Below are 56059 nucleotides of genomic sequence, written 5' to 3' on the forward strand. Positions count from 1 at the left end.
AATCTTCGAAGCTTCGTAGGGGGAACTGTGAAGTTCAGGAAGACTCTCGCGCTCGCAGCCATGCTGGCGGCCGTCCCCGTGGTCGGGGTGGCGGGCAGCGCGCAGGCGAGCAACTGCACGTCCGCGACGTCCAACGGGCACTGTTACGCGGAGAACCAGCTCGAGGGGAACGGCAGCCACCCGAACGCCGCCGGGGTGGACCTCGACGTGAACTGCCTGAGCGTGGCGAACCGTTCGACCGACTTCGACGACTGGGAGATGTGGTTCGCCACCGACACCCCCCAGGTCAGCTACGACACCTGGACCGAGGAGGGCATGACGGCCGGCTCGCTGCAGGGCGGCTACCAGGGCTTCCTGTGGTACTGGGCGGACATGCGGCCGAACGGCACCTACAACGAGCACTACATCCGCAACGCCTCGGTCGGCACCTCGACCAACGTCAGCGTGTACTACGCGGGGAACGACAACGACAACGTCTACCTGGGCGGGTCGCTGGTCGGCACCTCGGCCGGCAACGGCTCCGGCGGCCTGTACGCCAACGCGGGGTTCGAGTCGACGACGACGGCGGCCACCCTCCAGGGCTGGGCCGACAACTTCCAGTACCGCGTCGGGTCCAGCTGGAGCTGGGCGAGCCCCAACGTCTGGAACACCAACTCCGGCTGGGTCGGCACCTCCGCCTCGGGGAGCAACCTCTACGCCAGCACCGGCTGCGGCGGTGGCGCGGCCCCGCTCGCGGCGCCCGCGGCGCACGCGCTCCCGGCCGACGCCGCCCAGCGCGCCCGTGTCCTGGCGCAGATCGTCCAGGGCGTCGCGACCCGCGCCCACGGTTCCCACCTCGGGTCCGCGCGGACGACCCGCAGCACGCGCCAGCAGGCCATCAAGGCCCTGCTCGGGGGCGACCGCGTCCAGGGCGACCAGGCCGTCGAGGTGATCCAGCTCAACGGGGACTTCAGCCCGGTCCGGTCCATGAAGCAGCGCAAGGCCGGGGCGCTGCCCACCAGCAACACGCTCACCATCCTCGTGGACCCGGCCACCGGTCGGATCACCGACTGGGGCATCAGCAACATCGGGTCCGCCGCGCTGGCGCAGCTCGGGCCGGTGAGCCAGTTGTCGTGACGGCTCAGGAGGCCGCCGAGCCCTCGGTGAGCGGGTCCGGGTAGCGCCACGAGACGGCGTGCGTGCCGTCGTCGGCGTAGCCGCACCCGCCGATCTGGGCCCGGACCTCCGCGGTCGTCGACGTGCCGGTCATGAAGAACCACAGTTCCTCGTGGCCGGCACTCAGGCAACGCTGCCGCGGGTCGGCGGTCGGCGCGCTGTTGAACCGCCCCGCCACGGTCGCCGCCCGCGGGCCGGTCAGCTCGGTCGACGCAGCAAGGCGCCAGGTCAGCGGATTCGTGGTGTGCGGGACGTAACTGCAGACCAGGACCCGCCGCGGGGCGGGGTCGACGCGCGTCGGACCCCGCCAGGCGTTGAACAGTGCGTGCTGCGGGTCGGCCGGTGTCGCCGGGCAGGAGGCGGTGAGGCCCGCGGCCGCGGTGGTCACCTGGGTGGTACCGGAGCCGCCGAGCGTGGCGACCGCGGTGACCGTGGCGACGGCGGCGACGGCCAGCGTCCCGCCCGCGACGGCCAGCCGGGTGCGGTTCCGCCTGGCCCTGGTCCGAGCCCCGGCCACCTTGTCGAACAGGTCCGGCGGTGCGGCCGCACGGCTCGCGGCCGCGGTCAGACCGCGCCTGAGCAGTTCCTCTTCCTTCGACATCAACGGCCTCCCTCGACCTGTCGGGACAGCTGGGTACCGACGGACAGCAGGGCGCGGAGCTTCACGAGGGCCTTGGCGGACTGGCTCTTGACCGTCCCCGGGCTGCACCCCAGGACCTCGGCGATGTCGGCCTCGCTCAGGTCCGCGTAGTACCGCAGCACGATGACGGCGCGCTGGCGACGCGGCAGCTGCCGCAGGTAGCGCATCATCAGGTCGGCCTCGTCGACGTGCCCGTACGCGTTCCGGGTGTCCTCGAGCTCCAGGCCCGGGTGCAGCACTTCCCGGACCGACCAACGGCGCCGCGCGTTCAGGAACACCGAGAGCAGGACCTTGCGCACGTACGCGTGCGGATTCGTGCCCTGGCTCACCCGCTCCCACCGGGGCCAGACGCGGACGAGCGCGGTCTGCACCAGATCCTCCGCGGCATCCCGGTCCGCGGCCAGCAGGTAGGCCAGCCGCACCAGGGCTCCCCGCTGCTGGGCGACGTAGTCGCTGAAGCCCGTCGGCCCGTCCACTGTCACCGTCCTCGCCCGTGTCCGCGTGGGTGCTGTCGTGCGGTGGTCCGCATCACCTGTTCAACACGGACGCGGGTCCGGAAGGTTGCCCCGGTCGCGAAGAATTCTCAGCCGATGCGGTAGACCGCCATGCGGCCGTTGTCGTAGACGAGTGTCGCGAGGGTCGCCAGGGCCGGCGACTCGTGGCCGATGCGGCGGTCGACGACGACGAAGCGCACGTGGTACCGGGTGTGCAGGCGCTGCAGCAGCGTGGCGGTCGGGTCGGTGACCGCCGCGTCGTTGAGGGCGAGGAGAGCCGGGTCCCAGAAGGCCGTGTCGGTCGAGCCCTGGACGCGGGGGGCGAAGGCCCAGCCCTCGACGAGCACCGAGCGCTCCGAGTACCCGCTGAGCCAGAACGACTCCATGGTCGTGCAGGAAGCCTGCGGGTGGGCGAAGTCGTCGTGGGTCACGCAGTGGGAGTTGGTGGCCAGGACGTCGTCGGGGGAGCTGTGGTCCCGGATCCAGCGGGCCGCGTCCACCCGGGAGGCGGGCAGCGGGTAGGCGCCGAAGGAGGTGAGGCCCGCCGTCGGGTGGGCCATGTCGAGCAGCAGCGTCGGCGCCCCGGCCAGCAGCGCGCCGGTCAGCAGGACGACTCCGCCGCGTCGGCGCAGCCCGGCGAACCCGGGGAGGCGGCGCGAGGCCGGTCGCCAGAACAGGCCGACCACCACGGCGACGACGGCGAGTGCCGCGGCCGCGCCCAGCAACGGGAGCAGCGGGCTGTAGCTGTGCTGCTCGTGGTTGCCCGCGAGCAGGTCCTCGGTGACCAGCTGCCAGCGGTGCGCTCCGGAGTCCAGCAGCACGGTCAGCAGCGCGACCCCGGCCACGGACACGGTCGCGAGCGCGACCTTGGCGGTGCGCGAGAACGCGGCGCGGTCGAACGCCTCGCAGTAGCCCCAGGCCGAGGCCAGTACTCCGAAGGCCAGTCCGGCGTGGGTGAAGTAACTGGCGTTCCAGCCGTTCAGCGCGAGGAAGGCGGCCGGGCCGACGACCGCGCCGCCCAGGAGCAGCCACTGGACCGGCTCCATGCGCAGCTTCCCGCGCCACAGCAGCGGCAGCGCGCCCGCGACGCGCAGCTGCGACTGGAGGAGGAAGGCCAGGCACACCCCGGCCACGACCACGGCCTGACCGGTGGCCGACCGCAGGTGGTGCGGGTCGGCCCAGTAGCCGCTGAGGTTGGACAGGGGCTCGACCGCCAGGCCGTAGCTCTGGAAGTCGAAGATCACGGCGGTGGCGAGCAGCTGGGCCGCGGCCACGACCGCGCCCGTCCCGACCACGTCCCACGGGATGCGGCGGTCCCGCACCAGCAGCACCAGGCCGACCAGGGCCAGCGCGCCGAGCGTGACCGGCAGGGAGGTGGCCTTGGCGGCGCTCGAGGCGAGGGCGAACAGGGCCACCAGGGCGTAGCGGCCCGCCCGGCCGTAGCGCGGCACCGCCGCCCGCCGGCTGCCGGCCCGCCCTTCGCCGGCCCGCCCTTCGCCGGCCAATCCCTCGCCGGCCAGTCCGTCGCCGATCGCCACCACGAGCGCGAGGAGCAGCGGCTGGCAGTAGGTGAACGACAGGCTCGCCCACACCATCACCGACACCTCGGGTGAGCCGAACGGGTAGGAGCCCGGGCCCACCGCGTTGAACTCGCCGACGGCGAAGAAGAGCAGCCCCGCCACCGGCCCGGCCCAGGGCCTGCCGCTGAGCCGCCACGCCACGACGGCGATGACGGTCATGGTGAGTGCGGCGAAGGCCGGCGCCATCAGCCGCAGCTCCACGACCGGCAGGTCGATGTGCCCGATGCTGCTGCTCATCGCCATGTTGGCGAAGGCGAACCAGTGGTAGGCCAGCGGTTCGCCGGAGACCTGGGGGAGGGTCAGCGGCACGTGGTGCTTGGCGTCGCCCGCGAGCGAGAGGAGGTAGGAGAGGTCGATGAACTGCTTGTTCCTCTCCCCGGCCGCCGGGTCGGGGAGGATCGCGTTCACGGCCAGGAACACCCGGTAGAGGTAGGCCGTCGTGAACGCCACCGTGCCCGCCACGGCCCAGGACCAGCCACGGGAGGGCGTGGCCGCGTAGGCGCGCGGCCGCCAGTGCCGACGCAGCCGGGGGACCAGCGCGAACGGCACGACGACGGCCAACGGCCAGGCGACGGCGGCCGACTGCCAACCCGGGCCGGTGAAGACGGCCCAGGCGACCAGCTCCAGCACCAGGCCGGTCACCGCACCCAGGCTGAGGTCCTCCACCAGCGTGTGCGGGGTGCGCTGCAGCGCCCGGTAGACCAGTGTGCCGGGCAGCAGTACCGCCCAGCCCGCGTAGAAGCTGTACTTGGCGAGGTCGAGCGGGGCCGTGTGGCTCGCCAGCAGTGCCGCGTAGAGGAACGCGAGGGCCGTGCCGGCCGGGGCCCAGCGGGAGACCGCGTCGAGGCGCCGCGGGGCACGCGCGGTGGTGGCGTCGGTCGTGGAGGCGGGAGCCTCGGCCTGGTGCGTGGCCATGGTCGCCGCTCAGCCGACCTGCGCCGGGACGGACACGGTGACGGCGGGGACCTCCACGACGTCCGCGAGGTCCGCCGAGTCGGAGCCGATGAAGTAGGCGGGCCGCCCCTGCACCGCGGAGTAGATACGGCCGACGTACTCGCCGAGCAGTCCGACGCAGACCAGTTGGACCGCGCCGAAGAAGACGACGGCGACGAAGAGGGAGGACCAGCCGGGCACGGTGACCCCGCGGACCTGCTCGATCGCGGTGTAGACGCCGAGGAAGAAGGCGAGCACGAAGCTGCCGAGGCCCATCCAGGTCGCCAGGCGCAGCGGCGCGGCGGAGAAGTTGGTGATGCTGTCGACGGCCAGCCGGACCATCTTGGACAGCGGGTACTTGGTGCTGCCGGCGACCCGCTCCTCGCGCTGGAAGGTCACCGAGGTGCTGCGGAAGCCCAGCCAGGGCACCAGCAGCCGGTAGACCGGCTGCGCCTCGGGCAGGGAGGTGAGCGCGTCGACGGCGGCACGGCTGAGCAGGCGGTAGTCGCCCGCGTGCTTGGGTATCTCGCGGCCGACCAGACGGTGCATCAGCGAGTAGTAGGCGCCGGCGGTGCTGCGCTTGAAGAAGGTGTCGGAGCTGCGGTCGTCGCGGACGCCCTGGACGATGTCGTAGCCCTCGCGGGCCAGGGCCAGCATCTCGACGATCTTCTCCGGCGGGTCCTGCAGGTCGGCGTCGATGCTGACCACGTACTGGCCGAGCGCGCGGTGCAGGCCCGCGGTGAGCGCGGCCTGGTGGCCGGAGTTGCGGCGCAGCCGCACCACCCGCAGCTGCGGCCACCGGGACTGGAGCAGGGTGAGCACCGCGGCCGTGTCGTCCGTGCTGCCGTCGTCCACGCCGACGACCTCGTAGGTCTCGCCGATCCCGTCCAGGATCGGTCGCAGTCGCTGCACGGTCAGCGGCAGCGCGTCCTGTTCGTTGTAGATCGGGATGACGACGGACAGCAGTGGCGCGGCTGGAGCGGACATGAGGTTGAGACCCGTTCCGTTTCCGAGATGGGCGGCCTCACGGGCGTGTGGGAACGGCGCTCGTGGGGCTGAGGGCGCGTCAAAGTACCAGGCGTAAACGCTGTCTCCGTGAACGAATAGCGGCGAATGCGCAGTGTTTGACCGATCCCTGATGATTAGTTCGATTGGTTCTTATGTAATTCTTACCGCAGCACCAAATGTTCCACAGAAATTGCCGTTCTGTGCCCGGCCAAGAGGCCGGAAGTGGTGGATTTTCCGCGTCTTGTATGACTATCGTCTCCGGGCTAGTGGAGGGTGTACCGCCTTTCCCTGATCGCCGGATGCGAGAGTCGTCTTGACCACTACGATCCCCCCGCAGGCCTCTTCGACAGACCCGAGGGCCGAGTCGGGTGCACCAGTCGGGCGTCTGCCGGAGCCGAACCCGAAGGCCCGTCCGCGCCTGTACGTCCTGGACGGTCTGCGGCTGGTCGCCGCACTCGCGGTGCTGTCCTGGCACTGGATGGGAGTCCAGCGCTGGCCGGCGATCTGGCACGGCAGGAGCGGCCACCTGATGCCGCTCGGGCAGTCGGTCGGCGCCTACGGCTGGCTCGGCGTCGAACTCTTCTTCCTGATCAGCGGCTTCGTCATCTGCATGACCTGCTGGGGCCGTTCCGTCGGGGACTTCGTGACCTCCCGGGTCACCCGGCTCTTCCCCGCGTACTGGGTCGGGGTGCTGCTGACCTCCGCGGTGCTCTACCTGGTGCCCAACCGGTGGGGCAACGACCCCACCCGTCCGTCGATCACCCGGGTCCTGACCAACCTGTCGATGGCCCACGCGCCGATGGGTGTGAGCGACATCGACGCGGTCTACTGGACCCTCTGGATCGAGCTGCGCTTCTACATCATCTTCGGCGTCGTGGTGGCCTTCGGGCTCACCTACCGCCGCGTCCTGGCCTTCTGCGGAATCTGGGGCTTCCTGTCGCTGATCTCGGCCTCGGTGAACTTCCCCGTGCTCGACGCCGTGGTGCAGGCGCAGTACGCCTGGTACTTCATCGCCGGGATCGCGCTCTTCCTGATGTACCGCTTCGGCCAGAACCTGCTGCTGTGGGGCATCGTCGGATTCTGCTGGCTGATGGCGCAGAACAGGATCTCCATCCTGATGCACACCAACGAGGGCGGCGCGGGCTACCACCTGTCCTGGAAGGTCACCGCGGCCGTGGTGACGCTCTCCTTCGCGCTGGTCGCGCTGGCGGCCGTGGGCGCCTTCAACTGGATGAACTGGCGCTGGCTCACCGTCGCCGGGGCGCTGACCTACCCGCTCTACCTGATCCACCAGGAGATCGGGTTCGAGATCATCACCCGCCTCAGCCGGCACCTGCCGCCCTACCCGACCGTCGCCGTCACGCTGGCCGTCATGCTGACCGTCGCCTACGTGCTGCACCGGCTCGTGGAACGGCCGTTGGCGCCGCTGCTCAAGCGCGGCCTGGCCTCGTCCTTCGCCGCCGTCCGCCGGAACGGGGCGCTGTCCGATGTCCGTTGAGGCAGCCCCCCTCACGTCGGCCGCGCCGACCCCGGCGGGCCGGAGATCGCCCGGCTACGTGCTGCCCAACTGGCTGCTCTGGCCGGGCCTGGTGGCCGCGCTGTGCGCGATCGGCTCGTTCGTGGCCTACGAGCACGTCCACGACTTCGGCCTCCGCGACGACCAGCTCGACCTGCAGGTCTACCGCGACGGCGGCCTCGCACTGCGGCACGGACACCGCCTCTACACCGCGAACTACACGTGGGTGAAGCTGCCGTTCACCTATCCGCCGTTCGCGGCGACCGTCTTCGCGGTCGCCTCGCACCTCTCCTTCGCGCACCTGATCACCGTCATGACCACGGCCTCCGTGGCGGTGCTGTTCGCAACCGCCTGGCTGGCCTGGGGCCGGCTCGGCCACCCGGTCTCCGCCGGACGGGCCGGCGCCGCGCTGCTGCTGGGCGCCGCCGCGCTGTGGACCGAACCGGTTCAGCAGACACTCGGTTTCGGCCAGGTCAACCTGCTGCTGCTGTTCGCCGTCGTCGCCGACCTCTGCCTCCCGGACCGCTTCCGGGGCAAGGGCGTCGGCGTGGGCCTGGCCGCCGGCTTCAAGCTGGTGCCCGGCATCTTCATCGCCTACCTGCTGCTGACCCGCCGCTGGCGGGCCGCCGCGGTCTCGACGGGCACCCTGGCCGTCACCGTCCTCGGCGCCTACGCGCTCTTCCCGCACGAGTCGGGGCAGTACTGGGGCGGCCTGTTCTGGGACTCCTCCCGCGTCGGCGGCGTCGACTACCTGGGCAACCAGTCGCTGCACGGCATGATCGACCGCGCGCTGCGGGGTGGCGCCCAGGTCCAGCACCTGTGGATGCTGGCCGCAGCCGTCGTCGGCCTCGGCGGCCTGCTGCTCGCGGCCTGGCTGAGCCGCCGTGGCCAGGAGCTGGCCGCGATCTTCACCGCCGGCCTGGTCGGCCTGCTCGCCTCACCGATCTCCTGGTCCCACCACTGGGTCTGGATCCTCCCCGCCCTGGTCCTGGCCACCGACTGGGCCCTGCGCCGCGCCGACCGCACCAACCGCCTGCTCGCCCTCCTCGCCCCGCTGTCCCTGCTCCTCCTCTTCGCGGCCTGGCCGCGCCAGGACCCGTCCCACGGCCTGCTCGCGTCGGGCCTGATCTGGTGGGTTCCGTACAACCAGAACCTCGAGTACCACTGGACCCTGTCGCAGATCCCGCTCGGCGAGATGTACACCCTGCTGGGCGTGGCCTTCCTCGCCGGCCTGGCCCTCCATGCCTGGCGCACCCGAAGGCATCCGCGACGCTGATCCCCCGACACTGATCCACAGACCCGGTACACTGAGCCGGTGGCAGGGCCCTGGCCCTGCCAGTGGCCTCATTAGCTCAGGGGATAGAGCACGGCTCTCCTAAAGCCGGTGTCGCAGGTTCGAATCCTGCATGGGGCACACGCGCGAACGCCCCGGACCGATCACGGTCCGGGGCGTTTCTGCTGCCCTCTCCGGGTGCGGAGTGGGGCGGGCGGTGCTACTTGTGGGGTGAACACCGTGGTCGGCCCGGATGGGGTGATCGTCATGGGTGCAGCCGGAAGTCCGTGGCCGTTGATCCACGCGGAGCGGAAGGCGTTGTTGGACGACCTGGAGGGCGTCGGGTCCGCGCCCGGGGTGTGGGGGACGCGGTCGCTGTGCACCGAGTGGAGCGTGCACCAGGTCCTCGGGCACATGCTGTCGACCGCGATGATGACCCCGCCGAGGTTCCTGGGGGAGATGGCCAAGGCGGGGTTCAGGTTCCCCAGGTTCGCCGACGCCGGGGTCGCGGCGTGGACGAAGCCGACGCCGCAGGAGACGATCACCGCGTTCCGGGCGGTGCAGGACCGAACGACCTCGCCGCCGGGGCCGGTCGAGGCGATGCTCGGGGAGGCCGTGGTGCACCCCGAGGACATCCGGCGCCCGCTGGGCCTGCGGCATGTGTACCCGGAGGAGTCGCTGGTGCGGACCGCGGACTTCTTCAAGGGGTCGAACCTGCTGATCGGGGCGAAGAACCGGATTGCCGGGCTCCGGCTGCGGGCCGACGACGTCGGTTGGACGCACGGGGACGGCCCGGAGGTGCACGGCCCGATGCTGTCGCTGGTGATGACGATGACGGGCCGGGCCCCGCATCTGGACGACCTCGGCGGGGACGGGCTCGGGACGTACCGTGCCCGCTTCTCCCACTGACGTTCGCCCGGTGACCGACACGGGCGGGTGGGTTCTGTCCGTTTGTGTGTGATCCGTGCCCGATGCGTGTTGAACGAGGCGCCACCGCCGGGCGAACAGCAGCTCGGGCACGAACAGGAAAGCTTCCTCCCACCTCACACTGGTCCAGCACCTGTTCCACAGACAACTGGGTCAGCCGAAGCACACTGAGGGGGGTGCCGGCAGTGGCGGAAGTGCTGGTCGGCAAGGGGCGGTGCACGGCCGGACGGGCGGGCAACGGTCTCTACGGCTGGCGGCTCAAGGCCGTCAACGGGCGTGTGGTCGGGGTCTCCCCGGCGCAGTACCGGACCGAGGAGGCCGCCTTGACGGCCTGCCGTCGCTTATCCGGTGAGGGGGTGGAGGCGCACGCCCGGATCGCGCACGTGCACGAGGGTGTGGGCTGGGTCTGGACGGTCACCAAGGGGGAGGGTCGGACACTGGCGCGCTCCCCGCGTGCGTACGAGCGGTACGCGACGTGCCGCAAGGCGCTCGGGGTCTTCATCGCGCTGCTGGACGCCGAGCGGGCCGAGCGGGTCGAGCGGGTCGAACAGGGCGAGAGAGCCGAACGGGGCGAGCTGTGAGCGCGCGTCGTCCGGCCGTACGGATGCCGCGCGTGGTCACCGTGCGCGGCACCGGCGCCCAGATGACCTGGACGTTGTTGGCCGCCAACGGTCGGCCGCTCGCCACCTCGGCCCACCTCTTCGCCGGGGCCGAGGAGTTGGCTGCGGCGCTGCGCGAACTGCACGCTGACCGTAGGGAGTTGCGCTTCGGCCTGATGCAGCCGCCGAGCGGTCGCGCCTGGCACTGGACGGCGTACCTCCCGGCCCGCCGTAGTGACAGCCAGCAGCGGCAGGCGGTGGCCAGGAGCGCCCGAGGCTACCTGCGCATGGACCAGTGCCGACGCGGCGCCGAGGGGTTCACCGCGGCGCTGGAGTTGGTGAACATCGCGTGGCCCACAGGCACTTGAGTCCCCACCGGGAGAAGCACGCCCGGTGTGCCAGGGCTCCGACGAACCGCCGCTGAGCTGGGCGGACCTCCGCGGACCGGCGCCGACCGCGGGGGTCGGGTTCCTTGTCGGCCGTGGGCGCTCCGGCAAGGCTCTACCCCGGCCGGAGCCCGAACCGCGGCTCCGGGTACGCAGGTACGACCCGCCCTCGTGGAGGACCGGAACATGCGCACGCTCCGCCCGTCGAAGCCGCTCCTTGCTGCCGCCCTCGGCTGTGCCGCCGCCCTGCTCGCGGCCGGCCCGGCCCTGGCCGACCCGTCCGTGACCCCCGCCGCGACCGACATCGTCGGTGTCGGCTCGGACACCACCCAGGCGCTGTTCAACCAGCTGTCGACCGACTACACCGGCACCCCGCACCTGTACAGCTGGGACGCGACCGGCACCAGCCCGATCACCCCGAAGACCGGCGCGAGCAGCATCGCCCGCCCGAACGGCTCCAGCGCCGGCATCACCGCGCTGGCCGCCAACACCAGCGCGACGATCGACTACGCCCGCTCCTCCCGCGGCCCGAAGATCGGCTCGGACCCGACCGGCCTGTCGTTCATCGCCTTCGCCAAGGACGCGGTCTCCTGGGCCTCCGAGAAGAGCGGCGACGCGCCGACCAACCTCACCACGGCGGACCTGAAGTCCATCTTCACCTGCACCTACACCAAGTGGAACCAGATCACGGACATCTCCGGGTACACCGGTTCCGCCAACACCATCCAGGCGTTCCTGCCGCAGCTGGGTTCCGGCACCCGCTCGTTCTTCGAGTCGGTCATCGGGATCACGGACGCGCAGGTCGGCTCCTGCGTGAACCAGACGGTCGAGGAGAACGAGGGCACCAACACCCTGCTCCAGACCAAGGACTCGATCGTGCCCTACTCCGTGGGTCACTACATCGGCCAGGTCTACGGCGGCCACACCACCACCACGGACGCCCCCGGCCCGCTGGTCGTCCAGGAGACGAACGGCATCGCGCCGATCGACACCACCAACAAGGTGATTTCCTCGGCCGAGGCGAGCAGCCCCTACGCCCGCACCCTCTACAACGTCGTCCGCACCGCGGACTGGAACAAGGGTGACGCGCACGCCACGGCGCTGAAGGCGATCTTCGGCTCCACCGGCTACGTCTGCAAGAACACGAAGGCCGTGGCCGACGTGAAGAGCTACGGCTTCCTGCCGCTCGGCCTGTGCGGCGGCATCACCACCACCTGATCCATCACGCCGTCTGATCGACACGGCATCCGACGGGTCGGCGCCTCGGCGCCGGCCCGTCACCTTCTGCCCGTGACCGTCCGCGTACGTCCCCTGGGTTCCCCGCGTTCCCGGCCTTTCCAAGGAGTGACCATGCAGATCAAGCGCATCGCCGTCCCCGTCGCCGCCCTGGCCGTGATCGGCGCCGTCGCCGCGTCCGCGCCCTCAGCCATGGCGACCACCCCGGCCTCCGGCAGCCTGGTGCTCACCGCGAGCACGGCCTACGTCAAGAGCGCGCTGATCGAGGGCATCGGCGCCGTCGTCGGCACGCCCGCGTCGGCGAGCTACAGCACCACCGGCGGCGTCTCCGCGACCTTCCCCGTCACCGGCGGCGACCTCAACCTCAACGGGTACTCCGGTGCCGCGCAGTTCGGCGGCTCCATCGTGGTGATCGACGCGCGGCAGCACCGCACGGTGACCTTCACCCAGCTCGCCTTCGACGACCTGTCCGGCACCGTCACCGGCGTCCCGCAGGGCAGCACCACCCCGGTCGCACTGCTGGACCCGAGCGGCGACCTGAACGTCACGACGGACGCCACGACGGGCGCGCAGACGCTCACGGCCTCCGAGACCGACCTCGACCCGGCCGCGGCCACCTACCTGGACCACGCCCTGTGCACGGCCTTCTTCAAGGCGGGCACGGCCGTCGGCGCCCTGACGCTGACCTTCACCCCGGCGTCCTGAACCCACGCCCATGACGGAGGGACGGCCCGTACCAGGGGCCGTCCCTCCCGCCACGACCCGAGCCGTCACGTTGGCGCCTCATACACCTGGCGGACCGTCACATGTCATGTGCAGCAGGCGAAATAGGCCACTGACGAGAAGGGAGCGGGGATGGGATCGAGACATGTGCGCGCGGGCGGACTGTTGGCCGCCATGTTCGGAGCGACGCTCCTTCTCGTGGCCGGAGTGCTGCCGCAGGCGGTGACGGCCCAGGCGGCCCCCGCGGCCGGAGCAGCGGTCGCAGCAGCGGGCGGGAGCGCGGTGACGGTGCAGGGGCCCCCGGTGTGGCAGCCGGCCAAGGGCACGTACGGGCCGCGCGGCACGGTGACCGTGGCGCAGACCCGGAACCTGACCGACCAGGTCGTGCACGTGAGCTGGACCGGGTTCACGCCGACGGTGAACAGCGACGGCTCGCCGGCCCTGGTCGACCCCGGTGTGGCCAACGTCCAGGTGGCCAGTTCCATCTTCTACGGCGTGCGGGTCTACGAGTGCCGCGGGACCACGCCCGCCGTCACCGACTGCTACGGGAGCACCCAGTACGGGGCGACCGCGAGCAAGGGCTTCCAGCAGCCGCAGCCGCCGGCCGGGTCGACGACGCCCGAGTTCCCCTCGAACGAGGTGCTGGCCGTCACCCGGCCCGACGGCACCGGCGAGGCGGACATCGAGGTGTGGACCGCCCACGAGAGCCAGACCCTGGGGTGCGACCCCAAGCACGCGTGCTCCCTCGTGATCGAGCCCAACTACGGGGGCGACGCCATCGGTGTCGCCCAGTTCCTCGGGGCCGCCAACCCCGGCTGCGGCAACCACACCTGGGACACGGACATCCCGGACGGAGTGACGGAGGCATCCGACGCCAACTTCGCGGCCTCGGACTTCGAGACGACGAACGCGGACGGGGAGCAGTGCGCCTGGAACAACCGGGTCGTCGTGCCGTTGGGCTTCGCCTCGACACCCACGGACTGCCAGGCGCGGGCGGCCGACTTCTCCGTGCAGGGTCTGGAGATGGCCTCGCGCATCATGCAGTCGTGGCGGTCCGGCTTCTGCCAGGGGAGCAGCCCGATCTCGGTCCAGTACACCTCGACCGGCGGTGAGCCGCAGGCCCGGCAGGCGTTCCTCAACCGGGTCGGCCCGGACGTCGCGCTGACCGCCTACCCCGACACCTCGCCGGCGCCGCGCCCGTACGTCTACGCGCCGCTGGCGACGAACGGGATCGTGGTGGCGTTCCGGGTCGACGACAGCAAGACCGGGGTGCCCATCACCTCGATGAAGCTGAACGCCCGACTCCTGGCCAAGCAGCTCACGCAGTCGTACGTGGGCAGCATCAACCCCGACGAGTACGACTCGACCAAGGGCAATCCGGCCTGCATCTACGAGGACCCCGAGTTCCTCAAGCTGAACCCGACGGGGACCGACGGGCCGAACTGGCCCTCCTGTTCCTCGGCCAACGCGGGCGCCGCGCTGCCGATCGTGGTCGGCGGCACCACGGACCTGGTCCAGCAGCTCACCAGCTGGATCGCGGCGGATCCGGACGCGGCGTCGTTCCTGGCGGGGCAGCCCGATCCCTGGGGCATGCACGTCGACACGCACTACCTGAAGCCGGCCTTCGCCGGGTATCCGGTCAACGCGTTCATCCCGCAGGACCAGTCGGCGTCCACCGGGACCGGTGACCCGAAGCCGAGCAAGACCTACGAGTGGGTCCCGCAGCTCGGTGGGCTGGTCCAGGTCGCGCGCGGCATCCTGGCGGCGCAGCCGGCCTCCCTGCAGTGGTCCCCGGACCAGACCGGTAACCACCCCCGGATCACCCCCGAACTGGTGGGCAGCCGCTCGGTGATGGCCGTCGTGGACGCGGGCCAGGCCGCCGCGTTCTCGCTGCCGCAGGCGCAGTTGCTGAACCCGGCCGGCGCGTACGTCGGGCCGGGCACCGCGTCGCTCGGCGCTGCCGTCGGCGACATGGCGACGAACCCGTCGACCGGTACCGCGATGCTGCCGTACACCTCCCCGTCCAGCACCGGGTTCGCCACGGACAAGCAGGCGTATCCGCTGACCACCGTGCAGTACGCGATGCTGCCGACGCAGGGGGTCCAGGCCGCGAAGGTCGCGAAGATCGTGGCCTTCCTCGACCGGGCCGGCAGCCCCACCGGGGGTCAGCAAGCAGGCTTCCAGCCGGGCCAGTTGGCGCCGGGGTTCGTGCCGCTCACGGCCGCGCAACGGGCGCAGCTGACCGCGGCGACCTGTGACCTGCAGCGGCAGGACGGGCAGAAGCCGGGTAACCAGAGCGCCACCTCTCCCTGCTCGAACCGGTCGGGCTCCGGTGGCGGCGCCGGAACCGCCGGGACCACCGGCGGGGGGACCGCCGGCGGCACGACCGGCGGGACCGCGGCGGGAACGACCGGCGGAGCCACCGGCGGGACGGCGTCGGGAACGGGGACGTCCGGTGGGGCCAAGCCGCAGGCGCTCGCCTCGACGCAGCCGGTGGCCGTCGGGACGCCCGACCTGAACCGGGTGGGGGGACAGCGGCTGCTGCTGCCGATCCTGCTGATCGCCGGCGCGGTGCTGCTGGTCGGCGGCCCGGCGACGCTGGTGCTGACCGGGACGGACGCGGGCACGCAGCTGTGGCGCGGCAGCCGGCGGACGTGGCGGTCGCTGCGCGGGCGGGTGACCCGTCGTGGCTGAGGCGGTGGTGGCGCCGGGGGAGGCGGCGGAGGACCGGCCGCGGCGGATCGTCGCACCGGTGACCCCGGCGGACCGGCTGTTCCGCAGCGGGCTGCGGGCCGCGGGGATGTCGGTGTTCGTGATCATGGGCCTGGTCGCGCTCTTCCTGCTGCTGCGCGGACTGCAGGCGCTGCGGGTGGCCGGGGGGTCCTTCTTCACGCAGACCGCCTGGAAGCCGGGGTCGTTCGGGGTCGCGTCGGTGCTGCCGGACGGCGTCATGATCGCTGTGGTGGCACTGCTGATCGCGGTGCCGGTGTCGCTCACCACCGCGGTCTTCATCTCCGAGTACGCGCCGCTGTGGCTCCGTTCGTTCCTGATCAGCCTGGTGGACCTGATGGCGGCGATCCCCAGCATCGTGTACGGCCTGTGGGGGTTGGTCTTCCTCCAGCCGAACATCGTGGGCCTGGTCCGGTGGATGGCCCTGCACCTGGGCGGGTTCCTGCCGTTCCTGCACGTGCCCGAGGCGGACATCCCGTCCTCCTACACCTCCTCGACCTTCATCGCGGGCGTGGTGGTGTCGCTGATGATCACCCCGTACATCACCTCGCTCAGCCGCGAGGTGATGTCCCAGGCGCCGCGCGGCGAGCGGGAGGGCGCCTACGCGCTGGGCAGCACCCGGTGGGGGATGGTGCGCAGCGTGGTGCTGCCGTACTCGCGGGGCGGGATCGTCGGCGCGGTGATGATCGGCTTCGGCCGGGCGATGGGCGAGACCATCGCCGTCGCGCTGATCATCTCGCCGAACTTCTCGGTCACCTGGCACGTGCTGCAGAACGGCGCCAACTCGATCCCCTCGCTGATCGCCCTGCGCTTCGGCGAGTCCGACGACCTCGGCCTCTCCGCGCTGATGGCGGCCGGCCTGGTGCTGTTCGCACTGACCCTGGGCGTCAACGTGCTGGCCTCGACGATCATCAGCCGCTCGCGCACCGGCGCGGCGACCGCCGACTGACGGGCAGGGAGGGGGAGAGATGGCGACGACCACGTCGCAGGCGCCGGTGGAGTCCGGGGCCGAGCCGCGACCCGAGGCGCCGGCTCCGGCGGCACCCGAGCGGCGGATCCGCGTCGGCGGGCTGACCGGACCGGGGGTGGCCTCGCTGCTGGGTGCCCTGGGCGGCAGCCTCGCGCTGACCTGGCTGCTCTACGAGCGGATCCTGCCGCTCAGCGGCGGACAGGGATTCCTGCTCGCCTGGTTCCTGCTCTTCAACGCGCTGTACTTCCTGGTCGGCCGGACCCAGTGGGATCCGCGCACGGCCCGGGAGAACTCGGTGCGGGCGCTGGCGGTGAGCGCGGGCGCGCTCGTCGTCACCATGATCGGCTTCCAGATCGGGTTCGTGGCCTGGAAGGGCTGGGACGCGGCCCACCACCAGAACTTCTACACCCAGGACATGGAGCACTCGGGCGCGCTCTCGCCACTGGACTCCGGCGGGGCGTTCGACGCGATCGTGGGCACGCTCGAGCAGTTGGGCCTCGCCACGCTGTTCTCGGTCCCGCTCGGGATCGCCACGGCGGTCTACCTCTCGGAGGTCGGCGGGCGGGCCGCGCGGGCGGTGCGGACGGTCGTCGAGGCGATGACGGCGCTGCCGTCGATCGTCGCCGGCCTGTTCGTGCTCGGCGTGGTGATCCTGACGCTGGGCCTGCAGAAGAGCGGTTTCGCGGCTTCGCTCGCGCTGTCGGTGATGATGATGCCGATCATCACCCGCGCCGCCGAGGTGGTGCTCCGGCTCGTGCCGGGCACCCTGCGGGAGGCCTCCTACGCGCTGGGCTCCAGCCACTGGCGCACGGTGTGGACGGTCGTGCTGCCGACCGCAAGGCGCGGCCTGGTCACCGCCGTGCTGCTGGGCATGGCCCGCGGCGTCGGCGAGACCTCGCCGGTGCTGCTGACCTCGGGCTTCACCTCGCACACCAACTGGAACCCGTTCAGCGACCACCAGGTCAGCCTGCCGCTCTACATCTGGAACTACGTCCGTCAGCCCTACCCGTACATGGTGGCCCGCGGCTTCGCGGCCGCGATGGCGCTGATGGGGATCGTGCTGCTGCTGTTCGTCACCGCCCGCCTGCTCGGAGGGCGCACCACCAAGGAGGGGACGCGGTGAGAAGGCATCGCACGCGAAGCACACGAGCCCGGCTGCTTCTGCTGCTGGCGCTGCTGCCGGCCCTGCTGATGACCCAGAGCCAGCAGAGCTGGGCGTCGACCTCGCTCAACGGCGACGGCTCCAGCTGGGCCGGGCCCGCGCTGGACCAGTGGCGCCAGGACGTGGAGCCGCAGGGCATCGTCATCAACTTCACGCCGATCGGCTCGGCGGCCGGACGCAACCAGTGGGAGCTGGGCCAGGACGACTTCACCGCCTCCGACGTGCCGTTCCGCACCACCGCCGACGCGGGCGCCGGCTCGGGCGGCACCAGCGGGGCCGGACAGCCGGAGAACCCGACCTTCGGGTACTCCTACGTGCCGGTCACCGCGGGCGGCACCGCGTTCATGTACAACCTCAAGCTCGCCGGGCAGCAGGTGCGCAACCTGCGGCTCTCGCCCGACACCATCGTCAAGATCTTCACCGGCAAGATCCAGTACTGGGACGACCCGGCGATCACCAACGACTACGGCACCCAGCTGCCGCACATCCCGGTCACCCCGGTGGTGCGCTCCGACGGCTCCGGCGCCACCGCCCAGTTCACGCGGTGGATGGAGCACACCCACCAGAGCGAGTGGGACGCCTACTGCCGGGCCACCGTCGGCGTGCCCTGCGGCGACTACACCGAGTTCTACCCGCCGTCCGGCCGCATGGTCGCGCAGAACGGCTCGGACGTCGTCGCCAACTACATCCAGTCGCCGACCGGGCTCGGCACCATCGGCTACGACGAGTACGCCTACGCGCTGCGCGCCAACTGGCCCGTGGTCAAGGTGCTCAACCCCGCCGGGTACTACTCGCTGCCCACCGCCTCCAACGTGGCCGTCGCGCTGACGGCCGCGAAGATCCGCGGCGTCGACGACAGCACCCCGCCGAGCGACCCGAACTACCTGCAGCAGAACCTCGACGGCGTCTACACCAACAGCGACCCGCGCTCCTACCCGATCTCCAGCTACAGCTACCTGATCGTGCCCCGCGCCGGGGCCGCGCTGCCGGTACCGCCGCGCTTCGACAACGCCAAGGGTGCGGCGCTCAGCCAGTACATCGACTACATCCTGTGCGCCGGGCAGGGCGAGGCGCCCCAGCTGGGGTACTCACCCATCCCGCGCGGGCTGGTGCGGGGTGGACTGCTGCAGGTCCAGCACGTCCCCGGGCAGGTCGGCGGCGTCGACCCGAACACCCTGCGCAACTGCCCCAACCCGACGTTCAACTCCGCCGGACAGCTGACCATCCTGCAGAACGCTCCGCAGCCCAACCCCTGCGACAAGCTGGGCGCGCCACTGACCTGCGGCGGCAGCAGCGGCGGGACCAGCGGCGGGGCGTCCGGCGGGACCGGGGGCAGCGGCGGCGCGAGCGGGGGGACGGGCGGGACCGGCGGCAGCGGCGGCGCCTCCGGCGGCAGCGCCGGGACCGGCGGGACCATGATCGACCCGCAGACCGGCCTGGTCGTCCCGGTCGGGGGCGGCGGCACCGGGGGCGGCGCTGCTGCGGCGCCGGGGACGGTCGTGGAGTTGGCGGGCCGTCAGGACGACTGGACGCTGACCTCGTTGACGGCCGTGGAGCTGATCGCGGTGGTCTCGGTGCCGCCGATCCTCGGCGCCTACCTGCGGCGGCGGCGCCGGAGCGGGGGAGCGGCCGGATGAGCGCCGTCGTCACCGAGCCGTCCACGGCGCCGGTCGCCGCGCCGGCCCCCGCCCAGGCCGCTCCGGCGCCGCGTTCGCGGCTGCGGCGGGCGGTGCTCGGCATCGCCTACGCGGCCAGCCTGCTCGGCACGCTGCTGTTGGGCTTCGGAGCCTTCCTGTTCACCCTGAGCGGGTTCCAGGAGGAGCACTACCAGGCCACCGTGCACCGATCGTTCGCCAACGACCTCGCAGGCGCCGTCGCGCCGACCGGCAGCGCCCCGGACGGCGACCCGGTGGCGGTGCTCGACATCGGCGCGATCGGGCTGCGCGACGCCGTCGTGGTCGAGGGCACCACCGCCCGCGACCTGATGCGCGGGCCCGGCCACCGGCGCGACACCGCGCTGCCCGGTCAGAGCGGCGCCGCGGTGCTGTTCGGGCGGCGCACCGCCTTCGGTGGCCCGTTCGCGCACCTCGGCGCGCTGCGGCCCGGTGACCACATCCAGGTCACCACCGGGCAGGGCCGGTTCAGCTACGTCGTCGACGGCGCGGGGACCGGCAGCCGGCCGTTCCACGACGCGGCGACGAACCTGCTGGTGCTCGCCACCGCCGACGGGTCCTGGATCCCGACCGACACGGTGCTCGTCGACGCCCACCTGGAGGGCACGCCCGTGCCGAACCCCGGCGGGCGCCCGGCCGTCGTCCCGGCCGACAAGGCGCTGGTCGGCCAGCCGGACGCGGTGGCCCCGCTCCAGCTGTGGACGCTGGCGCTGGTCGCGGCCGTGGTGCTGACCGTCCTCGGGGTCTTCCGCTGGCGGCGCTCGGCCACCTGGCTGGCGCTGACGCCGGTGCTGCTGGCCCTGCTGTGGGCCGTGTACGAGAACGCCGCCGCGCTGCTGCCCAACCTCTACTGACGACCCTCACGACACTGACGACACCGACGACGCTGACGAGCGGGAGAACCTGATGACCGACGCCGATCTCGCCCCGACGGTCCAGATGCCCGCGGTCCAGGCCGCGACCGCGACCGGTACGCACGGGCTGGAGACGCGGGCCGTCTCCGCCTGGTTCGGCGAGCGCAAGGTGCTCGACCGGGTCTCGCTGACGATGCCCGCCGGGCAGGTCACCGCCCTGATCGGCCCGTCCGGCTGCGGCAAGTCGACCTACCTGCGGCTGCTGAACCGGATGCACGAGATGGTCCGCGGCGCGGGCCTGGCCGGGGAGGTGCTGCTGGACGGTGACGACGTCTACGCCCCCGGCCGCCTGCCGGCCTCGGTGCGGCGCCGGATCGGCATGGTCTTCCAGCGGCCGAACCCCTTCCCGGCCATGTCGATCTACGACAACGTCGCCAGCGGGCTCAAGCTCGCCGGGATCAAGGTCACCCACCAGGAGCGCGACGAGCTGGTGGAGACCAGCCTGGTGCGGGCCGGCCTGTGGACGGAGGTCCGGGACCGGCTGAAGACGCCCGGCGGCGCGCTCTCCGGCGGCCAGCAGCAGCGCCTGTGCATCGCCCGCTCCCTCGCCGTCTCCCCGGACGTGCTGCTCATGGACGAGCCCTGCTCGGCGCTGGACCCGACCTCGACCCGCCGTGTCGAGGAGACCATCGAGCTGCTGCGCGGTCGTCTGACGATCGTCATCGTCACCCACAACATGCAGCAGGCGCAGCGCGTCTCGCAGCGCTGCGCCTTCTTCCTGGCCTCGCACGACACCCCCGGGCGGGTGGTGGAGTCGGGGCCGACCGAGCAGCTCTTCGACAGCCCGCGTGACGAGCGCACCTCCGACTACGTCAACGGGCGTTTCGGCTGAGCCCCACCCGGCTCGGTGCGGCTGACCCGGTGCCGGTGACCCGGTGCCGGTCGCTCAGTGCCGGTGCGTCCACTCCGGCTCGACCTTGGCCCACTCGGCCTCCCACGACTTCCACGCACAGGCGTCGATGCGGTGGCGGGCCAGGGCGTAACCGCCGGAGAGCAGCAGGACCGAGCCGGAGAAGATCGCCAGGGAGTAGGTGGCGGCGCTGCCGGCGCTCTGCACGGCGGGGATCGGGTCCGGTTGCGGGACCTCCTTGGCGTCGACCCACAGCGGCACGTGGTCGCCCGGGGCGGTCGCGGGTGGCACGGGGGCCTGGGCGCGGTGCGCGCCGGTCGCGTCGCTCCAGGTGAGCGTCGCCACCCAGGCGTCCACTCCGGCGGAGACGGGCTGGCTCGCGGCGACGGTGTCGACGCGGTGCAGTCCGGCGGCCTGCCGGGCCGCGTCGGCGCGGCCGTCGGCGTAGAGACGGAGCCCGAGCAGGACCGTGAGCGCGACGGCGAGGGCCAGGGCCGAGGCGAAGAGCACGCGCACCCAGAACCGCAGCGAGTCCGTGCGACGGCGCAGGGGGTTGCCGCGGCGCGGCACCGGCGCCGAGGGTTGTGGCGCTACCGACGGTGTGGCCATCCCACCGCCTCCCAACCGCTCCGTCATGTGCAGCGGGGACACCGGGTGCACCCGACCGCATCCGGTTCTATGGTCATGCCCGAGGGCGCCGGATTCAACCCTTGGGGGTGGGCGGCCACTCGATCTTCGTGCCGAAGCCGCGGCCGTTGTCGATCAGGCGCAGCCAGGTGGGCCGCAGCTCCCACAGGGCCGTGGCGGCCAGGGCGGCACCGAGCCGTGCGTCCTGCGTGACGAAGGGGAAGCGCTCCGTGTACGCGGCCCAGGCGGCGGCGCGCTCCTCGCCGCCCTCCGGCAGGCGGCGGACCAGGCCGCGGCCCTGGACGCCGGTCAGTCGCGTCCACTCCTGGCCGTCGGCCTGAGCGGTGAGGGCGACCCGGGGGTCGTCGGCGAAGGCGCGGCCGTGGCGGGTGGTGGCGGCCGTGACGAAGACCAACGCCCCCGCGCCGGTGACCGCGTAGAGGACCGCGCAGGCCTGTGGGCCGTCCGTGTCGGCGTAGGCGAGGGTCAGCGTGGTGTGGGCACGGAGGGCCGTGAGGACGGCGTCGTCGATCGTCACGGCCCCCATGCAACCACCTCTGCTTTCCGCGGGACTCATTCGGGGGCGAGCAGGCTCCAGGTCTGGTTGCTGCCGCCGTCGGCGGGCCACTGGAGCACCGAGGTGCCGTCGGAACGGCCGCTGTTGCTCAGATCGATCAGCTGCCCGTCGTAGGAGCTGCGGAACTGGACCAGGTCGGGGCCCGCGTCCAGGACGGTCCAGCGGGAGTTGCTGTTGCCGTCGTCGTGGTACTGGATCAGCTGCGTGCCCTGGGTCGTGGTCGGCCCGGGGATGTTGAGCAGCTTGCCGCTGTTCGCGTTGACGACGGTGACGGCTCCGCCGGACTGGGCGACGAAGGACCAGCGCTGGTCGGCCTGGCCGTTGTCCTGCCACTGCAGGATCGAGGCGCCGTCCGCGGTGGAGTCGTTGTTGACGTCGATCCGGCCGCCGGTGGCGCCGTTGACGATCCGGTACTGCTGCCCGGGCACGAGGACCGGCACCAGCTTCCAGGTCTGCGAGGCCGTGCCGTTCGCGGACTGCTCCACGACGGAGGAACCGCTGACGCCGACCACCTGGCCGTCCAGCCGGGAGGTGACGGTGTAGGCGCCGGAGCCGTTCGGGGTGAACGTCCACAGCGAGTTGCCGCCCAGGGCGGCCACCTGGCCGTTGCCGACGTTCGCGATCCGGTAGGACTGGTTGCCGGTCGGCGGCAGCTGCCACTGCTGGTCGGTGCCGCCGTCGGCGGCGGCGGTGACCAGCGAGGAGCCGCTGGTGGCGAGGTACTGGCCGGTGCCGGCGTTGACGAGGTCGTAGTGCAGGGTGGCGAAGGCGGCCCCGGCCGCCGGGGTGACCTTCAGCAGCATCGAGGCGTGGCTCGCCAACGAGGCGGAGAACGAGCCGGTGGAACTGCCGAGGTCGGTGCCGGCCCACAGGTCCTGGACGTCGGCTGCGCCGGTGAAGCCGAGGTCGGCGAAGTGCGCGGTGACCGTCGCGGTGCCGGAGCCGAGGTTGAACAGCGCCACGGTGTGGCTGCCGTCGCTGTTCGCCGCCGTCCACACCTGCTGCTGGGCCACCTGGTCCACCGGGTGCGCCGGGACCCCGGCCTGGTCGACGGCGATGACGCGGTCGTTGGTGAGCAGCGCGAGGTCGGCCGGGTCGAGGTTGGTCAGGTCGGTGCCGAGCAGCAGCGGCGCGCCCTCGGCGGCCCACAGGGTGAGCTGGGTGCGGCGCTCGTCGGCCGTCAGGCCGTCGTTCGAGCCGTTGCCGACCTCGACGGAGTCGAGGTCGTTCCAGCCGCCGGGGCCTCCGAACGGGACCCACCTGGGCGCGTCCGTGAACCGCGAGGAGACGCTGTTCCAGCTCGTGAGAGGGTACGAGCCGGAGCCGCAGTAGCACTCCACGTCGCCGTCGATCCGCCAGCCGTTGGCGTACTGGCGCCAGGTGGCGGCGCTCGCGGGGTCGAGGCTGTTGGACAGCTCCAGATGGATCGGGCGGCCGGACTGGTTCAGCGCGGCGGACCAGTGCTGGATGTCGGCCACGTCCCAGTCGCCCACACCGTCGATCTTGAGGTAGTCGACACCGTAGGAGGCCAGCTGGTCGGCCCAGGAGTTCAGGTAGGCCTGCGCGGCGGCCGGGTTCTTGCTGTAGTCGATGTAGTACATCGACCCGGAGCCGTAGTTGTAGTTGGTCTCGTAGGACGAGGTGTTGGAGACGATGTCGCGCGCGTGCCAACTGGTGCCGGCGATGGGCGTGTTCTGGTTGTAGGCGGCGACGGGGATGCCCGGGGTGAGGTACATCCCGAACTTCTCGCCGAGGTTGTGGACATAGGCGCCGACCGCGCCCATGCCGTCGGGGAAGCGGCTGGTGTCGGTGGCCCAGCGGCCGTTCGCGTCCACGGAGTTCGCGGGGTTCAGGTACCAGAAGTCGTCGATGTTGACGTACTGGTAGCCATGGGCGAGCAGGCCGCTGTTCTTCAGCGCCAGGGCCTGGGCCTCGATGTTGGATTCAGTGGGGTTCTTCCGGATGAAGCTCCAACTGCTCCATCCCATGGGCGGCGTGAGAGCGACGCCGTTCGACTCGGCATGCGCCGCAACGGCGCTGCCGGGAACAAGTCCCAGCAGCGCCGTTGCGGTGACGGCCCAGCCGGTCAGGAGTGTGCGGACCCTTCGGTGCATCGATCGTCCTCCGATGACATAAGCCAACAGGACCAAACGAAGTTCAACGCACCGGCATTTCACAGGCTCCGCATGCCTGCGTCAAGAGTTGACGCAGGGTCAGCTCGCCGGGTCAGCCTGCCGGGTCAGCCGACGGTGAGGCGGAACGGGCCCGCGAGGACGCCGTAGCCGTCGTTGGCCAGGTAGTACACGTCGTAGCTGCCGGCCCCGTTCAGCTTGCCGGTGGAGAAGGTGGCCGTGCCGCTCTGGTTGGGGGTGTAGGCCCAGGTGAGCGAGGACTGCGCGCCCGGCTTCACGCCCGCCGGGTAGATGCCGATCCAGTTCTTCGCGCTCACCTGCGAGGTGTCCGGCAGGGTGTAGCGGAAGGTCACGTTGCCACCGTTGCTGACCGCGTTCAGGTCACCGGTCAGCGTCGGGGTGGTCGCGGTGGACGGCACGAACGCGTCGTTCAGCGGCGTCGCGTAGGTGTCGTTCGCGGTCAGGCCCGGCAGGCCGAGCGCCGACTCGATGGTGCGGCCGATGCTGTAGTGGTCGTAGTGGCTCGCGCTGCTGGTGCCGGCCGGCACGGTGCCCTGCGAGCCGACCGCGATGGTGGCGACGTGGTCGTAGCCCTCGTTCTCGCTCTCGTCCCAGGTCAGCAGGATCAGCGAGCGCTGCTGGGTCCAGGCCGGGGAGGACATGATCGGCGCCAGGGTCTGCTGCAGCCAGCCGTCCTGGGTCTTCAGGCTGGTGGAGCTGCCGTTGCCGGAGGACTCGCCGTCGTAGTAGTCGTCGGCGGCGATCCAGGAGAAGTTCGGCGTGGTCGCGGCCGACTTGAGGTCCGTGGTCAGCTGCGTGGTGTCGAACAGGTGCGCCGCGCAACGGGCCTGGTTGCCCGCGATGTCGCTGTAGTTGATGAAGGGCGCGTCGTCCGGCTCGTAGTAGCTGTCGCTGCCGCCCTTGCTGGCGTTGCAGGGCGTCACCATGCCCTGCTCGTAGGCCTTCCAGGTCTTGCCGGCGGCCTCGATCGTGTCGCCCAGGTTCTTCTCGGGCGAGTTGATGTTCGGCCAGTAGGTGGCGCCCTTGGTGTAGGTGTCGCCGCCCGCGATCGCCAGGTAGTTCTCGTCGCTGGGGTGGTAGACGCCGTGCGAGTCGGTCAGCGTCGCGCCCTGCGCCATCAGGCTGTGGATGAACGGCGTGTCCGTCGGGTCGTTCATGACCTCGGAGTAGTCCGTGTTCTCCATCATCACGGTGAACACGTGGTCGTAGCCGGGCACCTGCGAGGCGGGCGCGGCGAGCGGCGCCGGGGCGGTGACGGGGGTGTCCAGGGTCAGCGACAGGTTGTCCAGGTAGCCGGTCTCGCTGGAGGTGGACAGGAACTGCACCTCGACCTGGATGCTGCGGGTGCCGGCCGGGACCGAGCCGGTGGCGGTGCGGGAGAGGAACTTGGTGGCCAGGCCGCGGTCCGTGGCGGAGACCGTCGGCAGCTTGGCCGTCGCGCCGACCGGGTTGCCGTTCGCGTCCTGGAAGTGCAGGCTCACCGCGGCGTAACCGCCGTAGGTGGTCCAACCGCCCAGCCAGCCCGCGAGGTTGTAGTGCACGCCGCCGCCGTCGATCGCGGTGGCCGCCGAGGAGACGTCGACGGTCTGGCTCATCGAGCCGTCGCCGAAGTTGCCGGGGGCGAAGAAGGCCTTGCCCGGGGTGTTGCCGTCGCTCGGGTAGCCGAACGAGCCGATGGAGGAGCACGCCACGTCGATGGCGCCGGCCTGGACCGTCCAGCCGGGCACGGTGGTGGCCGCGCTCCAGTCGTTGGTGCAGAAGCCGCCGGCCTCCGCGTTCCCGTTCACGATCAGGTTGCCGCTGGTCCCCGCCGCCTGGGCGGGGGCGGGGATGGCGACGATCAGTGTGCCGAGGAGGGTGAGCAGTCCGCCAAGAGCGCTTCGGCGCAGTCGCATGGTGTACCTCGTCCCGTCGAGAGGTGGTGCTGGCTGTGCGGCATGGACGGGACATAAGTACAGGCCGCCGTTGTCGGGCGGAAGAATGAACACCAAACTTGGTCAGACAAGTGCGTGCGACTTGACTGGACAAGTGCGCACAGCTTGGCTGGACAAGTGGCTCAGGAGATCTTGCGCCAGACGTAGGCGGCCGACACCGGGACCCCGCGGTACCGCTCCCACTTGGGCTTGCGCGCCACCCAGGCGTCGCCGACCTTCTCCTCGCGCAGCTCCGCCAACGTCCAGCCGGCTGCCAGGCCCGCCGCGACGTGGTCGCCGACGTAGTGGAGGTGGGTGGTGATGGCCGTCTCGGTGCCGTCGGCGGCGGTGAAGTGCGTGGGCATCCCGGCCGTCATGATGAACTGCGGGTGCAGTCCGACCAGCACGAACAGCCCGTCCGGCGCGGCCAGCCGGAACGCCTCCCGGTACAGCGGACGCAGGTCGGGCAGGTGCTCGTCCACCAGGGAGGTCACCACCAGCGGGTAGGCGCCGCCGGACAGCCCGGTGTGCGCGAGGTCCGCCTCGATCAGCTTCTCGTGCGCGCCGCGCGCCCGGGCCCGCTCCAGCATCTGCGGGGTCAGGTCCACGCCGTCCACCGCGCCCACACCCTGCCCGCGCAGCCAGGCGCCGGTGCGGCCGGTGCCGCAGCCCAGGTCGGCGGCGCGCACCGCCTCGTGCCAGCGCGGGACGGCGAGCGAGGCCAGGACGTCGACGTCCATCAGGTCCTCGACGGTCTCCTCGTAGCGCTCCACCCAGCCGGCGTAACCGGTGCGCACGTCCACCACCGGATAGCCACGGGTGTCGAAGTGTGCGCTGAACGTCTGCGAGTGCTGAGAGGGTCGGGAATGCGAGGAGTGGGTGGCCATGTCCGAAGTCTCCGCGACGGGCGGGGTGGTGCGCGAGCGAATTACCCGCGGGCGGCTCAGTCGTCCTCCTCCGCCTCCTCGGCCTCCTGCATCCACAGGTCGGGGCCGGGGTCGCCGCCTTCGGAGCGGACGGTGAGGCGCGCGAGGTAGTGCTCCCAGCCCGCCTGGTGCGGCTCGCGGGCCGGCTCGGGCAGGTTCGAGTGCGTGAGGGTGAGCATCGTCCCGTCGGCCTCGCGGGCGAGGTCGATCTGCACCTTGCTGCTGCCCGGAGGCACCGGGTCGCCCTCGTTCTCCCAGCCCCAGGTGAAGACGATCCGCCGGTAGGGCTGCAGGTCGGTGAAGGTGCCGGCGGCGATGGCGTCGCCGACCACCCGCATCCGGTACTCACCGCCGGGCCGGGGGTCGAAGAAGCCCTCGACGCCCTGCCAGGAGAGCCACCGGTCGTGGTCGGTGAAGAAGGTCCAGATCGTCTCGGGCGTGGCCCTGATCCGCCGTCGGACGACGACGGTGCCCTCGGAGGTGATCGTCACGGCTCCGCCTCCTTCTCGCGCTGTGCCTTGTCGCGCTGCGCCTCTTCGCGCTGTGCCTCCTCGGCGAGGGCGGCCAGGGTGTCCAGCGAGGAGACCCACATGGACTCCAGATAGGAGGCCAGTGGTCCCATCCCAGCACGGTCCGCCCGGTAGTACCGCTTGGTGCCGTCCTTTCGGACGACGACCAGCCCGGCGTCCCGCAGCACCTTCAGATGCTGGGAGACCGCGCCGAAGGTGACCTCGAAGCTGTCCGCGATCTGCCCGGCGGACATCTCGTCGTCCCAGATCAGCCGCAGTATCGCGCGACGCCTGGGCTCACTGATCGCCTTCACCTGGTCCACGGCTCCTATTTTAGTCGCCGCTGCAGCTTGCCCCTCGGGAGGTCTTATTTTAGTGTCGACTAAAGCAAGCGGGACCGGGACAACCCGGACAGACTGAACCACGCACCAGAAGGGACATCCGATGGCCGACATCGCGATGCAGCTGACCATCCAGGCCGACGCCGACACCGTGCGCGCCGCCGTCGCCACCGAGGCGGGCGTGCGCAGCTGGTTCACGGCCGACGCCGTCGTGGGCGAGGGCGTCGGGGCGGAGCACGCCCTCGGCTTTCCCGGCGTGCCGGAGCCCTGGCGGCTGACCGTCGTCGAGTCCGCGCCGCGCCGCCTGGTGCTCGCCGGGCAGAACGGACCGTGGACGGGCACCACCCAGACCTACGAACTGCGCGAGACGGACGGCGAGGGCGGGGTCACCCTGGTCTTCACGCACGCCGGCTTCCCCGCGCAGGACGACGCCTACCGCAGCTTCACCTACGGCTGGGCCACCAAGTTCACCGCCCTGAAGGCCTACGCCGAGACCGGCGAGTCCGCGCCGTTCTTCGAGTAGCCGTTTCTCCGAGCAAGGGACAGACGACCGTCATGACCGCCCCCACTCCTGTCGAGCTGGCCGACCAGCTCACCCGCGCCGCCCGCAACCTGCAGGCCCACGCCACCGAGCGCGACCTCACCGGCAAGCGCGAGCGGCCCACTCCCTGTGCGGAGTTCACCGTCCACCAGCTGTGCGAGCACCTGCTCGGCGCCATGGTCGCCAGTGGCTACGCCGCCGCGAAGAAGCCGGTGCCGGCGGAGGCCCCCGTCAAGCTGACGGACGCGCCCTGGCGGGCCTACCCGCCCGTCGTGGACCGCCTGGTCGCCGCCTGGTCCAAGCCCGAGGCCTGGGAGGGCGAGGCGCCGTTCGCCGGTGAGGCCCGCCCGGCGCGCTTCGTCGGCATGGTCACCGTCATGGAGCTGACCGTCCACGGGTGGGACCTCGCGCAGGCCACCGGTCAGAGTTTCAAGGCCGAGGACGACGTCGTTGCCACGGCCGCCGACGTCGCCGCGCTGATCGCCGAGGGAGCCCGCGCCGGTGGTGCGTTCGGGCCCCAGGTGGCGGCGTCGCCCGACGCCACCGCGCTGGAGCGGCTGCTCGCCTTCACCGGACGGCGCGTGTGATGGCCGCCGCGTCGGCGGAGGACCTCTTCGGCGAGCTGGCCGAGGAGCTGGCGCCGCAGGGCGCCGAGCGCGGGCGGATGTTCGGCATGGCCTGCTTGAAGGACCCGGGCGGCAAGGCCTTCGTGGGCCTTCACGGGGACGAGTTGGTGGTCCGGCTGAACCGCGACACGGACGAGCACGCGGCGGCGCTGGCGCTGCCCGGCAGTCACCTCTTCGACCCGATGGGCGGCCGCCCGATGAAGGACTGGATCTGCCTCGCACTCGCCCAGCGCGAGCAGTGGCTGCCGCTGGCCGAGGCGGCCCGGCGGATGCCCCGCTGATCGGCGGGCACGACCTTCGGGCGTGATCGTTAGGGTGGGCGGCATGTCGACACCACCCACCCGGCACGTCGCGTTCGAGGCCGTGCACAACTTCCGTGACCTGGGCGGCTATCGCGCCGTCGACGGGCGCCCGGTCCGTTGGGGGCGGCTGTTCCGCTCCGACTCGCTGGGCAAGCTCGCGAGCGACGCCGACCTCGCGGCGTTCGCCGCGCTCGGCGTACGCACCGTCATCGACCTGCGCTACGGCTTCGAGATCGACGCGCGCGGCCGCATCCCCGAGCAGACGGGCGTGGACTGGCACCACCTCAGCATCGAGCACCGCACCTACGACCAGGCGGCGCTCGGCCCGGAGGTGCAGACGGGGCCGTACCTGGCCGAGCGGTTCCGTGAGGTCGCCGAGGACGGCGTGGTCGAGATCCGGCAGGCCCTGGAGGTCATCGCCGATCCGCAGTCCGGGCCGCTGGTCTTCCACTGCGCCTCCGGCAAGGACCGCACCGGCCAGCTGGCCGCGACGGTCCTCGCGCTGCTCGGGGTGGACGAGCCCGACATCCTCGCCGACTTCGAACTCACCAACCGGGCCACCGCGTACCTCCGCGCCGCGCACGTCGCACACCACGGCAGTGAGCCGCGCTGGCCCGGCTACGGGACGGCACCGGCGGAGGTGCTGGAGCTCTTCCTTGCCGGCCTGGCCGCCGACTACGGCTCCGTGCAGGGTTACGCCGAGCAGCGGCTCGGACTGGGCGCCGCGTTCGTCGAGCGACTGCGCGCCACACTGCTGGATTGACCTTCCCCTTGGGGCAAGGCGCAGCATCAAGGGCACCGGGTCCGCACGGGACCCGGTGCGAGGAGGGCGGGACATGGGCGAGCTGCTGACGATCGGCGCGTTCGCGCGCCGGGCGGAACTCTCGCCCAAGGCGCTGCGGCTCTACGACGAGCTCGGTCTGCTGCGCCCGGTCCACGTCGACCCGGTCTCCGGCTACCGGTTCTACGCACCGGAGCAGTTGGAGCAGGCACAGCTGGTCGCCCGGCTCCGGCTGCTGGGCATGCCGCTGGCGCGGATCACCACCGTCTGCACGCTGCCGCCGACCGCCGCGGCGGCCGAGGTGGCCGCGTACTGGGCCCAGGTCGAGCACGACACCGAGTCCCGGCGCCGGTTGGCGCGTTTCCTCGCGGACCATTTTGACGAGAAGGGTTCCGCCACCATGACCACTGCTTCATTCACCCTGCTCCACGCCTCGGCGAGCGACTCCGGCCTGGTCCGGGACACCAACCAGGACACCGCCCATGCCGCCCCCGGCCTCCTCGTCGTCGCCGACGGCTTCGGCCCGGAGGGCGCACGGGCGAGCGCCCTCGCCGTCGACGCACTGAAGGCCCTGACGGGCCCGCCGCAGGCCGCGCTCGCTGTCGCGAACCGCGAGATCGCCGCACTGGACGAGTCGGGCACGACGCTCACCGCCCTGCTGTGGACGGACGGTGAGGTCACCCTCGCCCATGTCGGCGACTCCCGGGCCTACCTGCTCCGCGACGGCGAGCTGCTGCGTCTCACGACGGACCACTCCCAGGTCCGCACGCTCATCGACGAGGGCCGGCTGACGGAGGAGGAGGCGGCGGCGCACCCGCAGCGCGCGCTGCTGACCCGGGCGCTGGACGGGCGGGAGGGCAGCGCGGTGGACGTGTCCACCCGCCAGGTGCAGGCCGGCGACCGCTACCTGCTCTGCACGGACGGCCTCTCGGCCGTGGTCCCGGAGCCGCAGATCCGCGCGACGCTCACGTCGTCCGCGGACCCGGAGGCGGCGGTCCGTGACCTCGTCGCGCTGGCGCGGCGGGCGGGCGGCCCGGACAACATCGCCGTCGTGGTGGCGGACGTCGAGTAGGTTGCACAACCCAGGGGCGCGAGGAACCGCGCGAGCAACCACCCTGTGCGGATGGCCCTGCTCGCTGAGCGACTCGCCACACAGGGTGGCTTGTCGCGCAGTTCCTCGCGCCCCTGGGGACAGTGCGGCTACAGGCCCAGCGACTTGGCGATGACCATCTTCATGACCTCGCTCGTGCCACCGTAGATGCGGAACACCCGGTTGTCCGCGTACAGGCGCGCGATCGGGTACTCCAGGATGTAGCCGTAGCCGCCGTGCAGCTGGAGGCAGCGGTCGACGACGCGGCTGCAGACCTCCGTCGTGAACAGCTTGGCCTTGGCGACGTCCGACGCCGTCAGCTCGCCGGTCTCGAAGGACTCCAGCGCGCGGTCCACGACCGCCTGCGCCGCGTCGACCTCGGCCTCGCAGGCCGCCAGCTCGAACTTGGTGTTCTGGAAGGACGCGACCGACTGGCCGAAGACCTTGCGGTCCTTGGTGTACGCGACCGCCAGGTCCACCGCCGCGCGGGCCGAGGCGTACGCGCCGACCGCGATGGCCAGGCGCTCCTGGACGAGGTTGTGGGCCAGGTACGAGAAGGCCTTGCCCTCCTCGCCCAGCAGGTCCTCGACGGGGACCTTGACGTCGACGAAGGAGAGCTCGCCGGTGTCGGAGGTGCGCAGGCCGATCTTGTCGAGCTTGCGGCCGACGGAGTAGCCCGGGAGGGTCGTGTCGACGCAGAGGATGGAGAGGCCGGCGCGGCGGTCCTCCGGCGTGGCCGGGGAGGTGCGGGCGATGACCAGCACCAGGTCGGCCTGGACGCCGCCGGTGATGAAGGTCTTGGCGCCGTTGAGGACGTAGTGGGCGCCGTCCTCGGAGAGCTTGGCGGTGGTGGTCATGCCGGCCAGGTCCGAGCCGGTGCCGGGCTCGGTCATGGCGATGGCGGTCATCATCTCGCCGGAGACGAACTTGGGGAGCCAGCGCTTCTTCTGCTCCTCGTTCGCGTACTCCATGATGTACGGCAGGCAGAGGCCGGTGTGGACCCCGGCGGAGCCGAAGCTGACGCCCGCGCGGGCGCACTCCTCGGTGACGATCGCCTGGTACTTGAAGCCGGTCATGCCCGCGCCGCCGAACTCCTCCGGCACCTCGATGCCGAACACGCCCAGCTCGCCGAGCTTCAGGTAGAAGTCCTTGGGCGCGTGGCCGGCCTTCTCCCACTCCGGGTAGACCGGGACGACCTCCTTGGCGATGAAGTCGCGGATGGTCTCCCGGAACGCCTCGTGGTCCTCGGTGAAAACGGTGCGGCGCACGACGGCGCTCCTCTCCTGGAAAGCTTGTCGAACGAACGTTAAGTTAATCCCCGGTAGCCCTCCTGTCCAGAGTGCCTCCATGTGAGGCTGCGCGCTATTTGAGGAGATCGCGCGCACGCCGACGTCCCGGTCGTGCACCGTGGCGCGACCGGGACTGAACGAGCGCTCAGTGCGCGGAGGGGCTCGCCGTCGAGCTCGACGAGGAGCCCGCCGACGGCGACGGCAGCGGGGCCGGCGTGATCAGCTGGACGTCCGAGGCGCGGACGTAGGCGAGCCGGTGGTCGAAGCTGATCGGGTAGTACTGCGTCGTCCCGATCACCACCGCGCAGCCCGTCGGGCCTGCGCAGTCGAAGCTCGCGGCGTAGAAGTCACCGCTCAGCTGCGTGCCGGCCGGGTAGGCCTGGCCCGGGGCGATCGTGGCGGCCAACGGGGTGAGCTGCTGCGCGGGGGAGGCGGCCAGCGCCGACAGCCCGGAGGGGTACGCCGAGGCTTCGGGATAGGCGCGGCCGTACACCGGGATCGGCTGGTCGCCGACCGGCGCGACCAGGGTCAGCGAGGCGCCGGCGGCCGGATCGGGCACGAGGGTGTCGCGCCACTGCGGGTCCTCGAACCAGGCCTCCTGGCCGCCGTACCAGACGCCGACCCAGTCGCCCGACAGGCCGGCGACGACGAAGGTCTGCCCGTAGTCGGCCTTGTCCGTCACGTCCGACGCCCGCGTGGTGCCGCCGCCGAGCAGCGGGGCGTCCGCGGCGGGCTCCTCGCGCAGGTAGACGAAGTTCGCCGGGTGGGAGGGGCAGGCGCGCCGGGCCGCACCGCAGCCGGTGAGCTCGGGCTCGGTGGTGCGGTCGTACGGCGGGGCGATGGTGACGGTGCCGCCGACCGCGGGCTGCGTGTGCAGGCCCGTCAGCGGCGCGCCGACCAGGTCCAGCAGGTGGCTCCAGTCCCAGTACGGGCCCGGGTCCGCGTGCGTGGCCGAGGCCGTGCCCGGAACCGGTGCCGGGACGTCGTCGTGGCCGATGACGTGCTCGCGGTCGAGCGGGACGGAGAACCGGGCGGCCAGGTAGCGGATCAGCGCCGCCGAGGACTGGTACTCCGACTCGGTGTACCAGCTGCCCGTGCGCAGCGCGTAGCCCTCCTGCTCGATGCCGATCGAGTGCGCGTCGACGCTCGCGTTGCCCGCGTGCCAGGCCACGTCCTTGGTCGGCACCAGCTGCGTCACCGAGCCGTCCCGGCCCACCAGGTAGTGGGCGGAGGCGTGGGCGGTCGGGTCCTGGAAGAAGGCGAGGGCGCCGCCGCGCGAGCCCCCGGTGTCGTGCAGCACCAGGTACTGGATGCCGTCGCCGTCGGTGGGGCGGTCGGCCTGCGCGTAGTTGCCGGCCCTGCCGGCGGCGGCCGGGGTGAAGGTGCAGGCCAGCCCGGAGGGGCACTCCGCGGCCCCGCCGTCGAAGGACATGGCGGACGCCGGCTGCGCCGGGCGTACCGAGGGTGAGGCCGCGAGCGTGACCTGCTGGTTGTCGTCGGTGAGCCGGGTGGCGCCCTGCTGGATCACGCCGTAGACGCGGGCCGCGAACTGCTTGCCCGCCGCCGGGGTCTCCGCCTGCGCGTAGGCGACGACGGCCGGCCACCACTGGGCCGGGTCGTCGGGCAGCGCCGCGGGTGTGGCGGACTGCGGGTGCAGCCGCAGCTCGTAGGAGGCGAGCAGCGCGGCACCGCCGCGCACGCTCTGGCGCATGTCCGTCCGCAGGCGTTTCGCGGCCACCCCGGCCAGCGCGGCGGCCGTCTGCAGGGTGTGCAGCGCGGGCGAGGCGGTGTCGACGCTGTGCAGCTCGGCGAGGGCCTTGGCGGAAGAGCGGAGCGCCGTGCTCCCGTCTCCGGAGCCGCCGAGATCGGCGGCCGCGTTCGGGACCAGGTCGGTCGGGGAGACCTCGGTCAGGCCCATCACGTTGTAGTTGCCGGTGGTGCTCGGGCGCCCGCCGTGGGACTCCCAGAGTGTCTCCTCGTAGGAGACGCCCAGCAGCACCTGCACCGGCACGCGGAACTCGGCCGCGGCCGTCTCGAAGTCGTGCTGCAGGGCCGTGGACGGCTTGGCCGGGACGCTCGGCCAGGCGAGCGAGCCGACGGCGGGCGCGGCGGTGGGTGTCGCGCCCTTGGTCGTCCCCCGGTTCGGCGCGGCCTCGGCCACGGCGCCGACCACCAGGGCGCCGGCCGCGAGCACCACGCCCATGCCGATCCAGCGCCGTGACCGTCTGCGGACGTGTCGAGCCGTCAACGCGTGCCTCTGCTGTCTGTTGGCTGTCTGTGCTGTGTGTCGACCGTGCCACCCGTGTCCCCCGCGGAGCTGATGGTCCGTGAGAGATGACGGTCGCAAGTGAGCGTGAGGTTAGCACTGGTGCGCCCACGTGTTGTCCGGGGGGTGAGATCGCCGGTTCGGCGGGCCGACGGGCGGGGGCCGCGGATGCGAGGATGGCCGCATGGCTGACGCGCATCTCTCCCCGAACGGGCCGCAGCAGGTGATCGAGGCCGGCGACTACCGGGCGGTGATCAGCGGTGTGGGCGCCGGCCTGCGCGGACTGAGTCACCGCGGGCGCCCGCTGGTGGTCAAGTACCCGGCGGAGGCCCAGCCCCCCGGCGGGGCCGGACAATTGCTGATCCCGTGGCCCAACCGGGTCCGTGACGGCCGCTACCGCTGGCGGGACGAGGACCGCCAGCTGGACCTCAGCGAGCCCGTCACCGGCAACGCCAGCCACGGCTTCACCCGGTTCCTGCCCTGGCGCGTGGTCGCCGAGGACGCCGGCCTCGACTCCGCGTACGTCCGCTACGGACTGCGGCTCTACCCGATGCACGGCTACCCGCACATCCTGGAGCTCACCGCCCACTACGAGCTGAGCGAGGCGGGGCTGTCCGTCGAGGTCGCCGCCCGCAACGTCGGCGAGACCGTCGCCCCCTACGGCTTCGGCGCGCACCCGTACCTGACGCTCGGTCGCGGACCGGGCAGCATCGGGGACGCCCAGCTGGAGGTCCCGGCCGACACCTGGCTGCCCGTCGACGACCGGAAGATCCCCACCGGACGCGAGTCGGTGGAGGGCACGCAGTACGACTTCCGCAAGCCGCGGCTGCTGGGCACCACCGAGCTCGACACCGCCTGCACGGGCCTCGCCCGCGACGGCGACGGCCTGGCCCGGGTGCGGCTGACCGAGCCGGACGGCGGCCGGGGCGTGGAGCTGTGGCTGGGCGAGGGCCTGGACTGGGTGCAGCTCTACACCGGTGACACCCTGCCGTCGGGCTACCGCCGGGCCGGCATCGCCGTCGAGCCGATGAGCTGCCCGCCGAACGCCTTCGCGACCGGCGAGGACGTGGTGGCGATCGAGCCGGGTGCCCGGGTCGCGCACCGATTCGGTATCAGCGCCCGCTGAGGCCGTGGCCGTCGGCCCCTCCCGCCCTACAGTGACGTTGAACGACGGTGGCCTCGAAGCCACGTGAGGGGGAGGGCCCGATGGCCGAGCGACCGCTGTGGGCGCCGAAGGAACTGGACACGCCGGAGCTGATGCTCGCGGAGGCGCGCAAGGCGTTCTTCGTGATGTTCGGTTTCATGGTGGTGATCTGGGCGCTGCAGATCCTCAACTGGATCGACCACCAGGACCTCTCGCTGCAGTACGGGATCCGGCCGTGGGACGTGGGCCGCCTGCCGGACGTCTTCGCGGCGCCGTTCCTGCACTTCAGCTGGGCGCACATCGAGTCCAACTCCGGCCCGCTCTTCGTCTTCGGCTTCCTGGCGGCCTACCGGGGCGTGGTGCGCTTCCTGTGGCTGACGCTGCTGGTGACGCTCACCAGCGGCATGGCCGTCTGGTTCTTCCAGGGCACCGACACCGTCGGCGTCGGCGCGAGCGGCGTGATCTTCGGCTACTTCGGCTACGTGGTGCTGCGCGGCGTGTTCGACCGGCACCTGATCGACACCCTGATCGGGCTGGTCATGGCGGCCTCCTTCGCCTATCTGGTCACCATCGCCGTCCCCGGCACGCCCGGCGTCAGCTGGCTGGCCCACCTGGGCGGGCTGGTCGGCGGCATGGCGGGCGCGTGGCTGCTGCGGGACCGGCGGCCCCGCGCCCTCGCGGCGCCCGGGCCGGCGACGGCCGCCGCCCCCGCGGGCGGAGGCGTGCCCGCGGTGCCCGGCGAGCGCTCGGACCTGCACAAGGAGCTCGGCGACCTGGGCCTGCTGTGAGCCTCCCATGAGGGAGCTGAGGAAAACTCCCAGGGAACTCACAGGAGCGACGTAGCGCCACCTCATCGATTTCTCATTCAACATCGGCACCGTGTCCGCATGACCACGACTCCGGCCGATGCCTCCTCCGAGCTCCGCCGTCCCGACGGCACCCCCGTGCGGGTGCTGGTCGTCGACGACGAGGCCCCGCTTGCCGACCTGCTCTCCATGGCCCTGCGCTACGAGGGCTGGCACACCACCACCGCGGGCGACGGCGCCGCGGCGATCCGTGCCGCCCGTGACTTCCGCCCCGACGCGGTGATCCTCGACGTGATGCTGCCCGACCTGAACGGGCTGGAGGTCATGCGCCGCCTCCGTGCCGAGCAGCACGACGTGCCGGTGCTCTTCCTGACCGCGAAGGACGCCGTCGAGGACCGCATCGCCGGCCTGACGGCCGGCGGCGACGACTACGTCACCAAGCCGTTCAGCCTGGAGGAGGTCGTCGCCCGCCTGCGCGGCCTGCTGCGCCGCAGCGGCGCGGCCGCGGCACGCAGCGAGTCCCTGCTCGTCGTCGGCGACCTGACGCTGGACGAGGACAGCCGCGAGGTCCACCGCGCCGGCACGTCCATCCGCCTGACGGCGACCGAGTTCGAGCTGCTGCGCTTCCTGATGCGCAACCCGCGCCGGGTGCTGAGCAAGCCGCAGATCCTGGACCGGGTCTGGAACTACGACTTCGGCGGGCAGGGCAACGTCGTCGAGCTGTACATCTCCTACCTGCGCCGCAAGATCGACGCCGGTCGCACCCCGATGATCCACACCATGCGCGGCGCGGGCTACGTCCTCAAGCCCGCCCCGGCGGAGAGCGCCGTCGCGGCGTCATGATCCGCCCCTGGTCGACCTGGCCCCTGCGGGTCCGGCTGGTCGTGACGATGACCGTGCTGTTCGCGGCCGTGCTGGGAGCCGTCGGCGTCGCCAGCACGGCGCTGCTGCGCGAGAACCTGATGGCCACCCTCGACGGCAAGGTGCAGGACACGATCGGTCGCGCCAGCGCTCCCATGGGCCAGGACCACTTCATGCTGGCTCCGGGCCTGGACCAGGACGCGGTCGGTGCGGTCTTCGACCAGAGCGGCACCGTGCAGCAGAGCGGCCGGTCCAACTTCGACACCAGGACGCTGACCACCGCTCAGATCAACGCCCTGGCGGCGGTCCCCGACGACGGCTACTACCACGACGTCAACGTCCCCGGTCTGGGGACCTATCGCGCGTTGGCGCAGCACAGCCCCGGTGGCCAGTCCGGCGGTCGGGTCGTGGTGGCCCTCCCCATGGCCCGGGTCAGCAGCACCGTGCAGGACCTGATCGCCACCGAGGCGGTGCTCGGTGTCGCGGGCGTGATACTGGTCGGCTTCGTCGGGTTCGGGCTGATCCGGGTCTCGCTGCGGCCGCTGGACCGGGTCGCGGCGACCGCCGCGCGGATCTCGATCGTGCCGTTGCACGAGGGCGAGGTCGGGCGGCTCGGTCGGGTGCCCGCGCAGGACACCGACACGCGGACCGAGTCCGGGCTCGTCGGGGCGTCGCTGAACCGCATGATCGACCACGTCTCCGCCGCGCTGGAGGCGCGGCACGCCAGTGAGACGCGTGTGCGGCAGTTCGTCGCCGACGCCTCGCACGAGCTGCGGACGCCGCTCGCGTCGATCAAGGGCTACGCCGAGCTGACCCGGCGCAGCCGGGAGAACGTGCCGCCGGACGCGGCCTACGCGCTGCGACGCGTCGAGTCCGAGGCGACGCGGATGACCGCGCTCGTCGAGGACCTGCTGCTGCTCGCGCGGCTGGACGCCGGGCGGCCGCTGGAGCGGGATCCGGTGGACCTCGCGCCGCTGGTCGTGGACGCCGTGCGGGACGCGCACGCCGCCGCGCCCGACCACAGGTGGGAGGTGCGGCTTCCCGACGCGGCCGCCGAGATCGTCGGGGACGAGAACCGGCTGCGCCAGGTGCTGGTCAACCTGCTCGCCAACGCGGGCAAGCACACCCCGTCGGGCACCACCGTCACGGCCTCGCTCGCGGTCGAGGACGGCTGTGCGGTGCTGGGCGTCGCCGACGACGGGCCGGGCATCCCGCAGGAGCTGTTGCCGGACGTCTTCGAGCGGTTCGCACGCGGGGACGGCTCGCGCTCGCGCAAGGCCGGCAGTACCGGGCTGGGGCTGGCCATCGTCGCCGCCGTCGTGGCCTCGCACGGCGGACAGGTGTGGGTGACCAGCGAGCCGGGCGAGACGGTGTTCTGCGTCCGGCTGCCCCTCGCGCCGCTCGCCGCGGTCGCCGCCACGACCTGACGGCGGGCGCACAGGAACGGCACACCCGTCCGACAGTGTGCTCGGGGAGCGTGAGGGCATGACCGCAACGCTCCCCGAACCGACTCTCGACCAGCCGGGCCCGCCCTCCTCCGAGCCGCCCCGGCCCCGCGACCCACGCTGGGCGCGGCCCGCGTTCCTCGGCCTGTTGGCACTGACCGCGCTGCTCTACCTGTGGGATCTGGGCGCGTCCGGCTGGGCCAACCAGTTCTATGCGGCGGCCGTCCAGGCGGGCGCGCACAGCTGGAAGGCGATGTTCTTCGGCTCCTCGGACTCGGCGAACTTCATCACCGTCGACAAGCCTCCGGCCTCGCTGTGGGTGATGGAGCTCTCCGCCCGCGTCTTCGGCGTCAACTCCTGGTCGATCCTGGTGCCGCAGGCACTGGAGGGCGTCGCGGCCGTCGCCGTGGTGTACGCGGCGGTCAGGCGACGCCTGTCCGCCGGGCCCGCGCTGGTCGCGGGGGCGGCGCTCGCGCTGACGCCCGTCGCGGCGCTGATGTTCCGCTTCGACAACCCCGACGCGCTGCTCGCCCTGCTGCTCGCGCTGGCCGGTTACGCCGTGCAGCGCGCCCAGGAGCGGGCGGGGACGCGTTGGCTGGTGCTGGCGTCGGCCTGCATCGGCCTGGCGTTCCTGACCAAGACGCTGCAGGCGTTCCTGGTGCTGCCCGCGTTCGGTCTGGTCTACCTGCTGTTCGCGCCGACGGGCCTGTGGCGGCGGGTGCGGCAGCTGCTGCTGGCGCTCGTGGTGCTGGTGGTCAGCTCCGGCTGGTGGGTGGCGGTGGTCGAGCTGACCCCGGCCCAGTACCGGCCGTACATCGGCGGCAGCCAGCACAACGACTTCCTGGAGCTGACCTTCGGCTACAACGGCTTCGGCCGGATCACCGGCTCGGAGACGGGCAGCGTCGGCGGCGGTGGCGGCGGTGGCGGCAGCACCGGGATGTGGGGTGCCACCGGCATCACCCGGCTCTTCGGCTCGGAGATGGGCGGTCAGATCGCCTGGCTGCTCCCGGCGGCCTTCCTGCTCCTCCTGGCCGGCGTGTGGTGGACCTGGCGCGCGCCGCGCGCGGACGCGCTGCGGGCGACGCTGCTGCTGTGGGGCGGCGCGCTGGTGACCACGTTCCTGGTCTTCAGCTTCATGGCGGGGATCTTCCACCCGTACTACAACGTCGCGCTGGCCCCGTACCTCGCGGTGCTGGTGGGCCTCGGCGCGGGGCTGGTGTGGGAGCGGCGCGGCCAGTGGGCCGCCTCCGGGGTCGCGGCGGTGGTCGTCGCGGTGACGGGTGTCTGGTCCTACGTGCTGCTGGACCGCAGTGCGGACTGGCTGCCGTGGCTGCGCTGGACGGTGCTGCTGCTCGCCCTGGCGGCGACGCTGGTGCTGGCCTTCGGCCCGCTGGTCGGGCGTCGGCTGTGGGCGGCGGCGGCCGCCGCGGCGGTGCTGGCCTCGCTGGCCGGTCCGGCGGCGTACAGCCTGCAGACGGCGGGTACCGCGCACAGCGGCTCGCTGCCCTCGGCGGGCCCGTCCGTGCAGGGCGGCTTCGGCGGCGGGATGGGCGGCGGGTTCGGCGGCCCGGGCGGCGGCACGCGCGGCGCTTTCCCCGGTGGGACCCGGGGCGGCTTCCCCGGCGGCGGCGGGCAGGGCTCCGGTCAGGGGTTCGGCCAGGGCGGCTTCCCGGGCGGCACCGGCACCGGCACCGGCCGGACCGGCGGTGCGGGCGGCTTCACCGGCGGGACCGCGCGTCCCGGCGGCGGGATGGGTGGCGGCGGCGGAGCCGGGGGGCTGCTGGACGGCAGCAAGCCCGGTACCGCGCTGACGGCGCTGCTCAAGCAGGGCGCGTCCGGCTACACCTGGGTGGCCGCGGCCGTCGGCTCGCAGAACGCGGCGGGCTACCAGCTCGCGAGCGACGCGCCGGTGATGGCGGTCGGCGGTTTCAACGGCACCGATCCGGCACCGACCCTGGCCCAGTTCGAGAGCCTGGTCCGGGCCGGGAAGATCCACTACTTCCTCGGCGGCGCGCTGACCATGGGCGGCGGCGGTGGCGGGAGCAGCACGGGCGGGTCGAGCGACTCCGCGCAGATCGCCTCCTGGGTCGCCAAGACCTACAGCTCCACGACCGTGGACGGGGTGACGGTCTATGACCTGACGAAGGCGAAGAGCTAGGCCCGTGCGCGCCTGCCGGGAATCTTTGATGACAAAAGCGACAATGCGGACAGAATATCGCCGTCCACAGTGAAGGTCGCCGTCATGGAGTTCCCGGCCCGTCGCCTCCTCCCCGCCGTCGCCGCTGCGGCCCTGCTCATGCTCAGTGCGTGCACCAGCAGCGGCGGCGGTGGGAGCGCCGCGTCGTCCGCCCAGGCGGGCGGCGCGGCAGCCAGCCCGACCGTCGTCAACGACCTGCAGACCGACTACGAGAACACCGTCAAGGCGGTGCTGCCCTCGATCGTCCAGATCAACGCGGAGAACAGCCTCGGGACCGGCATCGTCTACGACACCAAGGGCGACATCGTCACCAACGCCCACGTCGTCGGCACCGCCACCAGCTTCCAGGTGCTGCTGTCGGACCAGTCCAACGCCCTGGCGGCGACCCTGGTGGCCAGCTATCCGGCGAACGACCTGGCGGTGATCAAGCTGACCAAGCCGCCGGCCAAGCTCACCCCCGCCGTGTTCGGCGACACCTCCCAGGTGAGCGTCGGGCAGATCGTGCTGGCCATGGGCAGTCCGCTCGGGCTGTCGTCCAGCGTCACCCAGGGCATCGTCTCGGCCACCGGGCGCACCGTCAGTGAGGCGAAGTCCGAGGAGAACCCGCAGGGCACCACCATTCCGAACATGGTGCAGACGAGCGCCGCGATCAATCCGGGCAACAGCGGCGGCGCCCTGGTCAACCTCTCCAACCAGGTCATCGGCGTCAACACGCTCGCGGCCGTCAGCAACTCCGAGAGCGGGGCCCAGGCTCCCGGTATCGGATTCGCGATCCCGTCCTCGTCGGTGACCAATCTGGCCGACCAGATGATCAAGTACGGCAAGGTCGTCGACTCCGGTCGGGCCGCGCTCGGCGTCACCGTTCGGACCGTGCTCGTCACCAACAGCAACGGCAGTCAGACCTCCGGGGCCGGCGTGGTGTCGGTGACCAGTGGCGGACCGGCGGACAAGGGCGGGATCCAGTCCGGTGACGTGATCACCAAGCTCGCCGACACTCCCATCGACAGCTCGCAGGCCCTCTCCACGGCGCTGGCCACCCTCAAGCCGGGCCAGCAGGTCACCGTCACCTACCTCCGCGACGGGGCGAGCCGGACCGCCAAGGTCACCCTCGGCACCCTGTCCTAGCCGGGTCGGCTCCGGCCGGTCGGGCTGCGCAGCCAGGGTCCACCAGGGTCCTGACGGATCGTCAGATTGCGCGTAGCCTGACCGGCATGGAGAGCTTCCCCTGGATCGTTTCGGTGGACGACCACACCGTCGAGCCGCCGCACGTGTGGCAGGACCGGTTGCCTGCCAAGTACCGCGAGCTCGGCCCGCGCATCGTCCGGGCCCCGCTCGCCGAGATGACCTTCGTCGGCGGGCGGTTCTCGCCCAGGATGGGCGCGCCGGGCAGCGACGGCCCGCTCGCCGACTGGTGGGTCTACGAGGACCTGCGCCGCCCGCTCACCCGCCTCGACACCGCCGTCGGCTACCCCCGCGAGGAGGTACGGCTGGAGGCGATCACCTACGAGCAGATGCGCCCCGGGTCGTTCTCCATACCCGAGCGGCTGGCCGACATGGACATCAACCACGTCCAGTCCGCACTCTGTTTCCCGACCTTCCCGCGGTTCTGCGGCCAGACCTTCACCGAGGCCAAGGACCACGAGCTGGGCCTGCTCTGCGTCCGCGCCTACAACGACTGGATGGTCGAGGAGTGGTGCGGCCCGGCCGCCCAGGGTCGGATGATCCCGCTCGCGATCGTGCCGCTGTGGGACGCCGAGCTCGCCGCCGCCGAGGTGCGGCGCAACGCCGCCCGCGGCGTGCGGGCCGTCTGCTTCAGCGAGATCCCCCCGCATCTGGGTCTGCCCAGCATCCACACCGACGACTGGGACCCGTTCCTGCGCGCCTGCGAGGAGACCGGCACGGTCATCTCCATGCACATCGGCAGCTCCTCGCGGATGCCCTCCACCTCGGCCGACGCGCCGCCGGCGGTCGGGTCCACCATCACCTTCGCCAACTGCTGCTTCTCCATGGTCGACTGGCTGATGAGCGGCAAGTTCGACCGGTTCCCGGGCCTGAAGATCATGTACGCCGAGGGTCAGATCGGCTGGATCCCCTACATCCTCGCCCGTGCGGACGTGGTCTGGGAGGAGAACCGAGCCTGGGGCGGCGTCGCCGACAAGGTGCTCACCCGACCCAGCGAGCTGTTCGCCCGGCACGTCTACGGCTGCTTCTTCGACGACCCGCACGGCCTGCGCAACCTCGACGCGATCGGCGCCGCCAACGTCCTGTACGAGACGGACTACCCGCACTCCGACTCCACCTGGCCGCGCAGCCGCGAGGTCGCCGAGGAGCAGATGGGCCACCTGGGGGCCCCGGTGGTCGAGCAGCTGGTGCGCGGCAACGCGATCGAGCTGCTGGGCCTGACCCCGGAGGGCCTGTGGGCGGGGGGCGGCGGCCGTGGCTGAGTTCGGGATCCAGCTGCCCGTCCAGGCGCAGAGCACCATGTTCGTCGAGCCCTGGGAGACGCGGGCCGGCCCGGTGGAGCTCGCCGCCGTCGCCCGGGCCGCCGACCGGCTGGGCTACACCTACGTCGCCTGCTGCGACCACGTCGCCATCCCGCGCCGCCTGGCCGGGCCGATGGGCGCCACCTGGTACGACCCGGTCTCCACGCTCGGGTACCTGGCGGCGCTGACCACGCGGACGAGGCTGCTCTCGCACGTCGCCGTCGCGCCGCTGCGGCACCCGCTGCTCAGCGCGAAGCAGTACGCCACGCTGGACCTGCTCAGCGGCGGCCGGCTGGTCCTCGGCGTCGGCGCCGGGCACGTCCAGGAGGAGTTCGAGACGCTCGGGGTCGAGTTCCACCGGCGCGGCGAGATCCTGACCGAGACCATCGCCGCGCTGCGCGTCGCGCTGACGGACGAGTACCCGGAGCACGCCGGGCCCAGGTTCCCGTTCCGGGACCTGGCGGTCAGTCCGCGGCCGGTGCAGGCGCCGCCGCCGATCTGGGTCGGCGGCTCGTCCCCGGCGGCGGTGCGGCGCGCGGCTGCGCACGCGGAGGGCTGGCTCTCGCAGGGCGACACCCTGGAGACCCTGCCCGCGCAGCTGGGTCTGATCCGTTCGGTGCGGGAGCGTGAGGGGCGCGAGGGGCCGTTCGCCGTCAACGCCATCGTGCCGCCGGTGTACGTCGGCGAGCCGGGCTGGGAGATCGGGCGCCGTTCGGTGTCCGGCAAGGCGGAGGAGCTGGCGGAGCTGCTGCGCCGCTACGTCGCCGTCGGCGTCACCCACGTGCAGCTTCGGCCGCGCAGCCGCGACGCGGAGGAGTACCTGGCGCAGCTGGAGTTGATCGCGCAGGACGTGCTGCCGCTGGTGTGAGGTCTTCCCTTGTGCGGGCTCTCCCGTAAAACTGACGGTCTGTCAGATTGGTTTGTGTGAGGGGAGTCCGCACCATGACCCAGCCCGCTGTGACCGAGCCCGCCGGTCGGCTGTCCGGCCGCACCGTCCTGATCACCGGCGCCGCGCGCGGCCAGGGCGAGGCGGAGGCCCGTCTCTTCGCCGCCGAGGGGGCGCAGGTCCTGCTCGGGGACGTCCTGGACGACCGCGGCGAGGCGCTGGCCAAGGAGCTCCAACTGGAGCTCGGTGCCGACCGCGTCCGCTACCAGCACCTCGACGTCGGCAGTGAGGAGGGCTGGGCGGCGGCGGTGGAGACCGCTGTCGCCGCCTTCGGCAAGCTGGACGGCCTGCTGAACAACGCCGGCATCCTCCGCTTCAACGAGCTGACCAGCACCCCCCTGGAGGAGTACCTGGCGGTGGTCCGGGTCAACCAGGTCGGCTGCTTCCTCGGGATGCGGGCGGCCGCGCCCGCCATCGAGGCGGCCGGTGGCGGGACGATCGTCAACACCGCCTCGTACACCGCCCTGACCGGCATGGCCCTGCTGACCTCGTACGCCGCCACCAAGGGTGCGATCGTCGCGATGACGCGCGTGGCCGCGCTGGAGCTGGCGCCGAAGGGCATCCGCGTCAACGCCATCTGCCCGGGCGCGGTGGACACCCCCATGTCGGACCCGGCCAACGCCTTCGCGGGGGCCGACGGCGCGCCCGTGCTGAGCGCGGAGGACGCGGCGGCACTGGCCTCGGCCACGGCCGAGCTCTACGGCAAGGCCGTCCCGCTCGGCCGGATCGGCCGACCGGAGGAGATGGCGCGGCTGGCCCTCTTCCTGACCTCGGCGGACTCCTCCTACATCACCGGCCAGCCGCTGGTCGCCGACGGCGGCTGGATGAGCGGCGTCAGCATCGGCTGACTCTTGACCGCGGTTGGCGCCGGTGCGAGAGTCGGAACCGCAATCTGATGGGTCGTCAGATATGGATAGGTGGACCATGGAGTTCGGTGTCTTCATCCAGGGCTACGTGCCCAGAAGTCGCTCCCAGGCCGATCCGCTGGCCGAGCACCACGCTCTGATGGAGGAGATGGACTACGTCGTCCAGGCCGACAGGGCCGGCTTCAAGTACGCCTGGCTCACCGAGCACCACTTCCTGGAGGAGTACTCCCACCTCTCCGCGAACGACGTGGCCATCGGCTACCTCACCCACGCCACCGAGCGGATCCACGTCGGCTCCGGCATCTTCAACCCGCTGCCCCGGGTCAACCACCCGGTCAAGGTCGCCGAACGCGTCGCCATGCTGGACCACCTCTCCGGCGGCCGCTTCGAGTTCGGCACCGGCCGCGGCGCCGGGAGCCACGAGATCCTCGGCTTCCTCCCCGACGTGACGGACATGAACGCCACCAAGGAGATGTGGGAGGAGACCATCGGGGAGTTCCCCCGGATGTGGCTCCAGGACGAGTACCAGGGCTTCAGCGGCAAGCACTGGTCGCTGCCGCCGCGCAAGGTGCTGCCCAAGCCGTACGGCAAGGGCCACCCGGCCATGTGGTACGCCGCCGGCAGCCCCGCCTCCTACGAGATGGCCGCCCGCAAGGGCCTCGGCGTGCTCGGCTTCAGCGTGCAGAAGGTCTCCGACATGGAGTGGGTCGTCGAGAGCTACAAGCACGCGATCCGCGAGGCCGAGCCGGTCGGGGCGTTCGTCAACGACAACGTGATGGTCACCTCCACCGCGATCTGCGCCGAGACGCGCGAGGAGGCCCGGCGCCTCGCCGCCCGCGGCGGGCTCAACTACCTGCAGTCGCTGCTCTTCCGCTATCACGACACCTTCCCGCGACCCGAGGGCATCCCGGAGTGGCCCGAGCTGCTGCCGGAGTACAGCGAGGAGCTGATCGACCTCCTCGTCGCGGAGGAGCTGATGATCTGCGGCGACCCGGACGACGTGCTGCGCCAGTGCAAGCGCTGGGAGTCCGCCGGCGCGGACCAGCTGGTCTTCGGCCTGCCGGTCGGCCTGCCGCCGGAGCAGACGACGCAGACGATCCGCCTGATCGGGAAGCACGTGATCCCCAAGATCGACACCGACCCGGTGCACCGCACCACAAGATTCCGGCAGGCGGTCCAGTAGACAACGCCCCCACGTGGGACAGGAGTACAAAGTGCTCGACCATCTCATTCGAGGCGCGACGCTCGTCGACGGCACCGGCGCCCCCGCGCGCAGCGCCGACGTGGGTGTCAAGGACGGCAGGATCGCCGTCCTGGCCGCGGCGGGCGCCTGCCGGGAGCCCGCCGTCACCACCGAGGACGCGACCGGGCTGATGCTGACACCCGGCTTCGTCGACCCGCACACCCACTACGACGCCCAGCTCTTCTGGGATCCCTTCGCCACGCCCTCGCTGGGCCACGGCGTCACCACCGTCGCGGGAGGCAACTGCGGGTTCACCCTCGCGCCGCTCAACCCGGACCGCCCGGACGACGCCGACTACACGCGGCGGATGATGGCCCGCGTCGAGGGCATGTCGCTGGCCGCGCTGGAGGGCGGCGTCCCGTGGGGCTGGTCCGGCTTCGGCGAGTACCTCGCCGCGCTGGAGGGGCGGATCGCCGTCAACGCGGGCTTCATGGTCGGCCACTGCGCGCTGCGCCGCCACGTCATGGGCCCGGACGCGATCGGCGGACAGCCCACGCCCGAGCAGCTCGCGCAGATGGTCGCGCTGCTCGAGCAGGCCATGGCGGACGGCGCGTGGGGCCTGTCCACCACCCAGTCCGGCACCCACTCGGACGGCGACGGACAGCCCGTCGCCTCCCGCCACGCCGGTCGCGAGGAGCTCCTCGCCCTGTGCCGGGCGGTCGGCGAGGCGCCCGGTACGCAGATCGAGGCGATCGTGGCCGGCTGCCTCGACACGTTCGCCGACGAGGAGATCGACCTGCTCGTGCAGATGAGCGCGGTGGCCGGACGCCCGCTCAACTGGAACGTGCTGACCATCGACGCGGCCGTCCCCGACCGCGTGCCGCGCCAACTCCTCGCCTCCCGGCGGGCGCGGGAGGCGGGCGGCCGGATCGTCGCGCTGACCATGCCGATCCTGACGCCGATGAACATGAGCCTCGGCACCTTCTGCGCCCTCAACCTGATCCCGGGCTGGGGCCCGGTCCTCGGCCTGCCGGTCCCCGAGCGCATCGCGCAACTGCGCCGCCCGGAGGTGCGCGAGGAGATGCTGCGGCGTGCCGACAGTCCCGAGGCCGGCGTCTTCCGCCGCCTCGCGGACTTCGCCCGCTACGTCATCGGCGACACCTACTCGGCCGCCAACGAAGGCCTCTCCGGCCGCGTCGTCCGCGACATCGCCGCCGAGCGCGGCCAGGACCCCTTCACGACGCTCGTCGAGGTCTGCGTCAACGACGAGCTGCGGACCGTGCTGTGGCCGATGCCGACGGACAACGACCCCGCCAGCTGGGAACTCCGCCGCGACACCTGGCAGCACGAGGACGTCATGCTCGGCGGCAGCGACGCGGGCGCCCACCTGGACCGCATGTGCGGCGCGCCGTACACCACCCGCTTCCTCGCGGACTGCCTGCGGCGGCGCCGGCTGGTCCCGGTGGAGCAGGCGGTCCGGATGCTGACGGCGGACCCGGCCGAGCTGTTCGGCCTGCGCGGCCGTGGCACGGTGGCCGTCGGCAACCACGCGGACCTGGTCCTCTTCGACCCGGAGACGATCGACGCGGGTCCGGCGACCCTGGTCCACGACCTCCCGGGCGAGAGCCCTCGCTTGGACTCCCGCCCGGAGGGCGTCGTCGCGGTCCGCGTCAACGGCGTGGAGACGGTGCGGGAGGGCAAGCTCACCGGCGCGATCCCGGGCACGCTCCTGCGGTCGGGGAGGGACACCAGGACGGTGGCGACCCGCTGAGGGAGGGTCAGCTCAGCAGCCCGCGGGCCATCGCGCCCCGCACCGCCGCCAGTCCCTTCACGACCTGGGTCGCGAGCAGCACCAGCACGATGCCCGCCACGCACGTCGCGGCGATCTCCGGCAGCGTGGAGATGTAGTGGCTGTGCCCGTTGTTCTCCCACAGCCTGTAGCCGGGCCAGCCCACGTAGGTCGGGAAGACCCAGTGGTACAGCGGGTACAGCGTCGCCGAGAGGCCGACGCTCCACAGTGTCACCGCCAGGGTGAAGCCCAGCACGCCCATCGGCAGCAGCAGGAACGCGTACAGCGCGGCGCGCCAGTTCGCGCCGTCGGAGAGCATGCCGCGGATCCAGCCGATGAACCCGGGGCGCGAAGGGGTGACGGGGGCCGGCGCGGGGATGTCCTCGCCCAGCAGCGCCCGCGTCCGCGCGCGTTCCATCGTGCCGAAGGCGCGGGCACCGGCCACACAGGCGACCAGGACCGGGAGGCCGACGAAGGTCAGCACAGAGCCGACGCCGAACGAGAACAGTGCGACGACGTAGCTGAAGGAGAGGACCCCGAGCGGTAGATCGAGGACGAGGTGGAGGGTCGCGCGCCAGGTCCGGGCCGAGAGGATCGCGGGTGTCTTCATGCCCTCCACCCTGCCGTTCGCGCGCCGCGCGGTCACTGGGGTGACTCGGTGTCCTCGGGGTGGGGGCAGCCCTACCAGTGCCCGTCCTGCCGGCGCCCTCTGCCGGCGCCCGTCCTACCAGAGCTTGTCGACCGGGCCCGGGTAGAGCCCGATGCGGGCGTGCTCGAAGTGCGCCGAGGCGGCGCGGGCGCGCGGGGTGAGGAAGGCGCCCATGGTCACCTTGTCCCACTGGTCGCTGGGGAAGGGCGCTTCCGGGGTGCCGCCGACCAGGACGGTGCCAGGGAGCTCCTGCCACCCGGCGCTCGCGTAGAAGGCGCGCAGCGGGCGGTCGCAGGTGAACAGGCCGAGGTCGACGCCGTCGGCGCGGAGGTCCGCGAGCGCGGCGGACACCAGTGCGCGTCCGTGGCCCGCGCGTTGCCGTGCGCGGTCGGTGACGACCCGGCTGAGGCCGGAGGCGGTCCAGCGCTCGCCCGCGTGCTCGATCTCCTTGGTGAGCACGTCGAGCGAGGCCAGGACCGTCGCGTCGGCGCCGTCGCCGTCGACCAGCAGCAGGCAGCGCGGCCGCAGTGCGGGGTCGTGCGCGCTGTCGTCCGCCTCGCCGGGCTCGCCGGGCCACGCCTGCTCCTGCAGGGCGAGCGCCTGCGCACGGAGCGCCGACGGGACGTCGGCCTCGGCGAAGCGGACGATGTGCATGCGGTGAAGCCTAGGGGTTACTTGTTGCCCAGGCAGAGGACCACGTCGCTGGTGTAGCGGCCACCGGACTGCGAGTAGCCGGCGACGGCGCCCGGGACACCCTGGCACTCGTTGTAGTCCGTGCCGTCCTTGACCTCGACGACCTTGTAGTTGGCGCTCGAGTCGGAGCAGGAGACGACGTGCAGGTCCGGGTTGCTGTTCGAGCCGCTGACGGAGACGCAGTCGCCGACCTTGGCGGTGTCCGCGCCACCCGACATGTGGTCGTAGATCGCGTAGCCGCCGCCGATGACGACGAACGCCACGATGCTGCCGACCAGACGGATGCCGAGGATCTTCCCGAAGCGACCGGCGCGGCCGGACTTCGCCGTAGCCGGCGGAGCCGGGAAGCCGGCGGCCGGCGGGGCCGGGAAGCCGGCGGGCGGGGCGGCCGGGTAACCCTGCTGCGGGGGGATGTTGGCGTTCGGCGCCGCGTAGGGGTTCTGCGGGGCGGCCTGGCCGTCCTGCGGCGGGGTCTGGTACGGGTTCTGCGGCGTGGTCACGGCTGGGTTCCCTCGTTAGGTCGTGCGAATCTGCAACAGGCAGTCGAACGCCGGACCCTAGTGGCTTTCAGGTGATTCATGCCTGACGGAGACCCAACCGAGGCTGTACAGCTCCTTAACCGTAACCAACATACGGTCAAAACCGGCATATGGCATGACTGGTGACGTGAACTCTCACCTGGCGGCCGTGCGCGTCCGCCACGGCAGCTCCGCGGTGACGTCGGTCGGGCCGCCGACGGGGCTGGCGACGACGAAGACGCCGTCCACGGCCCGGATCCGCTCGGCGAGCCCGGCCAGCCCGCCACCGGGCAGTTCCTGCGCCCCGCCCACGCCGTCGTCGCGGACCTGCAGCATCAGCCGCTCGTCCGAGCGCCAGATCTCCACGCTCGCGCTCTGCGCGTGCGAGTGCTTGGCCGCGTTCGTCAGCAGCTCGCTGACGGTGAAGTAGGCGATGCCCTCGATCGCGGAGTCGGGACGCTCGGGCAGCTCCACCTCGACCCGGACGCCGCCGGGCAGCGGGCAGCGGGCCGCGAGCGAGGAGAGCGCGGCGTCCAGGCCGCGGTCGGTCAGCACGGCCGGGTGGATGCCGCGGGCCAGGTCGCGCAGCTCCCGCAGGGCCAGCTTCACCTCGTTGTGCGCGTCCGACACCATGCGGGCCGCCGCGTCCGGGTCCTCCGTCAGCTTCTCCTTGGCCAGACCCAGGTCCATGGCCAAGGTCACCAGTCGGGCCTGCGCGCCGTCGTGCAGGTCCCGCTCGATCCGGCGCAGGTCGGCCGCCGCGGTGTCGACCACCGCCCCGCGGTCGTCCTCCAGCTCGCGCACCCGCTCGGTCAGCCGCCCGGGGGAGAGCAGCGAGCCGACGAGCGCCCGGTCCACCGAGGAGAGCCCGTGCACCACCCACGGCAGCAGCGGGAACAGCACCACCGAGGAGACCACCGTGCAGGTGAACGCGATGATCCCCCAGGGCAGCATGATCACGCTGTAGAGCACCGAGCGCCAGGCCAGGCCGTCGGTCAGGGTCGCGATGACCAACTGCATGAAGCCCGGTCGGCGCCCCTGCACCGGCGCCGGCTCCGGCACGTCCTCACCCAGCAGCACCCGTGCCCGTGCCCGTTCCAGTGCCGAGCCCGCGCGCAGCAGCAGGAGCAGCGCGAAGAGCACCCAGAAGCCCACCACGGTGATCAGCAGGCCGACGCCGACCGAGAGCAACGGCACCGTGAGCGCGAACGCGGTGATGCCGATGGGCAGGTCGGCGAGCAGGTAGGCGGCCTGCCGGACCATCCGGGCGTCGAAGCGGGGGCGCCGCCGTGCGGCGGTGGTCGGCTCAGTCATGATCCAAGACTGGCCGGTGCGGGGTGCGTCGCGCCATGGTGCAGGGCAGACGCATGGAGGTAGGGGCAGCCCTACCCCTGCCCTACCCCTGTTGGTCCGCCCAACGGGTGGGCACGGTTCACAGGTGGAAGCCCCTGGGACCTAGACTCCTGCCCCGTAAAGGCAAGGATTGCGTTAATAGCCCCACGCGCACCACGCGACCCGGACGAGCGACCCAATGGAGGCGAGCACCATGCAGGCCGTGCAGGCACTGGCGGCGTCCCACCCGGGATACTTCCGCGCCTACTCCGTCGTCGGCCTGATGGCGCTGATCGGGGTCCTCTTCGTCGGTACGGCCTTCACCGCCAACCGGCTGCTGCGGCCCTTCGCGCCCACGCCGGAGAAGCTGCTCGCCTACGAGTGCGGGGTGGACCCGGTGGGGGAGGGCTGGGCCCAGACCCAGATCCGCTACTACGTCTACGCCTTCCTGTACGTGATCTTCGCGGTCGACGCGATCTACCTGTTCCCGTGGGCGACGGTCTTCTCCGCGCCCGGCTTCGGGGCGGGGACGCTGGTGGAGATGGGCGTCTTCATCGGCTTCCTCGCGGTCGGTCTGCTCTACGCCTGGAAGAAGGGTGTCCTGGAATGGTCGTGAACCTCGGAACCCCGGACCCCTCGCGTCCCGGTGCTCTCGAAGTCCGCAAGCTCGGCCCGCTGGCCCGGATGGCACCCGACCCGATCAAGGTCGTGCTGAACTGGGGCCGCCGGTACAGCCTGTGGTGCTTCAACTTCGGCCTGGCCTGCTGCGCGATCGAGTTCATCGCCGCGTCCATGGCGAAGCACGACTTCATCCGGCTCGGTGTCATCCCCTTCGCGCCCGGACCGCGGCAGGCGGACCTGATGATCGTGTCCGGCACGGTGACGGACAAGATGGCCCCGGCCGTCAAGCGTCTGTACGAGCAGATGCCGGAGCCCAAGTACGTCATCTCCTTCGGTGCCTGCTCCAACTCCGGCGGCCCCTACTGGGACTCCTACTCGGTGACCAAGGGCGTCGACCAGATCATCCCCGTCGACGTCTACGTCCCCGGCTGCCCGCCGCGGCCGGAGGCGCTGCTGCAGGGCATCCTCAAGCTCCAGGAGAAGATCGCGCGCGAGTCGCTGCCGGCGCAGTACGCGGCGCCGGCGCCCGCCGCCGTGCTCTCCCGCCCGCTCGTGCAGGCGCCCGCCGAGGGGGGTGACGCCTCGTGAACGCCGAGGACACCGCCGAGGAGACCGCCGCCGCGATCGGCCCGTGGGCCACGGCGAGCGAGGCGTACGCGCTGCTGACGGTCGACGTGCCCGCCGAGCACTGGATTGAGGCGCTCACCGCCTGCCGCGACGGCCTCGGCCTCGCCTACCTCGACTGGCTCTCCGCGGTGGACGAGCTGTCCGAGGGCTTCTCCGTCTCCGCGCACCTCGCCCACGCGGGCACCGCGGGCTCCGTCGTGCACCTGCTGCTGCGCACCCGCGTCCCGCGCGACGCCGCGAGCCTGCCGACGGCGACCGGCGTGTACGCGGGCGCGGCCTGGCACGAGCGCGAGACGCACGAGATGTTCGGCATCGCCTTCGAGGGCCACCCGCACCTGGTGCCGCTGCTGCTGCCCGACGGTTTCGAGGGCCACCCGCTGCGCAAGGAGTTCGTCCTGGCCGCGCGCGTGGCCAAGGCCTGGCCCGGCGCCAAGGAGCCGGGCGAGTCCGACCACGGCCCCGCGGAGGGCACCACGCGTCGCCGGATGCTGCCCCCGGGCGTCCCGGACCCGAACGAGTGGGGCCCCCTCAAGGGCACCCTGCCCCCGGCCCCGGAACGGCCCGCCCGCGGCGCCCGCGCCGCGGCCGCCGGCGGCCCGGCCGCGGACCGCCCCCGCCGCACCCGCTCCGTGGCAGCCGGCAGCGCGAGCCAGACCGCGGACGCGGCAGCCACCGCGGCGACACCGGACGCGGCCACCCCGGCGACGCCGGACGCGACTTCCCCGGTCACCCCGGCCCCATCGCCCGACATGCCATGGCAGACCCCGGACGCCGGCACAGCCCGCCCGCGCCGCTCCCGCTCGGTCTCCGCCGGCAGCGTCAGCCAGGCGCCCGAGCCGCCGTCCGAGGTCGCCGCGCCCACCGAGCCGACGCCTGAGGTTGCCGTGCCTGCCGCGCCGGAGGCGCGCGAGGCGGCCGAGCCGCCCGGCGAGCCCGAGGGCGCCGTGCGCGGCGCGCCCGCCGCGCCGACGCCTGAGGTTGCCGCGCCCGCTGCGCCGGAGGCGCGTGAGGCGGCCGAGCGGCCGGCCGAGTCGACGCCTGAGGTTGCCGCGCCCGCTGCGCCGGAGGCGCGTGAGGCGGCCAAGCCGTCCACCGAGCCGACAGCCGAGGTCGCCGTGCCCGCTGCGCCGGAGGCGCGTGAGGCGGCCGAGCCGCCCACCGAGCCGACGCCTGAGGTTGCCGCGCCCGCTGCGCCGGAGGCGCGTGAGGCGGCTGAGCCCGCGGAGGCCGGGGCGGCGTCGCCCCCCGCTGTGCCCGCCGCAGGCGGCAAGCCCGTCAGCACCGAACCTGCCGAACCCGCCGAACCCGCGGAACCCGCCGATGGCGGCGAAGGCGGCGAAGAGCCCGAGGAGGGCGCGTGACCACCACGCTCGACGCGCTGGTGCGCTGCATCGCCGTGCTCCTCGTGTTCCTCGTCCTCCCCCTCGTGATCGGGCAGACCGAGCACAAGGTGATGGCCCACATGCAGGGCCGCCTCGGCCCCATGTACGCGGGCGGATTCCACGGCTGGGCGCAGCTCGTCGCCGACGGGGTCAAGTTCGCGCAGAAGGAGGACGTCGTCCCCTCCGGCGCGGACCGGAAGATCTTCCAGCTCGCCCCCGCGGTGGCGCTGCTGCCGTACCTGCTCGCGCTCGTCGCCATCCCGCTCGGGCCGGGGGACCTGCTCGGGCAGGACCTCGACGCCGGGTTGTTCTTCGTCCTGGCCGTGATGGGCGTCGGCGTGCTCGGCTCGCTCATGGCCGGGTGGGCGTCGGCGAACAAGTTCTCGCTGCTCGGCGGTATCCGTACCGCCGCCCAGCTGATGGCGTACGAGCTGCCGATGCTGCTCGCCGCCGCGTCCGTCGCGATGGCCGCCGGCACCGTCTCGCTGACCGGCATCCTGGGGGCGTTCCACTGGTGGTGGGTGCCCTGGCAGATCGTCGGCGGGTTCGTCTTCTTCGTCTCGGGCCTCGCCGAGCTCCAGCGGCCGCCGTTCGACATGCCGGTGGCCGACTCCGAGATCATCTTCGGCGCCTACACCGAGTACACGGGACTGCGCTTCGCACTGTTCCTGCTCTCCGAGTACGCGGGCATCCTCGTCGTCTCCGCGCTGACCGCCGTGCTCTTCCTGGGCGGTTGGCACGGACCCATGGCCGACAGCCTCGGCTGGCTGTGGATGCTGCTGAAGACCTTCGCTCTCGCCTTCCTGGTGATCTGGATCCGCGTCACCTACCCGCGCCTGCGCGAGGACCAGCTGATGCGCTTTGCCTGGACCGTGCTCATCCCGCTCTCGCTCGCGCAGCTCGCGCTCACCGGCATCGTCAAGGTGGTGATCTCCTAAATGGCTCCGATCCCCGGCCGCGGCCTGGCCAAGGGCCTCGCGGTCACCCTGCGCACGATGACGAGGAAGACCGTCACCGCGCAGTACCCCGACGTGCAGCCGGAACTGCCGCCGCGTTCGCGCGGCGTCATCGCGCTGCTGGAGGAGAACTGCACGGTCTGCATGCTGTGCGCGCGCGAGTGCCCGGACTGGTGCATCTACATCGACTCCCACAAGGAGACGCTGCCCGCCGTCGAGCCGAACGCCCGCGCCCGCACCCGCAACGTGCTGGACCGCTTCGCGATCGACTTCTCGCTCTGCATGTACTGCGGCATCTGCATCGAGGTGTGCCCCTTCGACGCGCTGTTCTGGTCGCCGGAGTTCGAGTACGCGGAGGAGGACATCCAGGACCTCACCCACGAGCGCGACCGTCTGCGCGAGTGGATGTGGACCGTGCCCGCGCCGCCCGCGCTCGACCCGGCCGCCGAGGAGCCGAAGGAGATCGCCGCCGCCCGCAAGGCCGCCGACAAGGCTCACGCGGCGGCGCTAGCGGCCGCCGAGGAGCCGAAGGAGGAAGAGGCGTGAACCTGGCCGTCACCGCCCTGGACTCCACCCGCGGCTTCCTGTCGCCCTCCGGCGCCGAGATCGTCTTCGTGCTCGTCGGCCTCGCGGTGCTCGGCGCCGCGCTGCTGACCGTCACCACCAAGCAGCTCGTCCACGCCGCGCTCTGGCTGGTCGTCGCGCTCGGCGGGCTGGCGATCGAGTACCTGCTGCTCACGGCGGAGTTCATCGCCTGGGTGCAGGTGCTGATCTACGTCGGCGCGGTCGTGGTGCTGGTCCTGTTCGGGCTGATGCTGACGCGTGCGCCCATCGGGGTCTCGCCCGACGCA

At 72.1% G+C, this 56059-nt stretch carries 53 protein-coding genes and 1 tRNA gene (1 of these 54 only partly in view); 37 read left to right on the forward strand and 17 right to left on the reverse strand.

Annotation, left to right across the window (positions count from 1 at the left end; genetic code table 11):
• The first annotated feature begins 27 nt into the window (after window positions 1–27).
• Window positions 28–1116, forward strand: coding sequence for a hypothetical protein (locus BMY61_RS11590; protein WP_143094291.1), 1089 nt, complete (start codon window positions 28–30; stop codon window positions 1114–1116).
• A 4-nt stretch (window positions 1117–1120) separates the two neighbouring features.
• On the opposite strand, the gene BMY61_RS11595 is transcribed toward BMY61_RS11590, so the two are convergent.
• The 4 genes from BMY61_RS11595 to BMY61_RS11610 form a co-directional block, all read right to left on the reverse strand.
• Window positions 1121–1756 carry a hypothetical protein gene (locus BMY61_RS11595; RefSeq protein ID WP_042455645.1) on the reverse strand — a complete coding sequence of 212 codons (636 nt, stop codon included), beginning with the start codon at window positions 1754–1756 and terminating at the stop codon, window positions 1121–1123.
• Complete coding sequence (locus BMY61_RS11600) at window positions 1756–2271, reverse strand: SigE family RNA polymerase sigma factor (RefSeq protein WP_042455642.1); 516 nt, start codon at window positions 2269–2271, stop codon at window positions 1756–1758. The genes BMY61_RS11595 and BMY61_RS11600 overlap by 1 nt, the downstream gene beginning before the upstream one ends.
• Before the next feature lie 107 nt (window positions 2272–2378).
• Window positions 2379–4784: a hypothetical protein gene (locus tag BMY61_RS11605; RefSeq protein ID WP_042455639.1), complete on the reverse strand. Its 2406-nt coding sequence runs from the start codon at window positions 4782–4784 to the stop codon at window positions 2379–2381.
• Window positions 4785–4793: 9 nt separating this feature from the next.
• On the reverse strand, window positions 4794–5789 hold the full coding sequence (locus tag BMY61_RS11610; protein ID WP_042455637.1) for a glycosyltransferase family 2 protein: 996 nt from the start codon (window positions 5787–5789) through the stop codon (window positions 4794–4796).
• Window positions 5790–6123: 334 nt separating this feature from the next.
• On the opposite strand from BMY61_RS11610, the gene BMY61_RS11615 reads away from it, so the two are divergent.
• The 14 genes from BMY61_RS11615 to BMY61_RS11680 all read left to right on the forward strand — a co-directional run bounded on the left by BMY61_RS11615 (window position 6124) and on the right by BMY61_RS11680 (window position 20751).
• Complete coding sequence (locus BMY61_RS11615) at window positions 6124–7308, forward strand: acyltransferase family protein (protein WP_082015461.1); 1185 nt, start codon at window positions 6124–6126, stop codon at window positions 7306–7308.
• Window positions 7298–8602, forward strand: a complete 1305-nt coding sequence (locus BMY61_RS11620; protein WP_083555155.1) for a glycosyltransferase 87 family protein — start codon at window positions 7298–7300, stop codon at window positions 8600–8602. Before BMY61_RS11615 ends, BMY61_RS11620 begins: the two co-directional genes overlap by 11 nt.
• Before the next feature lie 65 nt (window positions 8603–8667).
• Window positions 8668–8740 (forward strand) — tRNA-Arg (locus tag BMY61_RS11625).
• A gap of 126 nt (window positions 8741–8866) precedes the next feature.
• On the forward strand, window positions 8867–9508 hold the full coding sequence (locus BMY61_RS11630) for a maleylpyruvate isomerase family mycothiol-dependent enzyme (protein WP_042455787.1): 642 nt from the start codon (window positions 8867–8869) through the stop codon (window positions 9506–9508).
• A gap of 194 nt (window positions 9509–9702) precedes the next feature.
• Window positions 9703–10107, forward strand: a complete 405-nt coding sequence (locus tag BMY61_RS11635; protein ID WP_143094292.1) for a YegP family protein — start codon at window positions 9703–9705, stop codon at window positions 10105–10107.
• On the forward strand, window positions 10104–10493 hold the full coding sequence (locus BMY61_RS11640) for a hypothetical protein (RefSeq protein ID WP_143094293.1): 390 nt from the start codon (window positions 10104–10106) through the stop codon (window positions 10491–10493). Before BMY61_RS11635 ends, BMY61_RS11640 begins: the two co-directional genes overlap by 4 nt.
• Before the next feature lie 204 nt (window positions 10494–10697).
• Window positions 10698–11729, forward strand: a complete 1032-nt coding sequence (locus BMY61_RS11645) for a PstS family phosphate ABC transporter substrate-binding protein (RefSeq protein ID WP_052439232.1) — start codon at window positions 10698–10700, stop codon at window positions 11727–11729.
• A gap of 132 nt (window positions 11730–11861) precedes the next feature.
• Complete coding sequence (locus BMY61_RS11650) at window positions 11862–12452, forward strand: hypothetical protein (protein ID WP_042455620.1); 591 nt, start codon at window positions 11862–11864, stop codon at window positions 12450–12452.
• A gap of 150 nt (window positions 12453–12602) precedes the next feature.
• A complete protein-coding gene (locus BMY61_RS46070; RefSeq protein ID WP_174514559.1) occupies window positions 12603–15164 on the forward strand; it encodes a hypothetical protein in 2562 nt (853 codons plus the stop codon).
• Entirely contained in the window at window positions 15157–16149 is a 993-nt protein-coding gene (pstC, locus tag BMY61_RS11660) for a phosphate ABC transporter permease subunit PstC (protein WP_042455615.1), read from the forward strand. Before BMY61_RS46070 ends, pstC begins: the two co-directional genes overlap by 8 nt.
• 19 nt (window positions 16150–16168) lie before the next feature.
• A complete protein-coding gene (pstA, locus tag BMY61_RS11665) occupies window positions 16169–17293 on the forward strand; it encodes a phosphate ABC transporter permease PstA (protein WP_052439231.1) in 1125 nt (374 codons plus the stop codon).
• Complete coding sequence (locus tag BMY61_RS11670) at window positions 17290–18969, forward strand: substrate-binding domain-containing protein (RefSeq protein WP_244904207.1); 1680 nt, start codon at window positions 17290–17292, stop codon at window positions 18967–18969. The genes pstA and BMY61_RS11670 overlap by 4 nt, the downstream gene beginning before the upstream one ends.
• The gene (locus tag BMY61_RS11675) at window positions 18966–19859 is read left to right on the forward strand and encodes a sortase (protein ID WP_042455609.1); all 894 of its coding nucleotides are present in this window, start codon (window positions 18966–18968) and stop codon (window positions 19857–19859) included. The genes BMY61_RS11670 and BMY61_RS11675 overlap by 4 nt, the downstream gene beginning before the upstream one ends.
• Before the next feature lie 85 nt (window positions 19860–19944).
• A complete protein-coding gene (locus BMY61_RS11680; RefSeq protein ID WP_042455775.1) occupies window positions 19945–20751 on the forward strand; it encodes a phosphate ABC transporter ATP-binding protein in 807 nt (268 codons plus the stop codon).
• A 54-nt stretch (window positions 20752–20805) separates the two neighbouring features.
• Here BMY61_RS11680 and BMY61_RS11685 read toward each other — a convergent pair whose 3' ends face one another.
• From BMY61_RS11685 to BMY61_RS11715, 7 genes are all read right to left on the reverse strand, one after another.
• Window positions 20806–21378: an Rv1733c family protein gene (locus tag BMY61_RS11685; RefSeq protein WP_143094294.1), complete on the reverse strand. Its 573-nt coding sequence runs from the start codon at window positions 21376–21378 to the stop codon at window positions 20806–20808.
• Between the two features lie 94 nt (window positions 21379–21472).
• The gene (locus BMY61_RS11690; protein WP_042455603.1) at window positions 21473–21943 is read right to left on the reverse strand and encodes a pyridoxamine 5'-phosphate oxidase family protein; all 471 of its coding nucleotides are present in this window, start codon (window positions 21941–21943) and stop codon (window positions 21473–21475) included.
• 26 nt (window positions 21944–21969) lie between these two features.
• A complete protein-coding gene (locus BMY61_RS11695; RefSeq protein WP_063773358.1) occupies window positions 21970–24087 on the reverse strand; it encodes an alpha-galactosidase in 2118 nt (705 codons plus the stop codon).
• Between the two features lie 125 nt (window positions 24088–24212).
• Window positions 24213–26021 carry an alkaline phosphatase family protein gene (locus BMY61_RS11700; RefSeq protein ID WP_052439230.1) on the reverse strand — a complete coding sequence of 603 codons (1809 nt, stop codon included), beginning with the start codon at window positions 26019–26021 and terminating at the stop codon, window positions 24213–24215.
• 161 nt (window positions 26022–26182) lie between these two features.
• Entirely contained in the window at window positions 26183–26926 is a 744-nt protein-coding gene (locus tag BMY61_RS11705; protein WP_042455600.1) for a class I SAM-dependent DNA methyltransferase, read from the reverse strand.
• A 56-nt stretch (window positions 26927–26982) separates the two neighbouring features.
• The gene (locus BMY61_RS11710) at window positions 26983–27456 is read right to left on the reverse strand and encodes an SRPBCC family protein (RefSeq protein ID WP_082015458.1); all 474 of its coding nucleotides are present in this window, start codon (window positions 27454–27456) and stop codon (window positions 26983–26985) included.
• Complete coding sequence (locus BMY61_RS11715; RefSeq protein ID WP_052439229.1) at window positions 27453–27797, reverse strand: ArsR/SmtB family transcription factor; 345 nt, start codon at window positions 27795–27797, stop codon at window positions 27453–27455. Before BMY61_RS11715 ends, BMY61_RS11710 begins: the two co-directional genes overlap by 4 nt.
• A gap of 121 nt (window positions 27798–27918) precedes the next feature.
• On the opposite strand from BMY61_RS11715, the gene BMY61_RS11720 reads away from it, so the two are divergent.
• From BMY61_RS11720 to BMY61_RS11740, 5 genes are all read left to right on the forward strand, one after another.
• The gene (locus BMY61_RS11720) at window positions 27919–28338 is read left to right on the forward strand and encodes an SRPBCC family protein (RefSeq protein ID WP_042455598.1); all 420 of its coding nucleotides are present in this window, start codon (window positions 27919–27921) and stop codon (window positions 28336–28338) included.
• A gap of 32 nt (window positions 28339–28370) precedes the next feature.
• A complete protein-coding gene (locus BMY61_RS11725; RefSeq protein ID WP_052439228.1) occupies window positions 28371–28943 on the forward strand; it encodes a TIGR03086 family metal-binding protein in 573 nt (190 codons plus the stop codon).
• Window positions 28943–29263 carry a hypothetical protein gene (locus BMY61_RS11730; RefSeq protein ID WP_042455588.1) on the forward strand — a complete coding sequence of 107 codons (321 nt, stop codon included), beginning with the start codon at window positions 28943–28945 and terminating at the stop codon, window positions 29261–29263. The genes BMY61_RS11725 and BMY61_RS11730 overlap by 1 nt, the downstream gene beginning before the upstream one ends.
• A gap of 43 nt (window positions 29264–29306) precedes the next feature.
• Window positions 29307–30047, forward strand: a complete 741-nt coding sequence (locus BMY61_RS11735) for a tyrosine-protein phosphatase (RefSeq protein ID WP_042455585.1) — start codon at window positions 29307–29309, stop codon at window positions 30045–30047.
• A 73-nt stretch (window positions 30048–30120) separates the two neighbouring features.
• Window positions 30121–31137, forward strand: a complete 1017-nt coding sequence (locus tag BMY61_RS11740) for a MerR family transcriptional regulator (RefSeq protein ID WP_042455583.1) — start codon at window positions 30121–30123, stop codon at window positions 31135–31137.
• Window positions 31138–31265: 128 nt separating this feature from the next.
• On the opposite strand, the gene BMY61_RS11745 is transcribed toward BMY61_RS11740, so the two are convergent.
• Both BMY61_RS11745 and BMY61_RS11750 read right to left on the reverse strand, forming a co-directional pair.
• Window positions 31266–32423, reverse strand: a complete 1158-nt coding sequence (locus BMY61_RS11745; protein WP_042455580.1) for an acyl-CoA dehydrogenase family protein — start codon at window positions 32421–32423, stop codon at window positions 31266–31268.
• A gap of 166 nt (window positions 32424–32589) precedes the next feature.
• Window positions 32590–34647: an N-acetylmuramoyl-L-alanine amidase gene (locus tag BMY61_RS11750; protein ID WP_052439227.1), complete on the reverse strand. Its 2058-nt coding sequence runs from the start codon at window positions 34645–34647 to the stop codon at window positions 32590–32592.
• Between the two features lie 247 nt (window positions 34648–34894).
• Between BMY61_RS11750 and BMY61_RS11755 the strand changes: the two genes are divergently transcribed.
• The 11 genes from BMY61_RS11755 (at window position 34895) to BMY61_RS11805 (ending at window position 48412) form a co-directional block, all read left to right on the forward strand.
• A complete protein-coding gene (locus BMY61_RS11755) occupies window positions 34895–35836 on the forward strand; it encodes an aldose 1-epimerase family protein (RefSeq protein ID WP_042455577.1) in 942 nt (313 codons plus the stop codon).
• Between the two features lie 80 nt (window positions 35837–35916).
• Complete coding sequence (locus BMY61_RS11760; protein WP_075003864.1) at window positions 35917–36642, forward strand: rhomboid family intramembrane serine protease; 726 nt, start codon at window positions 35917–35919, stop codon at window positions 36640–36642.
• 99 nt (window positions 36643–36741) lie between these two features.
• Window positions 36742–37503, forward strand: a complete 762-nt coding sequence (locus BMY61_RS11765; RefSeq protein ID WP_042461159.1) for a response regulator transcription factor — start codon at window positions 36742–36744, stop codon at window positions 37501–37503.
• Window positions 37500–38948, forward strand: a complete 1449-nt coding sequence (locus BMY61_RS11770) for a sensor histidine kinase (protein ID WP_042461153.1) — start codon at window positions 37500–37502, stop codon at window positions 38946–38948. Before BMY61_RS11765 ends, BMY61_RS11770 begins: the two co-directional genes overlap by 4 nt.
• A gap of 58 nt (window positions 38949–39006) precedes the next feature.
• A complete protein-coding gene (locus BMY61_RS11775; protein ID WP_052439576.1) occupies window positions 39007–41124 on the forward strand; it encodes a glycosyltransferase family 39 protein in 2118 nt (705 codons plus the stop codon).
• Between the two features lie 84 nt (window positions 41125–41208).
• Window positions 41209–42288, forward strand: coding sequence for a S1C family serine protease (locus BMY61_RS11780; protein WP_042461169.1), 1080 nt, complete (start codon window positions 41209–41211; stop codon window positions 42286–42288).
• A gap of 86 nt (window positions 42289–42374) precedes the next feature.
• Complete coding sequence (locus BMY61_RS11785) at window positions 42375–43607, forward strand: amidohydrolase family protein (RefSeq protein WP_042461147.1); 1233 nt, start codon at window positions 42375–42377, stop codon at window positions 43605–43607.
• A complete protein-coding gene (locus BMY61_RS11790; RefSeq protein WP_052439575.1) occupies window positions 43600–44514 on the forward strand; it encodes a TIGR03619 family F420-dependent LLM class oxidoreductase in 915 nt (304 codons plus the stop codon). The genes BMY61_RS11785 and BMY61_RS11790 overlap by 8 nt, the downstream gene beginning before the upstream one ends.
• A 74-nt stretch (window positions 44515–44588) precedes the next feature.
• The gene (locus BMY61_RS11795; RefSeq protein ID WP_042461140.1) at window positions 44589–45440 is read left to right on the forward strand and encodes an SDR family NAD(P)-dependent oxidoreductase; all 852 of its coding nucleotides are present in this window, start codon (window positions 44589–44591) and stop codon (window positions 45438–45440) included.
• A gap of 76 nt (window positions 45441–45516) precedes the next feature.
• On the forward strand, window positions 45517–46641 hold the full coding sequence (locus tag BMY61_RS11800) for an LLM class flavin-dependent oxidoreductase (protein ID WP_143094296.1): 1125 nt from the start codon (window positions 45517–45519) through the stop codon (window positions 46639–46641).
• A gap of 31 nt (window positions 46642–46672) precedes the next feature.
• Window positions 46673–48412, forward strand: coding sequence for an N-acyl-D-amino-acid deacylase family protein (locus BMY61_RS11805; protein ID WP_042461131.1), 1740 nt, complete (start codon window positions 46673–46675; stop codon window positions 48410–48412).
• Between the two features lie 7 nt (window positions 48413–48419).
• Here BMY61_RS11805 and BMY61_RS11810 read toward each other — a convergent pair whose 3' ends face one another.
• From BMY61_RS11810 to BMY61_RS11825, 4 genes are all read right to left on the reverse strand, one after another.
• On the reverse strand, window positions 48420–49040 hold the full coding sequence (locus tag BMY61_RS11810) for a sensor domain-containing protein (protein ID WP_042461163.1): 621 nt from the start codon (window positions 49038–49040) through the stop codon (window positions 48420–48422).
• Window positions 49041–49154: 114 nt separating this feature from the next.
• Window positions 49155–49733 (reverse strand): GNAT family N-acetyltransferase, encoded by a 579-nt coding sequence (locus BMY61_RS11815; protein WP_042461127.1) that lies wholly within the window; start codon window positions 49731–49733, stop codon window positions 49155–49157.
• A 17-nt stretch (window positions 49734–49750) separates the two neighbouring features.
• On the reverse strand, window positions 49751–50272 hold the full coding sequence (locus BMY61_RS11820; RefSeq protein WP_042461125.1) for an LppU/SCO3897 family protein: 522 nt from the start codon (window positions 50270–50272) through the stop codon (window positions 49751–49753).
• A 174-nt stretch (window positions 50273–50446) separates the two neighbouring features.
• A complete protein-coding gene (locus BMY61_RS11825; protein ID WP_042461121.1) occupies window positions 50447–51604 on the reverse strand; it encodes a sensor histidine kinase in 1158 nt (385 codons plus the stop codon).
• A 217-nt stretch (window positions 51605–51821) separates the two neighbouring features.
• Here BMY61_RS11825 and BMY61_RS11830 point away from each other — a divergent pair, with 217 nt between their 5' ends.
• The 6 genes in view from BMY61_RS11830 to BMY61_RS11855 are tightly spaced (each overlapping or abutting the next) and all read left to right on the forward strand, a layout consistent with a single transcriptional unit that may run on beyond the window.
• A complete protein-coding gene (locus tag BMY61_RS11830; RefSeq protein WP_244904208.1) occupies window positions 51822–52238 on the forward strand; it encodes an NADH-quinone oxidoreductase subunit A in 417 nt (138 codons plus the stop codon).
• Window positions 52229–52831, forward strand: a complete 603-nt coding sequence (locus tag BMY61_RS11835) for an NADH-quinone oxidoreductase subunit B (protein WP_042461119.1) — start codon at window positions 52229–52231, stop codon at window positions 52829–52831. Before BMY61_RS11830 ends, BMY61_RS11835 begins: the two co-directional genes overlap by 10 nt.
• On the forward strand, window positions 52828–54231 hold the full coding sequence (locus BMY61_RS11840; RefSeq protein WP_075003865.1) for an NADH-quinone oxidoreductase subunit C: 1404 nt from the start codon (window positions 52828–52830) through the stop codon (window positions 54229–54231). The genes BMY61_RS11835 and BMY61_RS11840 overlap by 4 nt, the downstream gene beginning before the upstream one ends.
• Window positions 54228–55190, forward strand: a complete 963-nt coding sequence (gene nuoH / locus BMY61_RS11845; protein ID WP_042451672.1) for an NADH-quinone oxidoreductase subunit NuoH — start codon at window positions 54228–54230, stop codon at window positions 55188–55190. The genes BMY61_RS11840 and nuoH overlap by 4 nt, the downstream gene beginning before the upstream one ends.
• Window positions 55191–55754, forward strand: coding sequence for a NuoI/complex I 23 kDa subunit family protein (locus tag BMY61_RS11850; protein ID WP_042451675.1), 564 nt, complete (start codon window positions 55191–55193; stop codon window positions 55752–55754). It abuts the gene before it with no gap.
• Window positions 55751–56059, forward strand: partial view of an NADH-quinone oxidoreductase subunit J family protein gene (locus tag BMY61_RS11855; RefSeq protein WP_042451678.1) — the 5' portion only. The gene runs 246 nt beyond the window's last position; only the first 309 of its 555 coding nucleotides appear in the window; the start codon lies at window positions 55751–55753; its stop codon lies off the right edge, out of view. The genes BMY61_RS11850 and BMY61_RS11855 overlap by 4 nt, the downstream gene beginning before the upstream one ends.

This window comes from Streptacidiphilus jiangxiensis (assembly GCF_900109465.1).
GTDB classification, from domain to species: domain Bacteria; phylum Actinomycetota; class Actinomycetes; order Streptomycetales; family Streptomycetaceae; genus Streptacidiphilus; species Streptacidiphilus jiangxiensis.

Excerpts from the sequence above, each read along its gene's own strand:
- BMY61_RS11595 (WP_042455645.1), bottom strand. The coding sequence starts at position 1,756 with ATGTCGAAGGAAGAGGAACTGCTCAGGCGCGGTCTGACCGCGGCCGCG.
- BMY61_RS11605 (WP_042455639.1), bottom strand. The coding sequence starts at position 4,784 with ATGGCCACGCACCAGGCCGAGGCTCCCGCCTCCACGACCGACGCCACC.
- BMY61_RS11610 (WP_042455637.1), bottom strand. The coding sequence starts at position 5,789 with ATGTCCGCTCCAGCCGCGCCACTGCTGTCCGTCGTCATCCCGATCTAC.
- BMY61_RS11620 (WP_083555155.1), top strand. The coding sequence starts at position 7,298 with ATGTCCGTTGAGGCAGCCCCCCTCACGTCGGCCGCGCCGACCCCGGCG.
- BMY61_RS11630 (WP_042455787.1), top strand. The coding sequence starts at position 8,867 with ATGGGTGCAGCCGGAAGTCCGTGGCCGTTGATCCACGCGGAGCGGAAG.
- BMY61_RS11645 (WP_052439232.1), top strand. The coding sequence starts at position 10,698 with ATGCGCACGCTCCGCCCGTCGAAGCCGCTCCTTGCTGCCGCCCTCGGC.
- BMY61_RS11650 (WP_042455620.1), top strand. The coding sequence starts at position 11,862 with ATGCAGATCAAGCGCATCGCCGTCCCCGTCGCCGCCCTGGCCGTGATC.
- BMY61_RS46070 (WP_174514559.1), top strand. The coding sequence starts at position 12,603 with ATGGGATCGAGACATGTGCGCGCGGGCGGACTGTTGGCCGCCATGTTC.
- pstA (WP_052439231.1), top strand. The coding sequence starts at position 16,169 with ATGGCGACGACCACGTCGCAGGCGCCGGTGGAGTCCGGGGCCGAGCCG.
- BMY61_RS11675 (WP_042455609.1), top strand. The coding sequence starts at position 18,966 with ATGAGCGCCGTCGTCACCGAGCCGTCCACGGCGCCGGTCGCCGCGCCG.
- BMY61_RS11680 (WP_042455775.1), top strand. The coding sequence starts at position 19,945 with ATGCCCGCGGTCCAGGCCGCGACCGCGACCGGTACGCACGGGCTGGAG.
- BMY61_RS11685 (WP_143094294.1), bottom strand. The coding sequence starts at position 21,378 with ATGGCCACACCGTCGGTAGCGCCACAACCCTCGGCGCCGGTGCCGCGC.
- BMY61_RS11690 (WP_042455603.1), bottom strand. The coding sequence starts at position 21,943 with ATGGGGGCCGTGACGATCGACGACGCCGTCCTCACGGCCCTCCGTGCC.
- BMY61_RS11695 (WP_063773358.1), bottom strand. The coding sequence starts at position 24,087 with ATGCACCGAAGGGTCCGCACACTCCTGACCGGCTGGGCCGTCACCGCA.
- BMY61_RS11700 (WP_052439230.1), bottom strand. The coding sequence starts at position 26,021 with ATGCGACTGCGCCGAAGCGCTCTTGGCGGACTGCTCACCCTCCTCGGC.
- BMY61_RS11705 (WP_042455600.1), bottom strand. The coding sequence starts at position 26,926 with ATGGCCACCCACTCCTCGCATTCCCGACCCTCTCAGCACTCGCAGACG.
- BMY61_RS11720 (WP_042455598.1), top strand. The coding sequence starts at position 27,919 with ATGGCCGACATCGCGATGCAGCTGACCATCCAGGCCGACGCCGACACC.
- BMY61_RS11725 (WP_052439228.1), top strand. The coding sequence starts at position 28,371 with ATGACCGCCCCCACTCCTGTCGAGCTGGCCGACCAGCTCACCCGCGCC.
- BMY61_RS11730 (WP_042455588.1), top strand. The coding sequence starts at position 28,943 with ATGGCCGCCGCGTCGGCGGAGGACCTCTTCGGCGAGCTGGCCGAGGAG.
- BMY61_RS11735 (WP_042455585.1), top strand. The coding sequence starts at position 29,307 with ATGTCGACACCACCCACCCGGCACGTCGCGTTCGAGGCCGTGCACAAC.
- BMY61_RS11740 (WP_042455583.1), top strand. The coding sequence starts at position 30,121 with ATGGGCGAGCTGCTGACGATCGGCGCGTTCGCGCGCCGGGCGGAACTC.
- BMY61_RS11750 (WP_052439227.1), bottom strand. The coding sequence starts at position 34,647 with ATGGGCGTGGTGCTCGCGGCCGGCGCCCTGGTGGTCGGCGCCGTGGCC.
- BMY61_RS11755 (WP_042455577.1), top strand. The coding sequence starts at position 34,895 with ATGGCTGACGCGCATCTCTCCCCGAACGGGCCGCAGCAGGTGATCGAG.
- BMY61_RS11760 (WP_075003864.1), top strand. The coding sequence starts at position 35,917 with ATGGCCGAGCGACCGCTGTGGGCGCCGAAGGAACTGGACACGCCGGAG.
- BMY61_RS11765 (WP_042461159.1), top strand. The coding sequence starts at position 36,742 with ATGACCACGACTCCGGCCGATGCCTCCTCCGAGCTCCGCCGTCCCGAC.
- BMY61_RS11770 (WP_042461153.1), top strand. The coding sequence starts at position 37,500 with ATGATCCGCCCCTGGTCGACCTGGCCCCTGCGGGTCCGGCTGGTCGTG.
- BMY61_RS11775 (WP_052439576.1), top strand. The coding sequence starts at position 39,007 with ATGACCGCAACGCTCCCCGAACCGACTCTCGACCAGCCGGGCCCGCCC.
- BMY61_RS11780 (WP_042461169.1), top strand. The coding sequence starts at position 41,209 with ATGGAGTTCCCGGCCCGTCGCCTCCTCCCCGCCGTCGCCGCTGCGGCC.
- BMY61_RS11785 (WP_042461147.1), top strand. The coding sequence starts at position 42,375 with ATGGAGAGCTTCCCCTGGATCGTTTCGGTGGACGACCACACCGTCGAG.
- BMY61_RS11795 (WP_042461140.1), top strand. The coding sequence starts at position 44,589 with ATGACCCAGCCCGCTGTGACCGAGCCCGCCGGTCGGCTGTCCGGCCGC.
- BMY61_RS11800 (WP_143094296.1), top strand. The coding sequence starts at position 45,517 with ATGGAGTTCGGTGTCTTCATCCAGGGCTACGTGCCCAGAAGTCGCTCC.
- BMY61_RS11810 (WP_042461163.1), bottom strand. The coding sequence starts at position 49,040 with ATGAAGACACCCGCGATCCTCTCGGCCCGGACCTGGCGCGCGACCCTC.
- BMY61_RS11815 (WP_042461127.1), bottom strand. The coding sequence starts at position 49,733 with ATGCACATCGTCCGCTTCGCCGAGGCCGACGTCCCGTCGGCGCTCCGT.
- BMY61_RS11825 (WP_042461121.1), bottom strand. The coding sequence starts at position 51,604 with ATGACTGAGCCGACCACCGCCGCACGGCGGCGCCCCCGCTTCGACGCC.
- BMY61_RS11830 (WP_244904208.1), top strand. The coding sequence starts at position 51,822 with ATGGAGGCGAGCACCATGCAGGCCGTGCAGGCACTGGCGGCGTCCCAC.
- BMY61_RS11835 (WP_042461119.1), top strand. The coding sequence starts at position 52,229 with ATGGTCGTGAACCTCGGAACCCCGGACCCCTCGCGTCCCGGTGCTCTC.
- BMY61_RS11850 (WP_042451675.1), top strand. The coding sequence starts at position 55,191 with ATGGCTCCGATCCCCGGCCGCGGCCTGGCCAAGGGCCTCGCGGTCACC.